Raw genomic sequence first — 57,671 nt, 5'->3', positions numbered from 1 at the left:
TCAGCTCAGCCACAAAGGTTGGCGCCGCCAGGCTGAACTCGTCCAGGCCGTCCTTGGAATGCACCACCAGCACATGCTTGCTGCCCAGGCGCTGCAGCACCTCGGCCAGCGGGCGGCACAGGGCCTGGGTGAACACCCCGACCACCTGGTGCTTGACCCCAGCCGGATTCGTAAGCGGGCCGAGCATGTTGAACAGCGTGCGCAGGCCCAGGTCGCGGCGCGGGCCGGCGGCGTGTTTCATGGCGCTGTGGTGGGTCTGGGCGAACATGAAGCCGATGCCTAGGCTGTCGATGCAGCGGGCTACCTGCACCGGCGTCAGGTTCAGGTAAATGCCAGCTGCCTCCAGCAGGTCGGCGCTGCCGCTCTTGCCCGACACCGCACGGTTGCCATGCTTGGCCACGGTGCAGCCGGCCGCCGCCAGCACGAACGACGAAGCGGTGGAAACGTTGAAGATGTTGGCGCCATCGCCACCGGTGCCGACGATGTCGACCACGCCGTCCAGGCTCTTGAGCTCGACCTTGTCAGCCAGCTCACGCATTACCGACACCGCGCCGACGATCTCGTCGATGCTCTCGCTCTTCATGCGCATGCCCATCAGAAAGGCGCCGATCTGCGCCTCGCTGCACTGGCCGGTCATGATCTGGCGCATCACGTCGCGCATCTCGTCGGTGGAAAGATCCAGGTGGCCGACGATACGGCTCAACGCAGTCTTGATATCCATGCTCGTTCCTTAACGGCGGCCGCCGGTCTGCTTGAGGAAGTTGGCGAACAGCTCGTGGCCCTGCTCGGTGAGGATCGACTCGGGGTGGAACTGCACCCCCTCGATGTTCAGTGTCTTGTGGCGCAGGCCCATGATCTCGTCCACCGAACCGTCGGCGTGGGCGGTCCAGGCGGTCACTTCCAGGCAGTCAGGCAGGGTTTCGCGCTTGACCACCAGCGAATGGTAGCGGGTCACGGTCAGCGGGTTGTTCAGCCCTTCGAACACGCCCAGGTCGCGGTGCACCACCGGGCTGGTCTTGCCGTGCATCACCTGGCGGGCTCGCACCACATCACCGCCGAAGGCCTGGCCGATGGACTGGTGGCCCAGGCACACGCCCAGAATCGGCAGCTTGCCGGCAAAGTGCAGGATCGCCTCGATGGACACGCCCGCTTCGCTGGGGGTGCAAGGGCCGGGGGAAACCACGATGCGCTCGGGGTTGAGGGCTTCGATCTGTTCGATGGTCATCTCGTCATTGCGGATGACCTTGACCGCTGCACCCAGCTCGCCGAGGTATTGCACGACGTTGTAGGTGAACGAATCATAGTTGTCGATCATCAGTAGCATCTGGAACGAACCTCTTGAATACGGGGGACTCCGGGGGCCTCTGGCGGCCCGCCGGGTTCATGCACCACAGCCTGTTCAGCCCTTGCAGGTTTGCTCGGCAAGGGCCACCGCGCGGAACATCGCCCGACGCTTGTTGATGGTTTCTTCCCATTCCAGGGCTGGCACCGAGTCGGCGACGATGCCGCCGCCAGCCTGCACGTGCAGCTCGCCATCCTTGATTACCGCAGTGCGGATGGCGATGGCGGTGTCCATGTTGCCGTTCCAGGCCAGGTAGCCCACGGCGCCGCCGTAAACACCACGCTTGACCGGTTCCAGTTCATCGATGATTTCCATGGCGCGGATCTTCGGCGCCCCCGACAAGGTGCCGGCCGGCAGGATCGCCCGCAGCGCATCCATCGCCGTCAGCCCCTCGGCCAGCTGGCCGGTGACGTTGGAAACGATGTGCATCACGTTCGAGTAGCGCTCGATCACCATCTTCTCGGTCAGGCGCACGCTGCCGGTGGACGACACCCGGCCCACGTCGTTGCGGCCCAGGTCGATCAGCATCAGGTGCTCGGCGATCTCCTTGTCGTCCGACAGCAGGTCGTCTTCCAGTGCGCGGTCAGCTTCTTCAGTGGCGCCGCGCGGGCGGGTGCCGGCGATCGGGCGTACGGTGACCAGGTTGTCCTCGACCCGTACCAATACCTCCGGCGAGCTGCCCACCACGTGGAAGTCGCCAAAGTTGAAGAAGTACATGTAAGGGGTCGGGTTGAAGCAGCGCAGGGCGCGGTACAGGTCGATGGGCGCAGCCTTGAAGTCGATCGACATGCGCTGCGACGGCACCACCTGCATGCAGTCACCGGCCAGGATGTACTCCTTGATGCGGCCAACCGCGTTTTCGTAATCCTCGCGGGTGTAGCTGGAGCGAAACTCTGGCTCGGCCGCCTGCGGGCCGCCCAGGTCGAGGCCGCGGCGCGGGGTGATCGGCTGGCGCAGTTTTTCCAGCAGGCCCTGCAGCTGGGCCTGGCCCTGTTCGAAAGCCTGCTCGTCGCTGGGGTCGGCCAGCACGATGGCGTGCATCTTGCCGGCCAGGTTGTCGAACACCACCACCGCGTCGGAGACCATCAGCAGGATGTCCGGCACCCCCAGCGGGTCCGGGTTGGGGCTGGCGCCCAGGCGTTTTTCCACATAGCGCACGCAGTCGTAGCCGAAATACCCCACCAGGCCACCGTTGAAACGCGGCAGGCCCGGAATATCGGCAACCTTGTAACGGTCCTTGAACGCTTCGACGAAGGCCAGCGGGTCTTCGACGTTATGGCTTTCCACCTCGACGCCATCCTGCAGGATGCTGACGTGGTAGCCGTGCACACGCAGTACGGTGCGCGACGGCAGGCCGATCATCGAGTAACGGCCCCATTTCTCGCCGCCCTGCACGGATTCGAGCAGGTACGAGTTGGGTTGGTCGGCAAGTTTGAGGTAGATCGACAGCGGCGTATCGAAGTCGGCCAGGGTTTCACAGGCCAAAGGGATGCGGTTGTAGCCGGCAGCGGCCAGGCGCAGGAATTCTTCGCGGGTCATGGGTAGCCTCGTGGCAAGCAGCAATGGGGTCGGGCAAGCGGACGGGCCGGCAGGCGCCGGCGGGCATAAGTCAGGCGCGCCAGCGCCAGCGGGCCAGGGCCTTGATGACTTTCATCCAGAATTTGCCGGTAACCACCACGTCGTTGTCTCTGCTGTGCGGGGCTTGAAGGTCCGCCAACGTTATCCCAGTGTCGGTGACTAAGCAACCAGGCAACAGCAGCCGCAGGTCACTGAGCACCAGGCTGGGGTGTTCTTCGTCGATCGGGCGGCCGTGGTTGTAGCCGTAGCTCAGGCCCACGCACTGCACCCCGGCGGCCTTGGCCGCCAGTACGTCGCTGCGCGAATCGCCGACGAACAGCGATTCGGCGGGGGACACGCCGGCCATCTTCATGACAAACAGCAGCGCTGCCGGGTCGGGTTTTTTCTGTGGCAGGGTGTCGCCGCCGATGATCCAGCGGAAATAACGGCCGATCTTCATCTGGTCCAGCAGCGGGGCGACGAAGCGCTCCGGCTTGTTGGTGATCAGCGCCATCTCCACGCCCTGCTTGCTCAGCCAGCGCAGGGTGTCCTGTACGCCGGGGTAAACCACGGTCAGCTCGTGGCTTTCGGCATAGGCCTCCATGAACAGCGCCAGGGCGCGCTCGGCCAGCTCATCGTCCACGGCGTCGTGTTCGATGCTACCGGCCAGGGCGCGGCGCACCAGCACCTGGGCGCCGTTGCCCACCCAGTGGCGCACGGCGTCGAGCCCTGCGGGCTCGCGCCCGAGTTCGAGCAGCATGCGGTCGACCGCTGCAGCCAGGTCCGGTACCGAGTCGATCAAAGTGCCATCCAGATCGAACATCACCAGCCTGGGCAGCGTCCCCGGGAACAGCTGCTCGAAGCCGCTCATGGGCGTGCCAGCGCCAGTTCGGCCCGCATCTTGTCGATGACTTGCTTGTAGTCCGGGGCGTTGAAGATCGCCGAGCCAGCCACGAAGGTGTCGGCGCCGGCGGCGGCGATCTCGCGGATGTTGTTCACGTTCACGCCGCCGTCGATCTCCAGGCGGATGTCACGGCCACTGGCATCGATCAGCGCACGGGCCTCGCGCAGCTTGTCGAGGGTGCCGGGGATGAACTTCTGCCCGCCAAAGCCTGGGTTGACGCTCATCAGCAGCACCATGTCGACCTTGTCCATCACGTACTTCAAGGCGTCCAGGCTGGTAGCCGGGTTGAACACCAGGCCGGCCTTGCAGCCGCCGTCCTTGATCAGTTGCAGCGAACGGTCGATGTGCTGCGAGGCTTCCGGGTGGAAGGTGATGTAGCTGGCGCCGGCCTCGATGAAGTCGCCGATGATGCGGTCGACCGGGCTGACCATCAGGTGCACGTCGATCGGCGCGGTCACGCCGTACTTGCGCAGTGCGGTGCAGACCATCGGGCCGATGGTCAGGTTGGGCACATAGTGGTTGTCCATGACATCGAAATGGACGATGTCGGCCCCGGCGGCCAGAACCTTGTCCACGTCCTCGCCCAGGCGGGCAAAGTCGGCGGAAAGAATGGAGGGGGCAATAGCGTAGGGCTGCATGGCGCACCTGTTGGCAGAATCACGGTGGCGCGCATTGTAACTCAGGGAATGCGATGAGGGCTGATTGGTATCAAGGGTGTGCGGCAGTGCCCAGAATCTTCATGTTATCTGCTCGGGCCTCATCGCCGGCAAGCCGGCTCCTACAGGGGGTTGCGTGCCCCTGTAGGAGCCGGCTTGCCGGCGATAGGGCCATCAGCCCGGCTGCTGGGTCCGCAGCTTCTCGCTACGCCCGCGCAACCACTCAAGGGTCAGCAACAACACCACCGAAAACGCGATCAGCAAGGTCGCCGCCGCCGCAATGGTCGGGCTCAGGTTCTCGCGAATACCGCTGAACATCTGCCGCGGCAGGGTGGCCTGCTCGGGGCCTGCGAGAAACAGCGTCACCACCACTTCATCGAACGAGGTGGCAAAGGCGAACAACGCCCCCGAGATCACCCCTGGCGCGATCAGCGGCAGGGTCACCCGGCGAAAAGCCAGCAGCGGCGAGGCGCCCAGGCTGGCCGCCGCGCGCACCAGGTTGTAGTTGAAGCCCTGCAGGGTGGCCGACACGGTGATGATGACGAACGGCACACCCAGCACCGCATGCACCAGAATCAACGAGGTGAAGCTGTTGCCCAGCCCCAGCGGGGCGAAGAACAGGTAGCTGGCCACACCGATGATCACCACCGGCACCACCATCGGCGAAATCACCAGCGCCATCACCAGCGACTTGCCGGGGAAGTCGCTGCGAGTCAGGCCGATCGAGGCCAGGGTGCCGAACACCATGGCCAGCACGGTGGCCGCCGGGGCGACGATGATGCTGTTCTTCAGCGCACGCATCCACTCGGCCGAGGCAAAGAAGTCCTGGTACCAGTGCAGCGAAAAGCCCTGCAGCGGGTACACCAGAAAACTCCCGCTGTTGAACGACAGCGGCACGATCACCAGCACCGGCAGCACCAGGAACAGCAGAATCAAACCGCAGAGAATGCGCAGGGTGTAGAACCACACCCGCTCCACAGGCGACATGTAGGGGCTCAGCATGACAAGGCTCCTCAGCTCAGGCGCAGGCGGCTGGCGCCGACCAGCCAGCTATAGATCAGGTACAGCAGCACGGTCGCCAGCAGCAACAGCCCGCCCAGGGCGGTGGCCATGCCCCAGTTGATGCTGGTGTTGGTATAGAAGGCAACGAAATAGCTGACCATCTGGTCGTTGGGGCTGCCCAGCAGCGCCGGGGTGATGTAGTAGCCGATGGCCAGGATGAACACCAGCAGGCAGCCGGCGCCCACACCAGCGTAGGTCTGCGGGAAGTACACCCGCCAGAAGCTGGCGAACGGGTGGCAACCCAGAGAGATCGCCGCGCGCATGTAGCTGGGCGAGATGCCCTTCATCACGCTGTACAGCGGCAGGATCATGAACGGCAGCAGGATGTGCACCATCGAGATGTACACCCCGGTGCGGTTGAACACCAGTTCCAGCGGCTGGTCGATGATGCCCATGGCCATCAGCGCACTGTTGATCAACCCGCCGGACTGCAACAGCACGATCCACGCCGCCACCCGCACCAGGATCGAAGTCCAGAACGGCAGCAGCACCAGAATCATCAGCAGGTTGCTCTGGCGGGTCGGCAGGTTGGCCAGCAGGTACGCCAGCGGGTAGGCCAGCACCAGGCAGATGGCGGTGATCACCACGCCCATCCACAGGGTGCGAGCGAAGATATCCAGGTAGATGGCCTGGTCCGGGGTGGCCTTGGCCAACTCGCCGAGGTCGTCGATGCGGTGGTCGACCGAGGCCAGCAGGTAGAACGAGGTCACCGTGCTGGTGTTGCGGCGGATCGCCTGCCAGTAGGCCGGGTCGCCCCAGCGTTCGTCGAGGCTCTGCAATGCGTCTTTATAAGAAGCAGGCTCGGCCTTGAACGGCAGCGCCCGCGCAGTCTTGGCCAGCAGGCTGCGGTAGCCGGCCAGCTCCATGTTCAGGCGCTTGGACAAATCGCCCAGGGTCTGGTTCTTGCGCGATTCGGCCAGGTCCTGGCTCAGGGCCTTGTAGACCTCCTCGCCGGGCAGGCTCTTGCCATCCCACTGCGCCACCGCCTCGACGGTGCGCGGCAGGCCGGCGACCACCTCGGGGTTGCCGACGCTCTTGTACAACAGCGCCGCAATCGGCACCAGGAACACCAGCAACAGGAACAGCGCCAGCGGCGCGATCAACGCCTGGGCCTTCCAGCGGTTGACCCGCTCGGCATGCTTGAGGCGCTGTTTCAGGCTTGGGCCTGCGCCTTCTTGGGTTGGCACTGCAATGGCCATGGCGAACTCCGGGGAAATCAGGGAAACATTGAGGGCACTCAAGAACAGCGGTGACCTCAGGCTTGACGCGCTTACTGTAGGAGCGGCCTTGTGTCGCGAAAGGGCCGCAAAGCGGCCCCAGGATCTCAGCCGTGATGCACAAGGTGCCGGGGCTGCTTTGCAGCCCTTTCGCGACACAAGGCCGCTCCTACAGGCCTCAGGGATTGCGCCCCTACTTCTTCGCCGCCCAGGCGTTGAAGCGTTGCTCCAGCTGTTCGCTGTTGTCGGCCCAGAAGGCCACGTCGATCTGCACCTGGTTGGCGATGTTCTCAGGCGTGGTCGGCATGTCCTTCTTCACCGCGTCCGCCAGCAGCGGCACTGCCTTGGAGTTGGCCGGGCCGTAGGCGATGTTCTCGGAGTAGGTCTTCTGCTGCTCGGGCTGCACGGTGTAGGCGATGAACTTCTTCGCCTCGTCGGCATTCTTGGCGCCTTTCGGGATGGCCCAGGCGTCGAAGTCGTAGATACCGCCGTTCCACACCACCTTGAGGTTGCTCTCTTTCTGCACCGCGGCGATGCGCCCGTTGTAGGCCGAGCTCATGACCACGTCACCCGAGGCCAGGTATTGCGGCGGCTGGGCGCCGGCTTCCCACCACTGGATGCTCGGCTTGAGCTGATCGAGTTTCTTGAAGGCGCGGTCCTGGCCCTCTTTGGTGCCCAGCACCTGGTACACGTCCTTCGGCGCCACGCCGTCGGCCATCAGGGCGAACTCCAGGGTGTACTTGGCGCCCTTGCGCAGGCCGCGCTTGCCCGGGAATTTCTGGGTATCCCAGAAATCGGCCCAACTGGTCGGTGCGGTCTTGAGTTTGTCGGCGTTGTAGGCCAGCACCGTGGACCACACGAAGAAGCCCACGCCGCACGGCTGGATAGCGCCCTTGACGTAGTCCGACTCGTTGCCGAACAGCGCAGGGTCAAGTTCTTCGAACATGCCCTCGTCGCAACCGCGGGCCAGCTCCGGCGACTCCACTTCCACCAGGTTCCAGGACACGCTGTTGGTGTCGACCATGGCCTTGACCTTGGCCATTTCACCATTGTACTCACCGGCGACGATCTTGCCCTTGCCGGCCTTCTCCCATGGCTCGTAGAACGCTTTCACCTGGGCCGCCTTGTTGGCGCCACCGAACGACACCACGGTGAGGTCGGCGGCCAGGGCCTGCCCGGCGACGCACAGGCCGAGGGCCAGGGCGGTCAGTTTCAACTGCTTGCGCATTATTATTCTCTCCACAGTACAGGGTTGGTGAAGCATTCCTTCAATGGGCTTCGGCGATCGGATCGAGCGCGCGGGCGTGCTCCACCTCCCAGCCCAGCGGTACCACATCGCCCACGGCCAGGGCCGGGTCGAGCTCGGCAATCGGCTGTTTCACGAAAAAATCAGCCTTGCCGCAGACTTCCAGGCGCACCCGCACGTGGTCGCCCAGGTAGATGAACTCGGCCACCCGGCCAGAGAAGCGGTTTGCGCAGTTTTCGCTGTGGCCGTTCAGGCGCACCCGCTCGGGGCGGATCGACAGGGTCACCGGCTCGCCGGCCTGGCCGACGTTCACCGCCAGCGCTTCGACACGTTCGCCACGGCCCAGCTGCACCTGGCAGCGCTTGCCGTCGCTGGCCAGCAGGGTGCCGTTGATGCGGTTGTTCTCGCCGATGAAGTTGGCGACGAAGGTGTTGCAGGGTTCTTCGTAGAGGGTGCGCGGGTCGGCGATCTGCTGGATCTCGCCCTGGTGGAACACCGCCACCCGGTCAGACATGGTCAGCGCCTCGCCCTGATCGTGGGTCACGTACACCACGGTCACGCCCAGGCGCTGGTGGATGTGCTTGATCTCCATCTGCATGTGTTCGCGCAGTTGTTTGTCCAGCGCCCCCAGCGGTTCGTCCATCAGCACCAGCTGCGGCTCGAACACCAGCGCCCGGGCCAGGGCCACGCGCTGCTGCTGGCCGCCGGACAGCTGGCCGGGGTAGCGCTTGGCGAAGGCATCCAGCTGGACCATGTTGAGCACGCGCTTGACCCGCTCGCTGATGTCGGTCTTGCTCAGGTTGCGCACGCTCAAGGGGAAGGCCAGGTTTTCGGCCACGGTCATGTGCGGGAACAGCGCGTAGTTCTGGAACACCATGCCGATGTCGCGCTTGTGCGGCGGCACGTTGTTGATCGAGCGCCCGGCCAGCTGGATCTCGCCGGCGGTGGGGGTCTCGAAGCCTGCCAGCATCATCAGGCTGGTGGTCTTGCCCGAGCCGGAAGGGCCGAGCAGGGTGAGGAACTCGCCCTTGCGAATGTCCAGGTTGAGGTCTTTGACGATCAGCGATTCGCCGTCGTAGCTCTTCTGCACACCACGGAAGCTGACCAGCGTCTCGTTCGAATTCGCCTCGCTCATGCCCTGCACCTTCTTGTTGGAATGACTGCGTAGGCAACAGCGTAGAAGAGCGGCAAGGGTGCGGAAATCGGCGGTGCTGAGAGAATGCCATCGTCCGGGTGGAAGAGTTGGTGTAGGGATTGCCCTACACGGATGGCGTGATTGGAATGCCAGTCAGGGGCCACGCAGGGCCTGTGGGAGCGGGTTTACCCGCGAAGAGGCCGGTGCAGCCACCGAGATCAGCAGGTCGGGCCCATTCGCGGGTAAACCCGCTCCCACAGGGTCTCCTGCCAGGCCAACAATCTGCCTGTCGCAACCAGAACACTCACACCAGCTTGTGCTCCATGGCGTACTTCACCAGTTCCGCCAGCGAGTTCACCTTGAGCTTCTGCATCAGCCGCGCCTTGTGGGTGCTGATGGTCTTGTTCGACAGCGCCAGCTGCAGGGCGATGTCGTTGACGTTGGCACCTTGGGCCAGACGCTCGAACACCGAGAACTCGCGCTCGGACAACAACGTATGCAACGGCCGGGTCTCGGTCAGGCCCACCTCGAACACCATGCGGTCGGCCAGGGCCGGGTCGATGTAGCGCCCTCCCCCCGCCACCCGGCGGATGGCGGTCAGCAGCAGCGCCGGGTCGCTGTCCTTGGTGGCATAGCCCGCCGCCCCGGCCTTCAGCGCCCGCGCCGCCATCTGCGCCTCGTCGTGCATCGACAGCATCAGGATTGCCGGCGGGTTGTTCAGCGCGCGGATGCGCGGGATCGCCTCCAGGCCATTGACCCCGGGCATCGAGATATCCAGCAACACCACCTCGCAGGGCGTATGCCGCAGGGTGTCCAGCAACTGCTCGCCATTACCCGCCTCGCCGGCCACCTGCATGTCCTTGGCCAGGCCGATCAACTGCTTGATGCCCTCACGGACGATGGTGTGGTCTTCGGCCACCAGCACTCGAATCACGACTGTTTCTCCTGCATCAATGGAATCGCCACGCTCAGGCTGGTGCCCTCGCCCGGCTCGCTGTCCAGGGTCATGCTGCCGCCCAGCATCAATACCCGCTCCCGTACCCCCACCAGGCCAAACGATGCGGGCCTTGCGGCATCGATGGCAAAACCTGCGCCGTCGTCGATCACCGTCAGGCGCAGTTGCTGGCCCTCGCGCACCAGTTCGATCTGCACGGTATGCGCCTGGGCGTGGCGCATCACGTTGGTCAGCGCCTCCTGCAAAATGCGGAACAGCCCGGTGGCCTTGGCATCGCTCAAGGGTGGCAGATTATCCGGCACCTGTACCAGGCACGGGATCTGCGTGCGCGCCTCGAAGCGCCGGGCTTGCCATTCGATGGCCGAGGCAATGCCGGCATCCAGAATCGGCGGGCGCAACGCCGTGGCCACATCGCGCACCAGCTGGAACAGCTGGGCAATCAGGCGCTTCATGCTGGCCAGGCGCTCGTTCAGCCCGCTATCCAACTCGGCGTAGGCCAGCTCGCACATCGACACCTCGAGCTTGAGCACGGTGAGCATCTGCCCCAGCTCATCGTGCACTTCGCGGGCGATGCGTGCCTTTTCTTCTTCTCGCACGCTCTCCAGGTGTGCCGACAGCTCGCGCAACTGCTCTTGCGAGCCAGCCAGGGCCAGTTCGGCCTGCTTGCCCTGGGTGATGTCCCACACCACTCCGTCCCACACCACCCTGCCATCGCCCAGGTGGCGGGTGGTGGCCTTGATGTCGGCCCAGCGCTGCTCACCCTCGCGGGTAAGGATGCGACCCTGCCACGACCAGTCCTGGTCACCCGCCAGGGCGATGTCCTGTACCCGGTGGTAATCGGCACGGTCCTCGGGGTGCACCAGGTTGCGCAGGCCCATGTCCGGGTGCTGGATCGCCGCCGGGGTATAACCCACCAACGCCTCGCTGCCCTCGCTGATGTAGGGGAATTCCAGCTCGCCCTCGGCCGCGTCACGCTCCAGGCGGAACACCAGCCCCGGCACGTTGCCGGCGATGCCCTTGAGCCGCGCCTCGCTCTCGCGCAGCGCGGCCAGGGCACGGCGGCGCTCGGTGACGTCGGTGACGAACACCACCAGGTACTCGGCGTCGCGAAAGCGCAAGAACGACAGCGACAGGTCCACCGGCAGCAGCTCGCCGCTGGCGCTGCGCACCTGGCTTTCGAACTGCAGGTCGCCGCCCTCGCCCGAGCGGGCGCGCTTCCACAGCTCCAGCCAGCGGTCCATGCTCAGGTTCGGCTCGATGTCGATCAGCGGCCGGTCGAGCAAGACGCCCTCGGCGAACCCGAGCATGCGCTCGGCGGCGTGGTTGGCGTAGCGGATATGGCTGTCCCAGTTGACCCACAGAATACCCACGGTGCTCTGGTCGATGGAGAACTGGCTCAGGCGCAGCGCCTCTTCGCGGGTCTGCCGTTCGGCCAGGCTCTCGCGCGCCGCCAGCAAGCCGCGCTCCAGCCCGCGCTGCTGGCGGCGCTGCCACACCAGGGTGGCCATGGCGCAGAGCAACAGCAGGCCGAACAGCAGCGCCAGGTTCTGCCAGAACCCGGCCGACTCGGAAAACCGCGGGTATTTGGGTTGCAGCCAACGCTGGTGCATCTGTTCCAGCTGCTTGGCCGGCAGCGCCTGCAAACCGCGTTCGAGCACATCGGCCAGCAGCGGCCAGTCGCGGCGCGACCCCACCCGCAGCAACTGCGGCAGGCCGATATCGCCGACCACCGCCAGGTCAGCGAATTCGTTCTCGCGGGACAACCGACTGAGCTGCGCCTCGTCCACCACGGCAAAGCCGGCCTGCCCGCCCAGCACCAGTTGCAGCGCCTCGCGCTCGTTGGGTACACCCTGCAGGTTGAGGTTGCCATAGTTGCCGCGCAGGTAGTCGGCCAGGCGCGACGGCATGCGCACCGCCACCCGGTCGTTGGCGCCGAGCTTTTCCAGCTCCACCGCCACCGCGCCGCTGCGCATGCCCACCACCAGCTGCGGCACGCGCATGTAGGGGTCGCTGAACAACCAGTTACGCAGGCTGGCCGGGGTCTGGGTCAGGCCCGGGGCGAAATCGATCTCGCCGGCCAGCAAGGCATGCTCCAGCGCCGCCTCGTCGTTGAAGCCGCGCCAGGTCAGGTCGAGCTTGAGGTTTTGCGCCAGGGCGTTGACCAGTTCGACGTTGGCCCCGTAGAACTGCTGCAGGCGCCGGTCGAACTGAGCGTAGGGTGCTTGCAGCACCAGCCCCACGCGCAAGTTGCGATGCGCATCCAGCCACTGCTGCTGCGCAGGCTCCAGCACCACCGCCACCGGCATGGCCGGCCCGGCCAGAGCGATCAAGGGCAGACACAACCAGCCGATAACCCACAGGCAACGCACTCGCTTCATCTATACCCTCGTCTTGGTAAGGATGGCCGCACAACATGGCCGTCGCGGACAAATACTATTAGGCTGCCGGTATCTCTATGGCCCTGGACCGATCCATGTTCACACTTTATCGCACGAAGCTGGCAATGATCTGCCTCGCCTCGCTCCTGCCGCTGGCCGCCCAGGCAGCCGACGCCGAAAAAACCGAGCCTGCGGCCGAAGCCGCCGCCCCGGCCCCACGTGCGCCGCTGGCCGAACGCAGTGCCGACGATGCCCTGGCGCTCGAGCGCCGGGTACCCAAGGCCGAACAACAGATGCTGCAAGCCGATGGCGAAAGCTTCCTGGCGCTGTGGAAACCGGCCAACGACAGCGACCCCAAGGGCGCGGTCATCATCGTGCCGGGGGCTGGCGAGAACGCCGACTGGCCGAACACCGTCGGGCCGCTGCGCCGCGGCTTTCCCGATGTCGGCTGGCACACCCTGAGCGTCAGCCTGCCGGACCTGCTGGCCGAGCGCCCGCAGGCGCGGGTCGAAGCCAAGCCTGCCGCAGAGCCGGCGGCGCCCAAGGGTGAATCGGCCCCGGCCAAGGATACCCCGGCCGATGCCAACGCCAACGTCGCCCAGGCCACCGCCCCCGAGGCCGACACTGCCGAAAGCACCGACGCGGTCGAAGCCGACGAACACAACGACGAAAGCGACGCCGAACGCATCTTCGCCCGCCTGGATGCCGCCGTGGCCTATGCCCAGCAGCAAAAGGCGCGCAGCATCGTGCTGCTGGGCAATGGTAGCGGTGCCTACTGGGCGGCGCGCTATCTGAGCGAAAAGCAGCCACCGCAAGTGCAAAAGCTGGTGATGGTGGCCGCGCAAACCCCGGCCCGGGTCGAGCATGACCTGCTGAGCCTGACCCCGACCCTGAAAGTGCCGGCTGCCGACATCTATTACGCCACCCGCACCCAGGACCGCCTGGCGGCGCAAGCGCGCCTGCAAGCCAGCAAGCGGCAGAAGGACAGCCAGTACCGCCAGCTGTCGCTGATCGCCATGCCGGGAAACAAGGCTGCCGAGCAGGAGCAGCTGTTGCGCCGGGTGCGCGGCTGGTTGACGCCACAGGAAGAGTAAAAACCTAAGACCTGCACTGAACCCTGTAGGAGCCGGCTTGCCGGCGATGAGGCCCGGGCCGGCAGCACAAGGCAGATGCCCCCACGCGCCACTTAGCACCACTTGATAAGAGCAAATGCCCGGCGCTGGCTGTGCCGGCCTCATCGCCGGCAAGCCGGCTCCTACAGGTAGCGCGCAGGGTTCAAGCGGTTCAGAAGCCCCGGCGCTTGCGGATCATGGCATAGGCCTGGTGCAGGTCGCGGGTCAGCTCGGTTGCCTCGCGCACCTGCGCTTCGCTGGCGCCGTTGCCCACCAGCTTGTCCGGGTGATGACGGCTGACCAGCCGGCGATAGGCCTGCTTGACCTGGTCGCTCGCGGTATCCGGCTCCACCCCCAGCAGGCGCAGCGCAGCGGCATAGGTCATGCTGCCCTCGACCGACGCCTTGCGCGGCTCGTACTCCAGCGACAGCGCGTGCACCTGGTTGCGGCTCAGCCCCAGCAGCTCGCCCCAGCCCATCAACAGGTCACGCTCATGGCGCCCGGCCTTGCCGTCGGCCCAGACCATACGCCAGCAGGCACGCAAGGTGCCCTCGGCAGCATGCGGCTGCAGGCGGATCCGCCGCAGGTGCGTCTTGAGCCGGTCCTTGCCGGCCTTGCCACGGTTGAAGGCGGCAATCGCCCGCAGGCGCGCCGGTTCAGTCAGGTCAAGGCGGGTCATCTCCTGGCGTGCCTGCTGGATATGCCCCTCCAGCACCCGGCCATCGCTCTTGGCCAGGCGCCCCAGCAGCACGAACAGCAACTCGTCGTCACGCAGCGCCGGGCGCCCGCCCAGGCGCTCGCGCATATCATCCCACCCTTGCAGGCGCAGGCGCCGATCCATGGCCTGGCCCAGCAACGCGCCGAGCAAAGCCCCGGGGATGCTGGCCACGGCGAACCCGGCCCCGGCACCGATCAATGTGCTCGGCCACCACATCTCAGGCGCGCCCGTTAATCAGGCGTTCGACATCCGCCAGGCGCTCGAGGGTGCCGACATCGACCCACAGGCCGCTATGGCGCTCGCCGCTCACCCGGCCTTCGGCCATCGCCTGGCGCAGCAACGGCGCCAGCTTGAAGGCGCCAGGCTGGCAGCCTTCGAACAATGCCGGGTGCAGTACCGAGATACCGCTGAAGGTCAGGGTGCCGGGGGCGTCATCACCGTCCACCACCCGCCCGTCCAGCAGGCGGAAGTCACCCCGGCCGTGGTGGCCGGGGTTGTCCACCAGCACCAGGTGCGCCAGACCGCCGAGCGGAGCACGCAGCCCGGCAAAGTCGTAGTCGGTCCAGATGTCGCCGTTGACCAGCAGGAACGGCTCATCACCCAGCAGCGGCAGCGCCTTGAAGATGCCGCCGCCGGTCTCCAGCGGCTCGCCTTCGGGCGAGTAGCGGATGCTCAGGCCGAAGCGCTGGCCGTCGCCCAGGTGGGCCTCGATCTGCTCGCCTAGCCAGGCGTGGTTGATCACCACCTCGGTGAAACCGGCACGGGCCAGCGCCTCCAGGTGGTATTCGATCAGTGGCTTGCCGGCGGCTTGCACCAGCGGCTTGGGGGTATGCAGGGTGAGCGGGCGCATGCGCTCGCCCTTGCCTGCCGCCAGAATCATCGCCTTCATCGGCGCGCCCCGGCTTGCAGTTCGGCAATCAGCTGGCCCAGCTCGGCCAGTTCCGGCCGGCGGCCGATCACTTCTTCTATATAAGAGAAGAACCGCGGTACATCGGCCAGGTAGCGCGGCTTGCCATCGCGGTGGCAGATACGGGCAAAGATGCCGATCACCTTCAGGTGGCGCTGCACGCCCATCAGGTCACTGGCACGCTGGAAGGCCTCGAAGTCGGCCTGCACCGGGATGCCGGCGGCCTGAGCCTTGTGCCAGTAGTCACGCAGCCAGCCCTCGACCCGCGCCTGTGGCCAACTGACGAACGCGTCCTTGAACAGGCAGGTGATGTCGTAGGTGACCGGGCCGTAGACCGCATCCTGGAAGTCCAACACGCCGGGGTTGGGCGTGCTCTGCATCAGGTTGCGCGGCATGTAGTCGCGGTGCACCAGCACTTTGGACTGGGCCAGGGCGCTGTCGATCAGCAACTGGCTGACTCGCTGCCAGGTGTCTTTCTGCTTGTCGTTGAGTTGCAGGCCCAGCTCACGGCCCACGTACCACTCCGGGAACAGCTCGACTTCGCGGCGCAGCAGGGCATCGTCATAGCTAGGCAGCACGGCGTCCATCGGCAGGCGCTGCAGCTTCAGCAGCGCATCGATGGCATCGGCGAACAAGCCGTCGGCGTTGTCGGCAGTAATGATGTCCAGATAAGTCTGGCGACCCAGGTCGCCCAGCAACAGAAAGCCGCGCTCAAGGTCCTGGGCGAGCACCTGCGGCACGTGTACAGCGGCACTGGCCAGCAAATGGTCGATGGCGACGAACGGGGCGCAGTTCTCCTGCGGCGGCGGCGCATCCATGATCACGAAGCTGTGGCCGGCGCCCTCCCAGCGGAAGTAACGGCGGAAACTGGCATCGCTGCTGGCCGCGGTCAGCGTGCCCTCGGGCACCTCACCCCAACCGTTGTTGCGGAACAGGTTGGCCAACTGCTCATCCAGCCAGGCAGTCAGTTGTTGCAGGCGTACATCTTGGTCGAGCATTACAAGGGTCTCCGACGGCCCTAGCCGTCAAGCGGGTCATGCTTTATTATCCAGCATCTTTTTCAGACCATCGAGAGGCGTGCGGCCCCCACACGCGGGCAGATGGCACGCAGGAAGCCCGGACTAATAAGATGGCATTGAAATCCCCCGCGTTTCGTAGAAAGTTTCCGTTGCTGGTGACTGGCAGTCTGCTGGCATTGCAGCCTCTGGCCTCGTCGTATGTGATGGCAGCCGAGCAGTTCGACTGCCAAGTGTCCGCCGCCGGTGGCTGGGACTGCAAGCCCAAGACCACCAACAACCTGCCGCCACGCCCAGTGCACCCAGGTGCAGCCGCTGCCAGCGCCGATGCGCCGGTGGCCGCTGGCGAGGTCGCCGAAGCCCAGGCCGACAAGCCTGTGCAGGTCACCGAGAGCAAGGGCCGTGGCCTGAAGTCGCGCAGCGAAGACTACAGCCACCTCGACTGGGTCCCGCGTGACAAGCTCACCCCTGCGCAACTGGCCGAAACCGGCCCGTACTGCGGTGGCGCCTACATCGAGCCTATCCGCCCGGGCATGAACGACTCCACGCCCAAGGACGAGTCGCCGACCTACATCAACGCCAAGGTGTCCAAGTACCAGCAAGAGCAGCAAATTGCCACGCTCGCCGGTAACGTGGTCATGCGCCAGGGCAGCATGCAGGCCGAAGCTGACGAGGCCAACCTGTACCAGACCGAAAACCGCGGCGAGCTCAAGGGCAACGTCAAGATCCGCGACAACGGTACGTTGGTAGTCGGCGACGAAGCGCAGATCCAGCTCGATACCGGCGAAGCCCGGGTCGACAACGCCGAATACGTGATGCACAAGTCGCACATCCGCGGCAACGCGCTGTACGCCAAGCGCGCCGAGAACGCCATCATCCGCCTCAAGGACGGTACCTATACCACCTGTGAGCCGGGCAGCAACGCATGGCAGCTCAAGGGCAACAACATCACCCTGAACCCGGCCACCGGTTTCGGTACCGCGACCAACGTCACCCTGCGGGTCAAGGATATTCCGGTGCTGTACACGCCGTATATCTACTTCCCGATCGACGACCGTCGCCAGTCCGGCTTCCTGCCGCCGTCGTTCAGCACCGGCGGCGACTCCGGCTTCATGCTGGTCACGCCCTATTACTTCAACCTGGCGCCTAACTACGACGCCACGTTGTACCCGCGCTACATGAGCAAGCGCGGCCTGCTGATGGAAGGTGAGTTCCGCTACCTGACCAAGTCCAGCGAAGGCCAGTTCGGCGGTGCGTTCCTCAACGACGCGAACGATGACCGCAAGGACCAGACCGACTACCAGAAAGATCGCTGGATGATCAACTGGCAGCACAAGGGTGGCCTGGACGAGCGCTTGATGACCGAGGTGAACTACACCGACATCAGCGACCCGTTCTACTTCCAAGACCTCGAATCCGACCAGATCGGCGTCGAGAGCAAGGATGTAGTCGACCAGCAAGGCGCACTCACCTACCGTGGCGACAGCTACACCGCCCGCCTGAACGTGCATGCCTACGAAATGGCCACGCTGTCGCAGGTCACGCCGTACGATCGCCTGCCTCAAGTCACCTTGAACGGCATGCTGCCGTTCCATCCGAGCGGCTTCGACCTGAGCTACGAATCCGAAGCGGTGCGCTTCGAACGTGACCTCAAGCACGGCCCGGTGTTCAACGAGGACGGCGAGTTGGACACCACTGCCGGCCTCGACGGCCGCCGCCTGGACCAGAACATCGCCGGCATCGCCCGGGCCAACGGCACGCGCCTGAAATTCGCACCGGCCATCAGCCTGCCGATGGAAGCCGGCTACGGCTACGTCACACCGAAGCTCAAATACGTCTACACCAACTACAACCTCGACCTGGACAGCCAAGGTCGGGCTGAGGCGGTGACCCTGGCGTCGAAACCCGGCTACGGCAGCTACAGCAGCTCGATCAACCGCGACATCCCGGTCTTCAGTGTGGACAGCGGCCTGTACTTTGATCGCAACACCCAGTTGTTCGGCCAAGAGTACCGCCAGACCCTCGAACCGCGCCTGTTCTACCTCTACGTCCCGAACAAGGACCAATCGGACATCCCGCTGTTCGACACCGGCGAGAGCCTGTTCAACTACAGCTCGCTGTTCCGTGACAACCGCTTCTCCGGCACCGACCGCATCGGTGACGAGAACAAGCTGTCGCTGGGCGTGACCAGCCGCTGGGTCGAGCCGAACGGCTTCCAGCGTCAGCGTTTCAGCATTGGCCAGGCCTACTACTTCGAAGACCGCAAGGTCCAGCTGCCGGGCATCGACTACCGCACCCGCAAGGACAGCCAGTCCAGCACGTCACCTTATGCGCTGGAGTACGAATACGCCTTCAACCGCGACTGGCGCTTCAATTCGGACTTCAACTGGGACCCGGACAGCAGCAGCACCCGTTCGGCCAGTGCCATGTTCCACTACCAGCCTGAGGACAATCCGAACAAGATCGTCAACCTCGGCTACCGCTACCGCAACGACACCATCAACTACGACTCGATTACCGGTACGTGGAAAGTGGGTGGTGGCGACTACGGCACCCCGGGTGACGCGAACTACATCAAGGATTACTACAAGATCCAGCAGCATGACTTCTCGGTCATCTGGCCGATCGTTCCCCAGTGGAACGCCATCGCGCGCTGGCAGCACGACTACAACCGCAACCGCACACTGGAAGCCTTCGGTGGCTTCGAGTACGACAGCTGCTGCTGGAAACTGCGTCTGATCAACCGTTACTGGGTCGACTACGACGACTTCAGCCAGGCCACCCCGGCAAACGAGAAGGGCGACCATGGCGTCTTCCTGCAAATCGTGCTCAAGGGCCTCGGCGGCGTCATGGGCAACAAGGTCGAGTCGTTCCTGGACCAAGGCATTCAAGGTTATCGTACACGTGAAGACCAAGCTTATTGATCGACTGCGCCCGGTGTTGCTGGGCGCTGTATTGCTGAGCGGCGCGGTGCATGCCGCCCCGCAACCCCTTGACCGCGTAGTGGCCATCGTCGACAACGACGTGGTCATGCAAAGCCAGTTGGACCAGCGCGTGCGCGAAGTGCAGCAGACCATCGCCAAGCGCGGTGGTGGCGTGCCGCCCTCCGGCGCCCTGGAACAGCAGGTGCTGGAGCGCCTGATCGTCGAGAACCTGCAGTTGCAGATCGGCGAACGTTCCGGCATTCGCATCACCGACGAAGAGCTGAACCAGGCCATCGGCACCATTGCCCAGCGCAATGGCATGTCGCTGGAGCAGTTCCGTGCAGCCCTGGCCCACGACGGCCTGTCGTTCGACGACGCTCGCGAGCAGGTCAAGCGCGAGATGATCATCAGCCGCGTGCGTCAGCGCCGCGTGGCCGAGCGCATCCAGGTGTCCGAGCAGGAAGTGAAGAACTTCCTCAACTCGGACATGGGCAAGATGCAGATGTCGGAAGAGTACCGCCTCGCCAACATCCTCATCCCCACCCCGGAAGCCGCCAACTCAGAAGACATTCAAAAAGCGGCGCGCAAGGTCGGTGACGTCTACCAGCAACTGCGCCAAGGCGCCGACTTCGGCCAGCTGGCAATCGCCAACTCGGCCAGTGAAAACGCCCTGGAAGGCGGCGAGATGGGCTGGCGCAAAGCCGGCCAGCTGCCACCTGACTTCGCCAAGATGCTCAGCAGCATGGCCATCGGCGACATCACCCAGCCGATCCGCATCCCCAACGGCTTCATCATCCTCAAGCTGGAAGAGAAGCGTGGCGGTAGCGAAAGCGTGCTGCGTGACGAAGTGCATGTGCGCCACATCCTGATCAAGCCAAGCGAGATCCGCAACGAAGCGGCCACCAAGCAATTGGCCGAGCGTATCTACGAGCGCATCGAGAACGGCGAAGACTTCGCAGAACTTGCGAAGAGCTTCTCGGAAGACCCGGGCTCGGCACTCAACGGTGGCGACCTCAACTGGGTCGACCCGAACAGCCTGGTGCCGGAGTTCCGCGAGCAGATGGCCAATGCCCAGCAAGGCGTCGTGACCAAGCCGTTCCAGACCCAATACGGCTGGCACGTACTGGAAGTGCTGGGCCGCCGCGCCACCGACAGCACCGAGCAGGCCCGTGAACAGCAGGCCATGAGCGTGTTGCGCAACCGCAAGTACGACGAAGAGCTGCAGACCTGGCTGCGCCAGATCCGCGACGAAGCCTACGTTGAAATCAAGCTGCCTGGCGCTGACCAGGCCGCCCAGTGAAGCCCCTGCGCTTCGCCGTTACACCCGGCGAACCGGCCGGCATAGGCCCCGACCTGTGCCTGCTGCTCGCCGCCGAGGCCCAGCCCCACCCCCTGATCGCCATCACCAGCCGTGACCTGCTCGCCGAGCGGGCCACGCAGCTGGGGCTGGCCGTCAGCCTGCTACCGGTTGCCCCCGGCCAGTTCCCCGACCAGCCCGCGCCTGCGGGCAGCCTGTATGTATGGGACACTGCCCTGGCCAAACCGGTTACGGCCGGCCAGCTGGACAAGGCCAATGCCGCGTTCGTCCTCGAAACCCTCACCCGCGCCGGCAACGGCTGCCTGAACGGCGATTTCGCCGGGATGATCACAGCGCCAGTGCACAAGGGCGTGATCAACGAGAGCGGTATTGCCTTCTCCGGGCATACCGAATTCCTCGCCGACCTCACCCACACCCGGCAGGTGGTAATGATGCTGGCCACCCATGGCCTGCGCGTGGCCCTGGTCACCACTCACCTGCCCCTGCGCGATATCGCCGACGCCATCACCCCTGAGCGCCTGGAACGGGTCACCCGCATCCTGCACGCAGACATGCGCGACAAGTTCGGTATCGCCAACCCACGCATCCTGGTCTGCGGGCTCAACCCCCACGCCGGAGAAGGCGGCCACCTGGGCCGCGAAGAAATCGACATCATCGAGCCTGCGCTTGAGCGCCTGCGCGCCGAAGGCATGGACCTGCGCGGCCCGCTGCCGGCCGATACCCTGTTTACCCCCAAATATCTGGAGCACTGCGACGCAGTGCTGGCGATGTACCACGACCAGGGCCTGCCGGTACTCAAGTACAAAGGCTTCGGCGCTGCAGTCAACGTGACGCTGGGCCTGCCGATCATCCGCACCTCGGTCGACCACGGCACCGCCCTGGACCTGGCCGGCAGCGGCAAGGTCGATACCGGCAGCCTGCGCGTCGCCCTGCACACCGCCTACCAGATGGCCGAGAACCGACCATGAACGAGCAATACCAACACCGGGCGCGCAAGCGCTTCGGCCAGAACTTCCTGCACGACGCAGGGATCATCGACCGCATTCTGCGGGCGATCAACGCCAAGGCCGGCGAACACCTGCTGGAAATCGGCCCGGGCCAGGGCGCCCTGACCGAGGGCCTGCTGGGCAGCGGCGCACAGCTGGACGTGGTAGAGCTGGACAAGGACCTGGTGCCGATCCTGCAACACAAGTTCGCCGGCCGTGACAACTTCCGCCTGCACCAGGGCGATGCGCTGAAGTTCGACTTCAACCAGTTGGGTGTGCCCGAGCGCAGCCTCAAGGTGGTCGGCAACCTGCCCTACAACATCTCCACCCCGCTGATCTTCCACCTGCTCAATCACGCCCACCTGATTCGCGACATGCACTTCATGCTGCAAAAGGAAGTGGTCGAGCGCATGGCCGCAGGCCCTGGCGGCGGCGACTGGGGCCGGCTGTCGATCATGGTGCAGTACCACTGCCGCGTGGAGCACCTGTTCAACGTCGGCCCTGGTGCCTTCAACCCGCCACCGAAGGTCGACTCGGCCATCGTGCGCCTGGTGCCCCACGAGGTGCTGCCGCACCCGGCCAAAAGCCCGAAACTGCTGGAACACGTGGTCCGCGAAGCTTTCAACCAGCGCCGCAAAACCCTGCGCAACACGCTCAAGGGCGTGCTCGACAGCCAGGCCATCGAAGCCGCCGGCGTCGATGGCAGCCTGCGCCCCGAGCAGCTCGACCTGGCCGCCTTCGTGCGCCTGGCCGACAAGCTGGCCGAACAGCAGCAGTAAAAGCCATCGCCGGCAAGCCGGCTCCTACAGGAATTATGCGATACCTGTGGGAGCGGGCTTGCCCCGCGAAGAGGCCGGCACTGACGACACTCATCTCCCTCCCCCTACACCGCTGGCCCTCCCCCCTCCCAATGGCCTAGACTGCGTTATTGCGTCAGTTCCCCAAGGCCCTTGCATGTCCGACCCCCGCTACCAGATCGACGTCAGCGTCGTGACCCGCTACCTCAAAGACCAATCCGACCCCGAAAGCAATCGTTTCGCCTTCGCGTACACCATCACCGTGCAGAACAACGGCACGCTCAGCGCCAAGCTGATGTCCCGCCATTGGCTGATCACCAACGGTGACGGCGAGGTCGAGGAAGTGCGCGGCGCCGGAGTGATCGGCCAGCAACCGCTGATCGAGCCAGGCCAAAGCCACACCTACAGCAGTGGCGCGGTGATCGGCACCCGGGTCGGCACCATGCAGGGCAGCTACCAGATGTTCGCCGAAGACGGCAAACGCTTCGACGCGCCGGTCGCCCCGTTCCGCCTGGCGGTGCCCGGGGCGCTGCACTGATGGCCACCTATGCGGTCGGTGACCTGCAGGGCTGCCTGCAGCCACTCAAGTGCCTGCTCGAACGCGTGCGCTTCGACCCGGCCGTCGACCGCCTGTGGCTGGTGGGCGACCTGGTCAACCGTGGCCCCGAGTCGCTGGAAACCTTGCGCTACCTGTATTCGATCCGCCACGCGCTGGTCTGCGTACTGGGCAACCACGACCTGCACCTGCTGGCCGCCTGGCACAACGTCGAGCGCCTGAAAAAAAGCGACACACTGCGCGAGATCATCGAAGCCCCCGACGCCGACCGCCTGTTCGACTGGCTGCGCCATCAGAAGCTGCTGCACTACGACGAAGCCCGCGGTATCGCCATGGCCCACGCCGGCATACCGCCGCAGTGGACCCTGGGCCGGGCCCTGGAACTGGCGGCAGAGGTCGAGCAGGTGCTGCGCGACGACAACCGCCTGCAGCCTTACCTCGATGGCATGTACGGCAACGAGCCGAACAAGTGGAGCAAGGACCTCGCCGGCATCGAACGCCTGCGGGTGATCACCAACTACTTCACCCGTATGCGCTTCTGCACAGCCACCGGCAAGCTTGACCTCAAGAGCAAGGAGGGCCTGGACAGCGCACCGAAAGGCTACAAGCCCTGGTTCGACCACCCCGAGCGCCGCTCACGCCACGTGAAGATCATCTTCGGCCACTGGGCTGCCCTTGAAGGCCGCGTCGATGTGCCCGGCGTGATCGCCCTCGACACCGGCTGCGTGTGGGGCGGCGCCATGACCCTGTACAACGTCGACAGCGGCGAATATCACCGCTGTGACTGCACCCGCGAAGGCACCCCGCGCCCGCCGGCTGCCCCCTCGATCAGTTCTGAAGGAACCACCCCATGAGCGAATTCAAGCGCATCCCCCCTGAACAGGCCCTGGCCCTGCGCGCTCAAGGCGCCGTCGTGGTCGACATTCGCGACCCGCAGGCTTTCGCCGCCGGCCACATCACCGGCGCCCGGCACCTGGACAACCACTCGGTGGCCGATTTCATCCGCAACGCCGACCTCGACGCCCCTACCCTGGTGGTCTGCTACCACGGCAATTCCAGCCAGAGCGCCGCCGCCTACCTGGTCGGCCAGGGCTTCTCCGAGGTCTACAGCGTGGACGGCGGCTTCGAGCTGTGGCGCGCCACCTACCCGGCCGAAACCGCCCAGGGCAGCGCCGAGTAATTTTTTCATTTTTACTGCAGCCCGCATTCCCTGCGGGCTCGCGCCTGACCTGACGAACGGTCGTAGGCGTCTTCTTGGCTCCCCGCCCTTGACCTTGGCCAGAACCAACTACTCTTAAGCACAGGCCATCCAAAAAAGGGGAGAGCCGGTACACCGGCGTGCGGGTCATCGGTAGCGTTTCAGGGTGTTCTGGGGGGTATACAGCAGTCGGTTTCCCCGATTGCATGCCAGCATCAGCTGACTGATCCGGCGTCGTCTCCACGTATCGAGCGAGGTGACGTCATGAGTATTTTTAGCCACTTCCAACAACGCTTCGAGTCCACGCGCCAGGAAGAACTCTCGCTGCAGGAGTACCTCGAGCTGTGCAAAGAGGATCGCAGTGCCTACGCATCGGCGGCTGAACGGCTGTTGCTGGCCATCGGTGAGCCGGAACTGATCGACACCTCAAGCAACTCCAGGCTGTCGCGGATCTTCTCCAACAAGGTGATTCGCCGCTATCCGGCCTTTGCCGACTTCCATGGCATGGAAGAGTGCATCGACCAGATCGTCTCCTACTTCCGCCACGCCGCCCAAGGCCTGGAAGAGAAGAAACAAATCCTCTATCTGCTGGGCCCGGTCGGCGGCGGCAAGTCGTCACTGGCCGAAAAACTCAAGCAGCTGATGGAAAAGGTGCCCTTCTACGCCATCAAGGGCTCACCGGTATTCGAATCGCCCCTGGGCCTGTTCAACGCCACCGAAGACGGGGCGATCCTCGAAGAGGAATACGGCATCTCGCGGCGCTACCTCAACACCATCATGTCGCCCTGGGCCACCAAGCGCCTGCAGGAGTTCGGCGGCGACATCAGCAAGTTCCGGGTGGTCAAGCTCTACCCCTCCATCCTCAACCAGATAGCCATCGCCAAGACCGAACCCGGTGACGAGAACAACCAGGATATCTCGGCGCTGGTGGGCAAGGTGGATATCCGCAAGCTCGAGGAATTCCCGCAGAACGACGCCGACGCTTACAGCTATTCGGGCGCGCTGTGCCGGGCCAACCAGGGCCTGATGGAATTCGTCGAGATGTTCAAAGCCCCCATCAAAGTGCTGCACCCGCTGCTCACTGCAACGCAGGAAGGCAACTACAACAGCACCGAGGGCCTTGGCGCGATTCCCTACACCGGCATCCTGCTGGCCCACTCCAACGAATCGGAGTGGCACACCTTCCGCAACAACAAGAACAACGAAGCCTTCATCGACCGTATCTATATCGTCAAGGTGCCGTACTGCCTGCGGGTCAGCGACGAGATCAAGATCTACGACAAGCTGCTGATCAACAGCTCGCTGGCCAAGGCCCATTGCGCGCCCGACACACTGAAGATGCTCGCCCAGTTCACCGTGCTGTCGCGGCTCAAGGAGCCGGAAAACTCGAACATCTACTCGAAAATGCGCGTGTATGACGGCGAGAACCTCAAGGATACCGACCCCAAAGCCAAGTCGATCCAGGAGTACCGCGACTCCGCCGGCGTCGACGAGGGCATGAACGGCCTGTCGACCCGTTTCGCCTTCAAGATCCTCTCCAAGGTGTTCAACTTCGACCCCCATGAAGTGGCCGCCAACCCGGTGCACCTGCTGTATGTGCTGGAACAGCAGATCGAGCAGGAGCAGTTCCCGGCCGAGGTGCGCGAGCGTTACCTGCGCTATTTGAAAGAGTACCTGGCCCCGCGCTACATCGAGTTCATCGGCAAGGAAATCCAGACCGCGTACCTGGAGTCCTACAGCGAGTACGGGCAAAACATCTTCGACCGCTACGTGTTGTACGCCGACTTCTGGATCCAGGACCAGGAATACCGCGACCCGGAAACCGGCGAAATCCTCAACCGCATCGCCCTCAACGAAGAGCTGGAAAAAATCGAGAAACCGGCCGGCATCAGCAATCCGAAGGACTTCCGCAACGAGATCGTCAACTTCGTGCTGCGTGCCCGCGCCAACAACAACGGCAAGAACCCCAGCTGGCTCAGCTACGAGAAGCTGCGGGTGGTGATCGAGAAGAAAATGTTCTCCAACACCGAAGACCTGCTTCCGGTCATCAGCTTCAATGCCAAGGCCAGCAAGGAGGATCAACAGAAACACAACGACTTCGTCACCCGAATGGTCGAACGCGGCTACACCGACAAACAGGTACGCCTGCTGTCGGAATGGTACCTGCGGGTCCGCAAATCGCAGTAAAAGCGAAACGTCACGGGCGGGTGCGCGCAGGCGCCCCCGCAACCGTGGCGCCAGCCAGCGCTTTTGCTTGCAGCTCGTAGCTTGAAGCTTGCAGCTGTAACCCGCTATCGGAGGGCCTATGAGCTACGTAATCGACCGACGCCTGAACGGCAAGAACAAGAGCACGGTCAACCGCCAGCGCTTCTTGCGGCGCTACCGTGAGCACATCAAGAAAGCCGTCGAAGAAGCCGTAAGCCGCCGCTCCATCATGGACATGGAACATGGCGAGCAGATCAGCATCCCCGGCCGCGACATCGACGAGCCGGTGCTGCACCACGGCCGCGGCGGCAAGCAGACCGTGGTTCACCCCGGCAACAAGGAATTCACCGCAGGCGAGCACATCGCCCGCCCGCAGGGCGGCGGCGGTGGCGGCGGGCGCGGCAAGGCCGGCAACTCCGGCGAAGGCATGGACGAGTTCGTCTTCCAGATCACCCAGGAAGAGTTCCTCGAATTCATGTTCGAAGACCTCGAGCTGCCCAACCTGGTCAAGCGCCACCTCACCGGCGCCGACACTTTCAAAACCGTGCGCGCCGGCATCGCCAACGAAGGCAACCCGTCACGCATCAACATCGTGCGCACCCTGCGTTCAGCCCATGCCCGGCGCATCGCCCTGACCGGCAGCAGCCGCGCACTGCTGCGCGAGGCGCAAAAGGAGCTGGAGCGCCTGCGGGTCGAAGAACCTGACAACTTCACCGACATTCAAGAGACCGAAGCCGAGATCGTGCGGTTGAAGGCACGCATCAACCGCCTGCCGTTCCTCGACACCTTCGACCTCAAGTACAACCTGCTGGTCAAGCAGCCCAACCCCAGCTCGAAAGCCGTGATGTTCTGCCTGATGGACGTCTCCGGTTCGATGACCCAGGCCACCAAGGACATCGCCAAGCGTTTCTTCATCCTCTTGTACCTGTTCCTCAAACGGAACTACGACCGCATCGAAGTGGTGTTCATCCGCCACCACACCAGCGCCCGCGAAGTGGACGAGGAAGAGTTTTTCTATTCCCGCGAGACCGGCGGCACCATCGTCTCCAGCGCGCTCAAGCTGATGCAGGAGATCATGGCCGAACGCTACCCGGCCAGCGACTGGAACATCTACGCCGCACAAGCCTCCGACGGTGACAACTGGAACGACGACTCGCCGATCTGCCGCGACATCCTGTCCAAGCAGATCATGCCCCACGTGCAGTACTACACTTACGTCGAGATCACCCCGCGTGAGCATCAGGCGCTGTGGTACGAATACGAGCGTATCGGCGAAAGCTTCCCCGACACCTTCGCCCAGCAACAGTTGGTATCGGCCGGCGACATCTACCCGGTCTTCCGTGAACTCTTCCAGCGCAGGTTAGCCACATGACCGCCAGAGAACAGAGACGCCAGCCCATTTCAGTCGGCTCGGAGTGGACCTTCGAGCTGATCCAGACGTACGACCGCGAAATCAGCCGCCTGGCCGCGCGCTACGCCCTGGATACCTACCCCAACCAGATCGAGGTAATCACCGCCGAGCAGATGATGGACGCCTACGCCTCGGTGGGCATGCCGCTGGGTTACCACCACTGGTCCTACGGCAAGCAGTTCCTCAGCACCGAAAAGTCCTACAGCCGCGGCCAGATGGGCCTGGCCTACGAGATCGTGATCAACTCCGACCCCTGCATCGCCTACCTGATGGAAGAGAACACCATGTGCATGCAGGCACTGGTGATTGCCCACGCCTGCTACGGCCACAACAGCTTCTTCAAGGGCAACTACCTGTTCCGCACCTGGACCGATGCCACCTCGATCATCGATTACCTGGTGTTCGCCAAGCAGTACATCGCCCAGTGCGAGGAGCGCCATGGCATCGATGCCGTGGAAGACCTGATCGATTCCTGCCACGCGCTGATGAACTACGGCGTCGACCGCTACAAGCGCCCCTACCCGATCTCCGCCGAAGAAGAACGGCGGCGCCAGAAAGACCGTGAAGAGCATTTGCAGCGCCAGATCAACGACCTGTGGCGCACCATCCCCAAGAGCGCCGAAAAAGGCGGGGAGCGCGACGATGCGCGGTTCCCTTCCGAACCACAGGAAAACATCCTTTATTTCATCGAGAAGAACGCTCCGCTGCTCGAACCCTGGCAACGCGAAGTGGTGCGTATCGTGCGCAAGATCGCCCAGTACTTCTACCCGCAGCGGCAAACCCAGGTAATGAACGAGGGTTGGGCGACCTTCTGGCACTACACCCTGATGAACGACCTGTATGACGAAGGCCTTATCACCGAAGGCTTCATGATGGAGTTCTTGCAGTCGCACACCAGCGTGGTTTTCCAACCCGGCTTCGACAGCCCGTACTACAGCGGCATCAACCCCTACGCCCTGGGTTTTGCCATGTACACCGACATCCGCCGCATGTGCGAAAACCCCACCGAGGAAGACCGCCGCTGGTTCCCCGACATTGCCGGCAGCGACTGGCTGTCGACCATCAAGTTCGCCATGAGCAGCTTCAAGGATGAAAGCTTCATCCTGCAGTACCTGTCACCGAAGGTGATCCGCGATCTCAAGCTGTTCAGCATCCTCGACGACGACCAGCGCGATGACCTGCTGGTACCGGCGATCCACGACGAAGACGGCTACCGCACCATTCGCGAACAGCTGGCCGCGCAATACAACCTGGGCAACCGCGAGCCCAACGTGCAGATCTGGAGCATCGACCGGCGCGGCGACCGCTCCCTCACCCTTCGCCACCAGCAGCACAACCGCAAGCCGCTGGGCGATTCCACCGACGAGGTGCTCAAGCACCTGCACCGGCTGTGGGGCTTCGACATCCACCTGGAGACCGTACAGGGCGAGCAGGTAATGAAGACCCACCACATGCCGCCGCGCAACGAACACGGCGACACCGGTGACTATGGACGGATGGACCTGGCCGTGGTGCACCACCTCTAGCCTGCTTCATTTCTGCCGACACGTTATCCTGTCGGCAGAAATGGAGGTTTCACATGCAGATCTACAAGGTTGGCGGCGCCGTGCGCGACCGCCTGCTCGGCCGCCCGGTCAGCGATGTCGACTGGCTGGTGGTCGGCGCCACCGTCGAACAGATGCAGGCCCAGGGCTTTCGCCCCGTCGGTGCCGATTTCCCGGTGTTCCTGCACCCGCACACCGGCGAGGAATACGCCCTGGCCCGCACCGAGCGCAAAAGCGGGCGCGGCTACGGCGGCTTCACCTTCCACGCAAGCCCGGATGTGACGCTGGAAGACGACCTGATTCGTCGCGACCTGACCATCAACGCCATGGCCGAGGACGAAACGGGCACGCTGTACGACCCGTACCACGGCAAACGCGACCTCGATCAACGCATTCTGCGCCATGTTTCCCCGGCATTCGCCGAAGATCCCTTGCGCGTTCTGCGCGTTGCGCGTTTTGCCGCCCGCTACGCGCCGCTGGGTTTCAAGGTTGCCGACGAGACGCTGGCACTGATGCGCCAGATCGCCGGGTCGGGCGAGTTGCAGGCGCTGACCGCCGAACGCAGCTGGAAGGAAATCGAGCGGGCGCTGATGGAAAGCGAGCCACAGGTGTTCATCGAAGTGCTGCGCAGCTGTGGCGCACTTGAAGAGCTGATGCCGGAGCTTGTACAAGGCGCAGACACCCTGCCCGCACTGCACCAGGCTGCCCGGCACCAGCAAACATTGCCGGTGCGCTGGGCCTGCCTGCTGCGCGGGCGTGAGGCGGCGGCGATCAAGGCGCTCAACCAGCGCTTCAAGGCCCCGCGTGAATGCCAGGAACTTGCGGCATTGGTGGGTGAGTTCGCCGAGCGTGCCGACCAGGCACTGGCACTGGCGCCGGCAGACCTGCTGGAAATGCTGCAGAAGTTCGATGTGTACCGACGCCCGCAGCGTTTCGAGGACTTCATCGCCGCCTGTGAAATGGCGGCGCGGGGTTCGGGTTATCCACAGGGCGAATACCTGCGCGGTGCCGCTGAGGCCGCACGGGCCGTGGATGTGAAGCCGTTGGTGGAGCAAGGGCTGACTGGCCAGAGCCTGGGTGAAGCGCTCAAGGCTGAGCGGCTGAAGGCGCTTGAGGCCTACACGGCAGGTTGATTCTCGATGGCTGTAGCGGCCCTGTGGGAGCGGGCTTGCCCGCGAAGAGGCCGGAACAGGCTTACACCGCAGTCAGCTGCAACCCCCGCCACTCGAACGCCACCGGCGCCAGCACCTGGTCGATGCTCGCCTCGTGCCACAGCTGCGCCATGGGCTTGCCCGCCCCCGGGTGCACCAGCTCCGGCGCCAGCAGCGCCAGCGGCCACAGCACAAAGGCGTTCTTCAGAATTTCCGCACGCGGCAGCACCAAACCGTCGAAGGTGCCGTGCAGGCCGTCATACATTAGCACGTCGATATCCAGCGGCAGGCCCTTGCGGTCCGGTGCGTAGCGGCCATTGTCGGCCTCGATGAACTTGAGCCGGCGGTCCAGCTCCAGCAGCGGCAGGTCGGTTTTGCCAGTTACCACGAAGTTGATGAACGGCCCGCTCTTGATCCCCACCGCCTGGCTCTCGAACGCCGGCGAGCAGCGCATGTCGGTGAGTATTGCCGCCAGCGCATCGAGCCCCGCGCACAGGTGCCGCTCGCGGTCGATGTTGCTGCCAAGCCCGAGGTAAACCGTACTCACAGACATCCGCGCTCGATCTCCACGCCCACACCGCCACGGGCCGCCGGTACCGCGCCCGGCTTGGTCAGTTTCAGCCGCACCCAGGGAATGTTGAACTCAGCCATCAGCACCGCCACCAGGCGCTCGGCGAAGGTCTCCACCAGTTCGAAGCGGGCCTGCTCGGCAAATGCCTGGATACGCGCCGTCACGCTGGCGTAGTCCAGCGCCAGGGCCAGGTCGTCACCGGCGGCGGCCGGGCGGTTGTCCCAGGCAAAATTCAGGTCCAGGCGCAGGCACTGGCGAATATCCCGCTCCCAGTCATAGGCACCGATGACGGTATCGACTTCCAGGCCTTCGATGAACACTCTGTCCAAGCACTTCTCTCCACAGCACGACAAGGGCGACGGGCGCCGTTAGAATCGGGGGCGTCCTCGCCCGGAATAGTTAGCATGTTTTGGTCACTGGCGCTGCTTGCCTACCTGCTTGGCTCCGTGTCTTTCGCCATCGTCCTGAGCCGCCTCAGCGGCAGCCCCGACCCGCGCTCCAGCGGTTCGGGCAACGCCGGCGCCACCAACATGCTGCGCCTGGCAGGGCGCAAGCTGGCGATCCTCACCCTGCTCGGCGATCTGTGCAAGGGCATGCTGCCCGTGCTGCTGGCTCGCCTGGCCGGGCTCGACCTGCAGGAGCAAGCCTGGGTCGGCGTCTGCGCCGTGCTCGGCCACCTGCTGCCGCTGTACTTCCGCTTCCAGGGCGGCAAGGGCGTGGCCACTGCGGCCGGCATGCTCATGGCCCTGTACTTCCCGGCGGCGCTGCTGGCCATCGGCGCCTGGCTGTTGACCTTCCGCCTCACCCGCACCAGCTCGCTCGCGGCGCTGATCGCCACCCCGCTGACACTGCCCCTGCTGGCCTGGCGCGAGCCTTCTGCGCTGCTGCCGATGACCGTGCTGACGCTGATGATCGTGTGGCGCCACCGCAGTAACCTGCGCGACCTGTTCGCCGGGCGCGAACGGCATTTCTAGCCTGCCCGGCAAGTTTCAGACCGGCGGCAGCTGCTCCATCGGCCAGCGCGCCTGCACGCTGATTGCCAGGTCCTGCTGCTGCCCGGCCAGCAGACGCTGGCAACCGGCATAGGCGATCATGGCGCCGTTGTCGGTGCAAAACCGCGGGCGGGCGTAGTAAACGTTGCCCTTGATGCTGGCCAGCATGTCTTCCAATGATTCGCGCAAGGCCTTGTTGGCGCTCACGCCACCGGCGATGACCAGGCGCTTGAGGCCGGTCTGCTTGAGGGCGCGCTTGCACTTGAAGGTCAAAGTCTCCACCACCGCCTGCTGGAACGCCAGCGACACGTCGCAACGGGTTTGTTCGTTGTCGTCACCGGCATCACGGCACTGCTGCCAGGTGTTCAGGGCGAAGGTTTTCAGGCCGCTGAAACTGAACTGCAGGCCCGGGCGGTCGCACATCGGCCGCGGGAAGGTAAAGCGCCCCGGCGTGCCGTGCTCGGCCAGACGGGCGATTTCGGGGCCGCCCGGGTAATTCAGGCCGATCAGCTTGGCCGTCTTGTCGAAGGCCTCGCCAGCGGCGTCGTCCAGGCTCTCGCCCAGCAGCTCGTACTGGCCGATGCCGTCGACCTTCACCAACTGCGTATGGCCGCCCGACACCAACAAGGCGACGAACGGAAACTCCGGCGGCTGCTCTTCGAGCATCGGTGCCAGCAGGTGGCCTTCCATATGGTGCACGCCGATGGACGGTATGCCCCAGGCGAACGCCAGCGCCTGGGCGCAGGAGGCGCCCACCAGCAGCGCGCCCACCAGGCCCGGGCCTGCGGTGTAGGCGATGGCGTCGATGTCGGTGGCGACGCAGTCGGCCTCCTGCAGCACCTGGCGGATCAGCGGCAGCATGCGCTTGACGTGATCGCGCGAGGCGAGCTCGGGCACCACGCCGCCAAAGGCGCGGTGCAGGTCGATCTGGCTGAACAGCGCGTCGGCCAACAGGCCGCGTTCACTGTCGTATAATGCGACGCCAGTTTCGTCGCAGGATGTTTCCAATCCCAGTACTAGCATGGGTCCGTGCCTTGTAGAGGCTGAATTCGAAGCCGCGCATGATAGTCCCCGTACCCAGTGCCGACCAGCGGTTTTCGATCAGAGGCTTTGCATTCCGGCCAGCTAAGGGTTAACATCCGCAACCCTTGAAAACCGACGTTCTCCAGCACACCTTATGTTTTGCCAGGAGCACGTCTACCCCGGTAATGAATTAAGGTAGCCCTGGATGCCAGCCGTCAAAGTTAAAGAGAACGAACCCTTCGACGTAGCTCTGCGTCGTTTCAAGCGCTCCTGCGAAAAAGCCGGTGTACTGGCTGAAGTTCGTAGCCGCGAGTTTTACGAGAAGCCGACCGCAGAGCGTAAGCGCAAAGCAGCTGCTGCTGTTAAGCGTCACGCCAAGAAAGTTCAGCGCGAACAGCGCCGCGCCGTTCGTCTGTACTGATACAGACGTTCTACGCAAAGCTTCTGCCCCGCCCGGCCTCGTGCCGGGCTGATGGCAGCGGTCGTTTCAAGCCCTTGGCCATGCGCCATGGGTGCCCCGGCAAAAGCCACGGGCAACCTGCTGCAACACGTCAGAACTGGTTTTTGACCAGTCGTGCACGTCCTTTCTGACGAGCCCTTACCGGCTGTGACGAGCACAACACCTCTTCCCGCAATACCCCGCACCCATACCCGCGCACAAGCGTTTAGACTTGCCAGTTGCCAGATGACGAGGCTGCCATGGCCGGGCTGATTCCCCAGAGCTTCATTGACGACCTGATCAACCGCCTCGATATCGTCGACGTGGTGAGTTCGCGCGTCCAGCTGAAAAAGACCGGCAAGAACTACTCCGCCTGCTGCCCGTTCCACAAGGAGAAGACCCCCTCCTTCACGGTCAGCCCCGACAAGCAGTTCTACTACTGCTTCGGTTGCGGCGCCGGTGGCAACGCCCTCGGCTTCGTCATGGACCACGACAACCTGGACTTCCCCCAGGCCGTCGAGGAACTGGCCCGCGCCGCCGGCATGGAAGTGCCCCGCGAGCAGGGCCGGCGCGACCACAAGCCGCGCCAGCCCACCGACTCGCCGCTGTACCCGCTGCTCGATGCCGCCTCCGAATTCTACCGCCAGGCCCTGCGCGGCCACCCCACGCGCAAGGCCGCGGTGGACTACCTCAAGGGCCGCGGCCTGTCTGGCGAGATTGCCCGCGACTTCGGCCTGGGCTTCGCCCCGCCGGGCTGGGACAACCTGCTCAAGCACCTGGGTGCCGACTCGCTGCAGCAAAAGGTGATGATCGACGCCGGCCTGCTGATCGAGAACGCCGAGAGCGGCAAGCGCTACGACCGCTTCCGCGACCGGGTGATGTTCCCGATCCGCGACAGCCGCGGGCGCATCATCGCCTTCGGCGGCCGGGTACTGGGCGACGACAAGCCCAAATACCTGAACTCCCCGGAAACCCCGGTATTTCACAAGGGCCAGGAGCTCTACGGGCTGTACGAGGCGCGCAAGCACAACCGCAACCTCGACGAGATCATCGTCGTCGAGGGCTACATGGACGTCATCGCCCTGGCCCAGCAAGGGCTGCGTAACGCCGTAGCCACCCTCGGCACCGCCACCAGCGAAGAGCACCTCAAGCGCCTGTTCCGCGTGGTGCCCAGCGTATTGTTCTGCTTCGACGGCGACCAGGCCGGGCGCAAGGCCGCCTGGCGCGCCCTGGAGTCGACCCTGTCGGCGCTGCAGGACGGGCGCCGCGCGCGCTTCTTGTTCCTGCCCGAAGGCGAAGACCCCGACAGCCTGGTGCGTGCCGAGGGCACCGATGCCTTCCGCGCACGCATCAACCAGCACGCCCAGCCGCTGGCCGACTACTTCTTCGAGCAACTGAGCGCCGAAGCCGACCCGCGCTCGCTGGAAGGCAAGGCGCACATGGCGACCCTGGCCGCACCGCTGATCGAAAAGGTCCCCGGCGCCAACCTGCGTCAGCTGATGCGCAACCGCCTGAAGGAAATCACCGGCCTCGACACACAGCAGGCCGAGCAGCTGGCGCAACAGGCGCCGGCGCCCAGCAGCGTGCCGGACTACGACCCTGGCTACGACTACGACGCCATGGCCAGCTACACCCCGGACTACGGCGACATGCCGCAGCACGACTACGCCCCTGTGCACCAGGAGCCGGAGTGGAAACCGAACAAAGGCGGTGGCAAGAAGCCGTGGAGCGACAAGCCCTGGGACAAGAACCGCAAGGGCGGCAAGCCCTGGCAGCAGCGCGACGAAGCGCCGCCACGGGTGCCGGCACCTGTCGAGCCACCGGCACTGGCCGCGCTGCGCACCCTGCTGCACCACCCGCTACTGGCCGGCAAAGTCGAGGACGCCAGCCACTTCGCCGACGAAGAGCACCTGTACAGTCAACTGCTGGTGGCGCTGATCGAAGCCGCGCAGAAAAATCCTAAGCTAAGCTCAATGCAGTTGATCGCACGCTGGCATGGCACCGAGCAAGGCCGCTTGCTGCGGGCCCTGGCGGAAAAGGAATGGCTGATCGTGGCCGACAACCTTGAACAACAGTTTTTCGACACTATAACTAGCTTGTCCGCCCGCCAACGCGAGCGCAGCCTGGAACAACTGCTCAGGAAATCACGTCAAAGTGAATTGACCAGCGAGGAAAAAACCCAGCTCCTCGCCCTGCTGAGCCGGAATGTTCCCGCACAAACGCCGACCTCATCTGGCGCGTGAGGCCCATGCTCGGGTATAATCCTCGGCTTGTTTTTTGCCCGCCAAGACCTTCAGTGGATAGGGTGTTATGTCCGGAAAAGCGCAACAGCAATCTCGTATCAAAGAGTTGATCACCCGCGGTCGTGAGCAGGGCTACCTGACTTACGCGGAGGTCAACGACCACCTGCCTGAGGATATTTCAGATCCTGAACAGGTGGAAGACATCATCCGCATGATCAACGACATGGGGATCAACGTATTCGAGAGTGCTCCGGATGCGGATGCCCTGCTGTTGGCGGAAGCCGACACCGACGAAGCCGCAGCCGAAGAAGCTGCCGCCGCGTTGGCAGCAGTCGAAACCGATATCGGCCGCACGACCGACCCGGTGCGCATGTACATGCGTGAAATGGGTACCGTCGAGCTGCTGACCCGCGAAGGCGAGATCGAAATCGCCAAGCGCATCGAGGAAGGCATCCGTGAAGTCATGGGCGCCATCGCCCACTTCCCGGGCACCGTCGATTACATCCTCGGCGAATACGACCGCGTCACCGCCGAAGGCGGCCGTCTGTCCGACGTGCTGAGCGGCTACATCGACCCCGATGACAACATCGCCGCGCCGACCGAAGAAGTGCCGGTACCGGGTGCCAAAGCCCCGGCAGCCAAGGAAGAGTCGGACGACGAAGAAGAGGAAAGCGAAGGCAGTGACGACGAGGAAGAGACCGAAAGCGGTCCCGACCCAGTGGTTGCAGCCCAGCGTTTCGGCGCCGTTGCCGATCAGCTCCAGGCCACCCTCAAGGTTGTGAAGAAAAACGGTCGCAGTGCCAAGGACAGCATCGCTGCCCTGCAAGCCCTGGCCGACCTGTTCATGCCGATCAAGCTGGTGCCCAAGCAGTTCGACGTACTGGTCGAGCGCGTGCGCGACGCCCTGAACCGCCTGCGCCAGCAAGAGCGTGCAATCATGCAGCTGTGCGTGCGTGACGCGCGCATGCCGCGTGCCGACTTCCTGCGCCTGTTCCCGAGCAACGAGACCGACCAGACCTGGTCCGGTGACCTGGCCAAGCGCAACACCAAGTGGGCTGCCGCCCTGGGTGAGAAAGACGCCGCCATCGTCGCCTGTCAGCAGAAACTGATCGACCTCGAGACCGAAACCGGCCTGACCGTCGCGGAAATCAAGGAAGTCAACCGTCGCATGTCCATCGGCGAGGCGAAAGCTCGTCGCGCCAAGAAGGAAATGGTCGAGGCCAACCTGCGTCTGGTGATTTCCATTGCGAAGAAGTACACCAACCGTGGCCTGCAGTTCCTCGACCTGATCCAGGAAGGCAACATCGGCCTGATGAAGGCGGTGGACAAGTTCGAATACCGTCGCGGCTACAAGTTCTCGACCTACGCCACCTGGTGGATCCGCCAGGCGATCACCCGTTCGATCGCCGACCAGGCGCGCACCATCCGTATTCCGGTGCACATGATCGAGACGATCAACAAGCTCAACCGTATTTCCCGCCAGATGCTGCAGGAAATGGGCCGTGAACCGACCCCGGAAGAGCTGGGTGAGCGCATGGAAATGCCTGAGGACAAGATCCGCAAGGTATTGAAGATCGCCAAAGAGCCGATCTCCATGGAAACCCCGATCGGCGACGACGAAGATTCGCACCTGGGCGACTTCATCGAGGACTCCACCATGCAGTCCCCGATCGACGTAGCCACGGTCGAAAGCCTCAAGGAAGCCACCCGCGACGTGCTCTCGGGCCTGACCGCACGCGAAGCCAAGGTGCTGCGCATGCGTTTCGGTATCGACATGAACACCGACCACACCCTCGAAGAAGTCGGCAAGCAGTTTGACGTGACCCGTGAGCGGATCCGTCAGATCGAAGCCAAGGCGCTGCGCAAGCTGCGCCACCCGACGCGAAGCGAGCATCTGCGCTCCTTCCTCGACGAGTGATGACAAACCCCGGCCCAGGCCGGGGTTTTTCTTGCCCGCGAAACGGCTCTGGGCAGCGCCGGCCCGTCTACACTCGTTTTCAGACCCCCTGAATCGAGAGGCCGCTATGCCCCTGATGCCGGCCCTTCTGTTGCTGTTGCTGTGCCTGTGGCACACGACGGCCGGCGCGCTGACCCTGACTGACGAAGAAAAAGCCTGGCTGGCTGCCCACCCGCAACTGCGCCTGGGCGTGGATGCTTCCTGGCCGCCGTTCGAGTTTCGCGACCAGGAAGGTCGCTACCAGGGATTGGCCGCCGACTATATCGCGCTCATCCAGGACCGCCTGGGTGTCACCCTCAAGCCGGTCGAGCCCAGCAGCTGGACCGAAGTGCTGGAGCAGGCGCGCAATAACGGCATCGACCTGCTGCCCGGCATCATGTCCACCCCCGAGCGGCAGAACTACCTGTCCTTCACCCGCCCCTACCTCGACTTCCCGATCGTCATCCTCGCCCACTCCGGCGGCCCGCAACCGCGCAACCTCAACGACCTGTACGGCCTGAAAATCGCAGTAGTGGAGAACTACGCGCCCCACGAACTGCTGCGCACCCACCACCCCGACCTCAACCTGGTGGCCATGCCCAACGTCAGTTCCGCGCTGCAGGCCCTGGCCACAGACGAGGTGGACGCGGTGGTCGGCGACCTTGCCTCGAGCATCTGGAGCCTGCGCCAGCTCAAGCTCGACGGCCTCTACGTCAGCGGCGAGACGCCCTACCGCTACCAGTTGGCCATGGCCGCCCCACGGGAGCAGAAGATCCTGGTCGGCATCCTCGACAAGGTCATGGCCGACATGAGCAGCGGCGAGGTCAGCCACATCCAGCAGCGCTGGGTGGGCAACGTGGTCGACCAGCGCAGTTTCTGGCATGACATGCTGCTGTACGGCCTGCCCGCTGTACTGCTGCTGGTGACCATCCTCGCCGTGGTGATCCGCATCAACCGCCGGCTCAGCTCGGAGATTTCCCGGCGCATCGCCCTCGAACAGGAGCTGCGCAGCAGCGAATACCACTACCGCGGCCTGGTCGAAAGCCTCTCGGCAATCGCCTGGGAGGCCGACGCCAACGACTTCACCTACAGCTACGTGTCGCCCCACGCCGAGGACCTGCTCGGCTACCCCTTGAGCGAATGGCTCGAGCCCGGCTTCTGGCGCAGCATCCTGCACCCCGAGGATGCGCTATGGGCGCAAGCCTTCTGCGACAGCGAAACCGCCGCCGGCCGCGACCACAGCCTGGACTACCGGGTGCTGCGCGCCGACGGCCACACCCTGTGGGTGCGCAATATCGTCAGCATGATCCAACACGGCCACAAGCCACTGATGCGCGGCCTGATGATCGACATCAGCGAGACCAAGAACGCCGAGGGCGCCCTGCGCCTGTCCGAGCAGAAGTTCGCCTCGGTGTTCCAGCAGTGCCCGGACATCCTGGTCATCGCCCGGCACAGCGACGGCTGCCTGCTGGAGGTGAACGAAGCTTTCGAGGAGCAGATCGGCCTGAGCCCGGCGCAGGTGCTGGGCCGCACGGCCACCGAGCTTGAGCTGTGGGGCGTCGGCGGCACTGGCCCGGCGCTGCTCGAACGCCTGCACCGTGGCGGAATCCGCAACATGGAAATGACCTTCCGGCGCAGCAACGGCCAGTTGTTCACCGGCCTCACCTCGGCCGAAACCTTCGAACTCGACGGCACCCTGGCGCTGGTGGTGGCGGTACGCGACATCAGCCAGCTCAAGGAAACCCAGCAGCAGTTGCAAACCTCCGAGGAGAAGTTCGCCAAGGCGTTCCATGCCTCGCCCGATGGCCTGCTGCTGTCGCGCCTGCGCGATGGCATGCTGGTGGAGGTCAACGAAGGCTTCCGCCGCTTGACCGGCTACGACATCAGCCCCGGCATCGACCAGACCGCGCTGGACTTAGGTATCTGGGTCGACCTCAACGAGCGCCAGCAACTGATCGAACTGCTGCACCGCGACGGCTTCGTGCGCGACTTGAGCTGCCATATTCGCCGCAGCGACGGCCAGATACGCCTGTGCGAGCTCTCCGCCCGGCCCCTGCCGATCGGTGACGAGGACTGCATGCTGACCATCGCCCGCGACATCACCGAGCGCCACCTGATGCAGGAAAAACTGCAACTGGCCGCCACGGTGTTCGAAAACACCGCCGAAGGCGTGCTGATCACCGACACCGACCAGCGCATCAGCGCGGTCAACCGCGCCTTCAGCGAAATCACCGGCTACAGCGAAATCGAAGCCCTCGGCCAGACCCCGCGCCTGCTCGCCTCCGGCCAGCACGACAGCGCCTTTTATGCGGCCATGTGGCACCAGCTCACCGCCGAAGGCCACTGGCAGGGCGAAATCTTCAACAAGCGCAAGAACGGCGAGCTGTACCCCGGCTGGCTGACCATCAGCGCGGTGCGCAACAACGAGCGCGAGATTACCCACTTCGTCGCCGTGTTCGCCGACATCTCCAGCCTCAAGCACGCCCAGGCCAAGCTCGACTACCAGGCCCACCACGACCCGCTGACCGGCCTGCCCAACCGCACCCTGTTCGAGAACCGCCTGCAGGCAGCCCTCAGTTGCGCGCAACTGTCCAACCGCCAGGGCGCGGTATTGTTCCTCGACCTCGACCGCTTCAAGCACATCAACGACAGCCTCGGCCACCCGGTCGGCGACCTGCTGCTCAAGGGCATCGCCCAGCGCCTGAAAGAACAGGTGCGCGACGTCGACACCGTGGCCCGCCTGGGCGGCGACGAGTTCATCATCCTGCTGCCCGGCCTGCACAAGCCCAGCGATGCCAGCGCTATCGCCAACAAGCTGCTGGCCTGCTTCCATGCGCCGTTCCAGGCCGGCGAGCACGAGTTCTTCACCAGCGCCAGCATCGGCATCAGCCTGTACCCGCAGGACGGCAGCGACACCGCCGAGCTGATCCGCAATGCCGACGCCGCCATGTACCGCTCCAAGGCCAAGGGCCGCAACCGCGTCGAAGCCTACACCCGCGACCTCACCGCCCAGGCCAGCGAGCGCATCGCCCTGGAACACGAACTGCGCCGCGCCATCGAGCGTAACGAGCTGAGCCTGAACTTCCAGCCCAAGTTCAGCCTCAAGACCCAAAGCCTGGTGGGTGCCGAAGCGCTGATCCGCTGGACCCACCCAAGCTTCGGCGAAGTGCCGCCCGAGCAATTCATCCACCTGGCCGAAGAAAACGGCAGCATCCTGCAGATCGGCGACTGGGTGCTGGAGCAGGCCTGCCGGCAGATGCACGCCTGGAAGCGCGCGTATCACGCCTTCGGCCCGCTGTCGGTCAACCTGGCCGGCGCCCAGCTGCGCCAGCCCAGCCTGGCCAAACGCATCGAGCAGTTGCTCAAGACCTACCAGCTCAAGGCCGGCGACCTGCAACTGGAGATCACCGAAAACTTCATCATGAGCCAGGCCGAAGAGGCCCTGGCCATCCTCCATCAGCTCAAGCAACTGGGCGTGCAACTGGCCATCGACGACTTCGGCACCGGTTACTCGTCGCTCAGTTACCTCAAGCGCCTGCCGCTGGACATCCTCAAGATCGACCAGTCGTTCATCCGCGGCCTGCCCGACGACCCCCACGACGCCGCCATCGCACGCGCCATCATCGCGCTCGGGCGCAGCATGCAATTGACCATCATCGCCGAGGGCGTGGAGAACCAGGCCCAGCAGCGTTTCCTCGCCGCCGAAGGCTGCGAGCAGATCCAGGGCTACATCGTCAGCCTGCCGCTGCCCCCCGCCGAATTCGCCGCAACCTTCCTGCGCATAGCACTATCGGATCTTTCAGATGGCACGGTATCGAAACCATCGTTATAATCCGGCCACCTTCTGAGGGCCTATAGCTCAGTCGGTTAGAGCAGAGGACTCATAATCCTTTGGTCCACGGTTCGAGTCCGTGTGGGCCCACCACCTTCAAAGCCGCGCACTGCGCGGCTTTGTGCTTTTCGGAGGTGTGGCCTAACGAATAATCCTATGGTCCAAAGGTACAAATTAGGTACAGTGCAGTTCTGTCTGCTCGCCTTTGGAGTCCTCAGATGGCCACAATTGTCAAAACCCCTGCCGGCACTTGGAAAGCTGTCATCCGCAAAACTGGATGGCCCACCAACTCTAAAACCTTCCGAACTAAACGCGACGCAGAAGACTGGTCACGTCGTACCGAGGACGAAATGGTGCGAGGGGTTTACATCCAGCGCAGCGGCTCAGAGCGCCTGACGCTTGAGAAAGCACTGGGGCGCTATCTGGCCGAGGTCACCCCAAGTAAAAAGCCCACCACGCAGAAAGCCGAGGCAACCAAGGCCAAGCAGCTGATCGAACACCTGGGCAAATACTCCTTGGCCGCCCTCTCCGCCGAAGTTATCGCCAATTACCGCGACACCCGACTGGGCACCCTGAGCAAGCGGGGCGTCCCCGTTAGCAATAACACCGTGCGCCTCGAGATAGCCTTGCTTAGCCATCTCTATACCGTGGCGATTCAAGAATGGGGGCTCGGACTGACATTTAACCCGGTGCTCAATATTCGCAAACCGAGCCCTGGAGAAGGTCGCGACCGTCGACTGTCAGCCGATGAAGAACGACGACTGCTTAGCGCCGCTAGCACACACAGCAACCCTATGCTTGGCTGGATCGTTCGTATCGCCCTAGAGACGGGCATGCGCTCATCGGAAATCACAGGTTTACGCTGTCACCAGGTCGACCTGAGAAAACGAGTAGTACGCTTGTCAGACACCAAAAATGATAGCGCCCGGACCGTTCCTCTCACCAAACTAGCTACAGACACCTTCAAGGCCGCTTTGGACAATCCAGTCCGACCGGCCGATTGCAGCCTGGTATTCTTTGGCGAGCCTGGCAAAGACGGTAAACGCCGACCATACGCCTTCACAAAGAAATGGGGGCTGCTCAAGACCAAGCTAGGCATGGCTGATCTGCGCTTTCACGATCTACGCCATGAAGCAGTGAGTCGGCTTGTCGAAAGCGGTATGTCGGACCAGAAGGTCTCGGCCATAAGTGGGCATAAATCTATGCAGATGCTGCGGCGCTACACGCATCTAAGAGCGGAAGACCTAGTAAAAGACTTAGATGCCATCGACCGCCCGAAGAAAAAGCGGAAAGCATGAGGGCCTATCCGTTACGCCCCCTATGGCAAGAAGAGTTGGAGCTACTGGCTCCAATTCTATCTGAAGCGGATGCTGATCGATGCATGGCATTGGGGGAGGACCTCATCAAGAACTTAGCCGCCTCCCAGAATCAGCCGGAGACGAGCCCCGGCCCCTCAAGTTTCTCAAGTGATTCCATTACAAGCGGACTGCTCAGCTCGCTAAAGATTAGCCTAGAGGATCGCGCGAAAACGTTAGCAATGCTTCCTGCGGACAAGTTCGCTAGTCGACAGCTCGGGCTGGATTTTTTGACATACAGCGGACTCCATGAAAGCCGCCCCTTTCCCGAAGCAGACCTTCTCAAGCCTATTCTCACTCGCTTCCACGCCAGAGCTAACTACTGGAGAGAGGTCGCACGGCTCTTGCTGAGTGAAAGCAAGTAAGCCTGCGGATCGAGGCCGGTGATCTCTCTGGGCAAACCAGCAACACCAATACAGCACAAAACGGATTCAAGTCCAACACGCTCACCGTCACGTTGGCCATCCTTTACATCGATCACCAATGGCTTCGCGACCTGATGCGCCTGGCCACGGGTTCGGTAAGGCTGAGGGAAAGCGCGACAGTCTTCTCGATGCCACCCACGGCCCTTGTCGGATGCCCAACCCTCGCCACCTGGCTGATGTGGTCATCGCGGGCAGGTACGTCAGGCGGCCCGCGCAGTTCCTGTCTTCAGGCGGGGTTGCGCCGGTCTCGGCGATTGCTCTATTTCGCGAGGCAAAGCGCGTCACCTGGAGGGGGGTAAGTGCTTTTAAAAGCGTTTTTCCTCCTGCAGTTTGGCAGCCAGGCAACTAATCTGCACAATCAAGAGAGCAGGGTAATGCCATGGAAAGAGGTGGGCAAAATGCTTGAAGGCGACGACATTGGGCTTGATGCAAAGAAACTCGGCGAGAGCGAGTTAAATATTTATGCGGAAAAGATGGACTCTTTGATCGCAAGTGGAAATATTATCAGGCTTAAAGAGTTTCTTGTTAAAATCGAGCCATGCGTATTTTTAAACTCACAGCTCCAGTCAAATTTTTATTACATTCTTGGGACCGGCTACTCTAAAGTCGCAGAAAATTTCGCAGAAAGATGGATTGACGAGTGGGCGGGAAAATCAGTCAAATATTTTAGGAAGGCCATGTATGAAGAAGGGTTCGTTAAGCTAACAGAAGAAATGATTAGTAGAACCTACGCGAATTACGGATTTGCTTTAGGAATGCTTGGAAGAAGTCTGGAGTCCATTTCAGAGCTGAGTAGAGCCATTGAACTAAACGGATGTCCTGAAGCAATGCTTGGAAAGGGCATGGCTTTGCTGAAACTATCTACAGAGGTCACTGAAGAAAACGAAATATACCACTTTCAACATGAAGCTTATCGATTGCTAAGCCATGTTTATAAAAATCGGCTCGATTTATTCGAGCAAGATATAATCTCCATAATGGAGCGCGATAGTTATGTTATTGGGTTTTTACAGTGGTGGGATTCGAAGCCTCAAGAAGATGATTATGAAGATCCGCCTGCTAAAGGCCGGAGTAAACTTGAGCGCCGTTACAAGCGCTGGTGCGCTGAGGAGAATCTATACATTGATAGCTTGAGCGACGCTATCGGCGCAAAGGCAGGAATGGAAGATTTTCTTTGCTTTCCTGATTATATGTATGAATATAACCCACTAATATCGAGCGCCCAGAGTCTCACGTTTAGCGCAGCTTTCTCTGAGATAAAGCATCAATTTGCATTTGCTCGTTTCAATTATTTTGACGCCATTAGTTGCAGGGAAGCTTCCCTGGAGAAAACTCATTTTTCGGACGAAAAACTGCACCTAACCAACTCTCTGGATTACTGTATTTATCGTCGCGACATTGAGATGATGAAGGTTTCATTTCGTCTACTTTACTCATGCTTTGACAAGATAGCCATGCTTCTAAATAAATACTTAATGCTTGAGTTTAAATCCAACAAAATAGATTTCAGGAAAATATGGTATGCGAACATTGACAAAAAGCAGCATCGGGAGTTTTTCTTACATTCCAAAAACGGTTTCTTTCTTGCGCTTTACTGGTTGTCCAGAGATATAAACGATAGCGAAGAGACGGGACATGGTTATTGGCTCGACGAGAACGCAGAAAAGCTCGCCGACATACGAAACAAAATGGAGCATCAAGGATTTCGTGTAGTTATCGATGATCTGTACAAAATAACTTCGAGCTTTGACGACCATCAAGAATCAGCTAAAAGAAAGATTTTTTATGAGAGAGATCTTTTAAGACAGCAACCTTTACCGCCAGAAGACCAGAATCTCGAAGCCTCATCTAGATTAAGTAGATTGGATGGATTTATTAAGGAGAGCGATTTCCTTAAAGGTTACCCACTAATTATTACTGACCGCGAAATGCGTAGTCAAACCATGCGACTTATGCGCCTCGTCAGATATGCGATAATATATACAGCACTGGGGATTCATCATGAGGAAAAGAAAAAAATCGGGATGGACTAATCTTCTCCTCTGAAGTTCCAGCTTATTGAACTCGAAAGTCGATTGCACCCTCCACAATCATAGTTAGGGTGTTATTTTTACATCTCCGATAAAATATGTTTCGCTGATGACCCTGCGATTTCGAAGGAGCTGGAGTTGCTGGGAATGGGGTTAGTTGCGTGCACGTTCCCACAGGCAGCTGCAGCGCAGGGCGTATGCCGAAGTAACCCTGCAAATTGTTTGCTTGCTTTCCGGCCTCCCTGCCGGCGCTGGTGGCCAGGTCCGGGCATGAAGCCGCCCGGCCCTGGCGCGGCATCCATGCCTCACCAGCTCACCATGTACACTTCAATTCTGGTTCTTACGACGCTCAGCAGCATAATGACGTGTCTGGTACTTTAGGATGCAAGCGGTATCAAGTCGCTCTTCCTCACCGAGCCCCCACCCCTGCGCGAGCACATCTGGCCATTTAGCGCTGCGTCCCCTGGGCGGTGGCGGTGATAACACAAAAATCACTTTCAATGGCTCCCAACGCGGCGAACGTATCAGATCGCTCAACTCTATACGTCTTTGCTCGGTCATCGCGGTTCCGTAACGTCTCAGGCGATCCAAGGTATACAGGGCTCGACGTAACTCCTTATCTTGGAGACCATTAACGACCTCTAGAACCAGAGGGATAGGGTCAGGGTGGTACCAAAGATTCAAAGCAGTCTCAACCAACACTTCAGGATCGGCGTGATTAAGCTCTCCCTGGACCAACCTCTTCAGCGGATGCATCAACCTTACTCCTCGCCAGCAGCTACGACGAGGTTTTCTAAAAATAATTGGAACGCCTGCTCTGTCACCTTGCTCGCAGCAGCCAGTTTGTATGCACCTACAACAGCTTCCAGCGCTGGCTGCAACATACCAGTGAATTTTTCTAACAGCATCTCACCATTGAGGGTATCAAGCTCTGGAGCGACTTCTGTTAGTAAATCATGCGTGAGGTTTTGGGGGAAAAGCTGACGTGGTAGGATATTGGAAGCCATTAGGATCTCCTGTCGATCTTTTTGGTCAGACGCTGGATAGGGCTGCAACCCCATCCAGCGTCGTCACTTTATCTCCACCCGCTAATTTTAGTCCAGCCTTCGTGTCTGTCTGTTTGTTTTTTCTTTAAGACATACAAACAGAAGAAACCATTATTTTTCGTAAATCATTGAATTTAAAGGATTTTGCCAGTTAAAGGTGAAAGCTTATGGGGCCTAAGGTGAAAGGATATGGGGCGAAAGGTGAAGAGATATGGGGCGACGACTTTAATAGGTGAACTTTTATGGGGAGCAAAGGTGAAAACTTATGGGGTTAAAAGTGAAACTTTATGGGGCGAAGGTGAATATTTATGGGGAAGCAATTGTTAGATCTTTTTTTCATATAAAACCAGCACATCAATAAACATGCAGAATTAAAAGCACCAAAACAATAACAGATAATATCAATTAATACGCAATAATACGCCACAATAACAACAAGACAGTACAAGAGATCATTTCACGGCTAGTTGACCAAGCCCAGCTCGGAAATTTTAAATAACCACAGCACTTGCCATTCAGCTGTGGAGAATTCCGGTGAAAAACAAATTCGAAGAAGCCATGATTGCAGAGTTTGGTCTTCTAATGTCTCCCACTCAACTTGCTAAGCTACTTGGTAGATCACCAGAAGCACTCCGCGCTCACCTAACTCGTTACAAGAATGACAATTTTTGCAAAAGCCTCAATGGCACCTCTGTAAAAGTTGGTCGCCGTGTTTATTACAGAACGCCAGAAGTTGCGGAGATTCTCGCATGTCGGGCCTAATAAGCTGGCTGGGCTCACCGCGCGTTAGCCGTCTAACGCACAGAGTGTTCTATCTTCTTCTACTCCTCACCAACCTAGCAGTTCCCTTGGGGCAACATCGCGCCTGGGGTGGATTGCCAGGCTGGTGGTTGTTCCCCACAACTGCCGTACTGGCCCTTTTTGCTGTGCAACAGCATTTGTCCGGCGGGGGTCAGTTTTATGCGCTTGCGGGCATCCCGTATGCCTTGCTGTATGTGTTTGACGCTAGTGCCACGCCTCTAGTTTTACCGCCGGCACAGCGGGGGACAGCCAGATGAGAAAATCGTTGCTGCTTTACCTACTTCTGGCCGTATTTCTCGGTGGAACAGCACACGCTGAATCCTCCAGCGGACTGAACCAATTCACACCGCCCCCGGGTGACACCTCCATAGACTTCCTAGAAGAAGTGTTCGGCTCGATCGTGGGGACCATCCACTCTGGCGGGAACGTAGAGGGCGGCGAGACCGAGGACGTGCTGGGCAGCATGATGTCCGTGTTCGGCGGAGCCGTAATGTTCTTGGGCATGATCTTCATCGCCTACACCACGATCAAAGGCACTGTCGACTCCGCTCAGGACGGCGAGATCCTTGGCCGGAAGATGAGTGACATTTGGATCCCGCTGCGTACCGCTGCTGGCGGTGCCCTGCTGCTACCGCTTGGGCATGGCTATTCGCTTATCCAGATCATGGTGCTGTGGCTCGCGATTCAAGGTGTCGGGGTTGGGGATGCAATCTGGAGCCAAGCCGTCGACCAAATCGGCAAGGACGGGATGCTGTCGCGGCCGCTGATCCCTGACTCCCGACCGCTCGCGGCCAACATCCTGAAATTCGAAGTCTGCACCGCGGCGATGAACAAGCAGTTCGAGGCCTCTGGCCGGTCGACTCGCATCCAGGCTGTCGCATCCACCCGCAAGGTCGTCAACACCGGGGAGATCGACGTCGACATCACCGATGCCATACCGGTCTATGGCGGCATCAACATGGTGCAGAAGTACAACAAGGCGAGTTACAACGTCACCGACTACAAGTGGAAGGCCAACGACAACTCCTACATCAACCCAGATGTGTGCGGCGCCCTCACCTGGAAGCAGTCCTGGGAGGCCTCGGAGGGCAACAGCAACACTAAGGTCATCAAAGAGCCGATTCTCGCGGCGCACGCCAAAGCCATCCAGCAGATGATCCAGGATATACGGCCGACGGCACAGCAGATCGTCGCCGGGCAAAAACCAGCCCCGGGCGTAATAGACGCCGCGGCGAACACTTACGAAAACTCACTTCGCACCGCCGCCAAGACCGCTGTGATGCAAACCAGTGATCGCGCTGCAGCGGACTTCCTCAAGGCCGCTAAGGACGGCGGCTGGCTGTTCGCCGGCACCTGGTACAACCACATCGTCAAAATGAACGACGTGATGCAATCCACGTTGAACGGACTGCCGGCAGCCGATCCCATTGCCATCGTCGACAAGGAGACCAAGGAGACACTCCAGACATACGCCGACGTCATGCTCACCGCCGACGAGTATGCCAAGCACCGCGTCGACTCGGTCCGTAACACCTACTACGCCGAGACCAACGTGCGGGAGCCCCGTGATGGGGAAGGCGCCTGGGAGTACGTCAAGAAGATGATGTCCGCCCCGTTCATGGGCGCGATCAACCAGATGACGCAGAGCATCGCTGGTTCCAACCTCAACCACATGAGCCAGATGAAAAGCTTCGGCGATGTCATCGTGACAACCGGTGAGGTGATGCTCGCGGCCATGACCAGCGCCACTGGCGTCGCGAACTCCTGGGCAGTACAGGCCACAGTGAAAGTGGGTTTCGACGCCGGCGCGGTCTTTCAATTTCTATCAGGAATACTCACAACCTTGATACTGCTGTTGTTCTTCTTCGGGGTGACGTTGAGCACCTATGTCCCCATGATCCCCTTCATCACCTGGACTACCTCCATAGTGAACTGGTTCGTTCTCGTGTTGGAGTCGGTGATCGCTGCTCCCCTTTTCGCTGTCGCTCATGTTCATCCTGACGGAGACGACGCCGTCGGACGAGCTGGCCAAGGCTACATGATGATCCTGTCACTGGTGATGCGACCAGCGCTGATGCTGTTCGGCCTTATTGGCGGCATGCTGCTCACCCAACCAATCGTTGGTTATATCAACGCGGCATTCATGTCAGTTGTCTCAGGGATCCAGGCCGATAGCATGACGGGCATCGTGAGCTTCATTGCCTACGTCGCCATCTATGTGGTGTTGATGACAACCGTGGTGCATATCGTGTTCAGCCTGATCCACTGGGTGCCAGACAACATCCTGCGCTGGATCGGTAATGGATCTACTGAAGGTATCGCCGACGCGGAGCGCACCGGCGACAGTGGTCAGGACGTATTCGTCGGTGGGGTACGCGAAGCCAAGCATGGCTCGGGATTGGGGCGACATCAAGCCGCACGGCCAGACGGTTCGAACTCCAAGGAGATTGCTAGACCGAATCCAGGTAATGACACATTACTTGGCGGGCCACCTCCGGGAACGTGACTACCTCCGAAGGCGGCTCTGTTCGTAGCCCTTATCCTCTAAGAACTCGTTAAGTTCCCGCTGCCGAATGGAGTCTCGATACTCTTTCGATAGTAGCGGGGACTCGGGGGAAGTTTTCTTCAGCTCATCAAGTAGTAGGCGAAGAACAAAGTCATTTGCCTCGAATTGCCCTTGCATTATTTCAATTCGCTCATTGAGCGTATGTATGGTGCGCTTTAAGCCTTCTGAATAAGCACGCCATTCCCCAATCGCTGACTCATAAGAATTTTGTACTGCACGCGAGTTTGCGTATCCAGCGGAGAGGCCTGCTTGGTATCCGGATGACATGTTAAACCTCCACACAATGTTCTATTGCTATTCAAGCAGAGGAAGCCATCACTCACAAGAAGCAGGCGAAGAAAAAGTTACATGTGACCTAAAAAACGGTAAGGCATATGTGACCTAAAAATGGATAGGTCGTAAGTGACCTAAAAAATAAACACATTCACGCAGCTGCGTGAATGTGGGCACCGGTCGCCGGAACGGCGATTCGCGTAGCGAAAGGTGCCCTTTCAGCCAGCCAGCTCAAACGACTTAGGTCACTGGAAAAGCGCTATGAAGACCCAGGAAGAGATTTTTGAGATCGTAAAAACCGCCCGCCAACGAATCAAAGAACTGCCAACCAAAAATCTAAGCAAGTCGACCGATGATGGTTACGTGCGCGAATACAACCGTTTGGTTGGCGATGATGGGGCTGATCCAGAGAAACTATGGTCCGCGATCTGCGAGACTCAAAGTAAGTCCACATATCGAAGACGAGTGGCGGCAACAATGCACTGCTGCCGAATTCAGCTTCAGGAGGCACTACGTCAGCAAGATGCAGCCCAGCGTGCGGGTGACATGGAGTCACTAAAATCTCAAGCGAGCGCAATTAAAGAACTACTAAGATTGATAAATATTATTGAAAAAAATCGGGGGCAGTGCCCCCTCGTGAACACGATGAGGCGAAAATCAAAACGATCCGATTTAAAATATCTTCCTATCAATTGGCGGAATCAGTTACATAAACAGCTTGAGGGGAGTAAGTACGAAATTTCATATTTGGTAGAGGCAGTTTCGGGCTGTCGGCCAGGTGAGCTCGAGAAGGGTGTCAAAGTAATTTTTTCTAAAGAGAGCGGGTTGCTGACTATCCGAATAGACAATGGTATCAAGGTGACTGACCACAAGGGGCAGCCCTGGCGGGAAATCATCTACCAAATGGATCAGAATCCGTTGGTTAGAGCCCTCTTTGAGATCTGCGTAAAGGATGCTCAGAGCAGAGAAATTACGACAACGATAGTAAACGTAGAGAAGACTACCAATTGGCGTGCGGCGCTGTCTTCCGCCGGCCAGAAGCTATGGCCCCGACTAAAGTTTAGGATCTGTCCGTACCACCTCCGCAATGCTGCAGCTAGCGACTGGAAGCGAGCCGGGCTGTGTGATGACGATATCTCTGCTGCTCTGGGTCATTGCGTGAGCAAAACCTCTAGCAGCTATGGCCAATTTCAAATGGGCCAAGCAACCGGTGGTCTGAGCCCGATCGAGGTGAGGGCTGCTCGACACATTCTGCAAACCCGCAATCCGACTCCAAGAGAACACGTGCGAGTGAATCTTTAACGCTGTATATGTCTTGGCTCGGCTGCAGCCTGACTCGATAAGGCTCTACGCCTCCCATCATACGATGTCGAGCTAGGCTCATCGGTTCACGGGCGGAAACTCAATAGCGCCAACGTATTGCCTGGCCCGTCGGTGGGCGTCAGCCAGCAAGGCTGGGCGGCAGAGTCTGTCGCGGTGTGACGCAGCATGGTCATCTGATAGCCCTGCTCGACAAGAGACCTCTACAACGGTACCGGCCCGTGGCACAATTGACGCAGACCAGATGCCGGGGGGCATAGCACCTCACCGGCACGTTACCGGCCTTCATTTTTCGGGTTCACAGAATGCTATCTCCACCAGGCTCTCTCAGCGACCCATTGGGCAGGTACTACACGAAAGAAACCATCAGCAAGCTTTTAGTCTCTGAGCTTTCTGAAATAGCACCAAAATTAGTTTTGGATTTGGGATGCGGAGATGGTGCGCTCTCTCGGGCGGCAGCATCCCGATGGGTAGATGCCCTGTATGTCACTGTCGACATCGATAGCAGACCTGACTTTCTTTCCAAAGATAAAACTGCCCGTCCAGTAAAACATCTACACCATCATGCTGATGCACTATCTCCTGATCTGATAGCGTCTATAGGCATCACACCGGAGTCTGTAGACCTCGCTCTATGCAACCCACCTTTCATTAAGCAAAAATGGCAAGCAGGGTATGACTCAATAGTAAGGTCAGCCGGACTAAATATCGACATAAAAACTATCAGACACGCCTCGGCAGAGTTTATATTCATAGCTCAAAACCTAGCATCTCTTAAGCCTGGTGGACAACTCGGTCTGATCGTTCCCGACGGCTTCGTATCTGGGGAGAAAAATAAGTCATTGAGGCAAGCCATCCTCAATGAAAACTCCATAGATACCGTCATTAAACTTCCGAGAAATATGTTTATCGGCACGGAAGCACAAGCGCACATCATAATTATTACAAAGAATGGAAATCCAGGAAACCCTATCAAGGTTAAAAATTTTCCTGACGTAGAGGATGACACTCATACCATTCTGATTTCGGCAACAGATGCCATAAAAACTTTAGATTACGACTATTACTCTGCGCCTCTTCCTATAAAACGCAAATCCACTATTCAACTTAAGGATCTGGATTGCGAGATAACTCGAGGAAGACTGAATTCTAAAGAAGCACGGGGATCGGAATTCAAAGTACTGCACACTACAGATCTGCGACCGTTGGAAACCACTATCTCACTTGACGATGTGCATGATTTTAATTCGAGCTCGGCAGTCTTAGCGGAAGCGGGAGATATACTACTAGCGCGCGTCGGTAGAGATCTCCACACACGTATATGCATGGTCACTTCCGGCAGAATGCCGATAACAGACTGCATCTATCGTATTCGCGTCCCTGTAGGATATAGAGATCGGCTTTTTACTTTTTTGACTTCTGATGAAGGTCGCCATTTTTTAAAGTCGCGCGCTCATGGAGTAAGTGCAAAGCACCTTCCACGAGACTACTTACTAGAACTTCCAATTTACTAAAGGACTCTCCAAAGCAATGGACAATGAAATTAACGAAAAGGAAATTGATATTGCTTTAGAGCAAAGAGCAGACTACATCACAAGCAAGGAGCTCAAGGATGGAACTGCTACAAGCGACTTTTTTGACGAAATAATTGCAACACTTCTAAAGAAACAAACAACCTTGATTGTTGGACCGCGCGGTTGCGGAAAAACACATATGATGCGTTACGCATCTATACTTTGTCGGGATGACAATAGAAAACCCCTAGCGATCTACGTATCTTTCAATCGGTACTACCGCCTAGAGCCAATGCTCATTAGTCGTGCTAACGCTATAAACCTTTTCCACACTTGGGTACTAGCTCGCATCCTCGTTGCCACTCACGAAGCTATAAACGAGCAGGAAGAGGACTTCAGCGCAGACGAGTTGCATGAAGCGTTAGAATACCTAGATCTCACCGAACTACAGAATTTAATTGCTAAATTAGAGCGTAGCCTGCCGCTAACGCAGGATGAGCTAGATCTTGCAAATAGCATTACGCTACATATCACTAAAAAGGTCATTGACAATCACGTCCAATTGGCAGAAAGAGCGAGGGCTGTCCTTCTTCTTGACGACGCAGCACTAACACTTACGCCAGAGTACATGGCAGAATTTTTTGAGATATTTAGAAGTATAAAAACTCCCCACATTTCACCAAAAGCTTCAGTATACCCAGGCACAACTGAATACGGCGCAAGGTTTCACCCAACACAGGAAGGTGGCTTCGAGCCTGTTTGGCTTTCAGTTTCTAGTCCCCTATACCTGGAAACGATGACGTCCATAGCGGAACATCGGATCACTGATTTCGCGGACATTCCTGAGGACATCCGGGAGTATTTAGCATATGCCGCTTTTGGAATCCCTAGAGCTTATCTACATATGCTTATGGAATTCCAGAAGAAAAAATTTTCTACCGTTCAGCAAGGCCTCAACAGAATCGTCCAAAGCCATGCAGAGGCGCGTATCGAGGAGTTTTCTACTCTCGCGATAAAAGCCCCAAAACTAAGAACAATTATTGAAAAGGGCAATATTCTATTCAGCAAACTTGTCTTACTTCTCAAGGAAGCTAATGACAAGCTCGCAGCTCAAGGCACAAAGCAACTGCTAATCGGAATTACTGGAATCAAAGAACAACCGATGATTGAGCGCATGTTCAATTTATTGGTTGAAGCTGGTCTGCTTTATCCACTGATTGAAAAGGTTTCTCATGGAGAGGACCGCAAGTACGATAGATTTACGCCTCATATTGCTGCACTCTTGCACGAGCGAGCATTTTCCGCGAAAGCCCGAGGCTGGTCTGCGCGGATAGTAGTCGACAAAATAAATCTAAAAGCAAGTAGACAACCTCTCCGACGATCGGTCTCAAGTTTATTTTCTGCAGAGGATATAAGCTCTTTGCGGTTTGACCTGCCAGCTTGCTCTACATGTGGTAAGGAAAGAATTGCTGCGACTCAAAAATATTGCCATCACTGCGGCTCTGAGCTCCTTGACAGTTCCACTTTCGAAACATGTATGTCATTGCCACTCCACGAAGTACCCGGCTTAACAAAATGGACCGCTGCTAGGCTCAAACAAGATCTTCCGAGGTTTAGAACCATCGGAGATTTACTATCGGTGCAAGACCCTGGAACCGAACTGCGCAAGATACATAGAGTTGGCCAAGCTCGTGCCGAGAAAATCATTAAGCTTGTGACAAGCTTCGTTGATGAGTTCCTGCAATGACTATACAACCAGCCCCTAGCACTTCATCAGCAGACTATTCAGCGATCGTGAAGGTCACTCCTTTCACACAAATTATCTCTACCGACGCTCTATTTGATAAGTCTCACAAAAGCAGCAACCTTTCACCAATCGACGAATTCATTGAAAACTCGAACAGACTTAATCTTCTATGGATAAATAATGAGGAGCTTTCCAGCGAGTTCGCGAACATTTTGTTCCTCGGATATTTCTCAGCTGTAGAAAGTTATGTTCGCGCCATCATCAGAACACTAATTCAAATCGACATCTATTCGCAGAGATGTGCAGAGAACCAGCAAATAACCTTTGGTGCAGCCCTCCACCATAACAAACAGCTTTTGCCTGAAGCGCTGATGGATAACCACTCTTTCACAGCCTCAGAAAACATCCTTAGAACATTCAAAAGCCTAACAGATATTGACCTTGTCATTGATGACGCCATTACCGACGAGCTAGACAAAGTCTGTCAGCTCAGACACTGCTGCGTACATCGATTTGGAAAGCTTGGTGCAAAAAATGCTATGGCACTGGGTTTAACATCACATAGCAATCTATTCGAAAAGCCGTTAAGCCTTAAAAAGGATGACCTCTTCTTAGTTTCAGGCACACTACGATCCGTTGTAAAAACCATAAACAATTCCGCTTACAAGTGCGTCCTAGATCGTACATTCCCTACGACACCGGTAAGAAAAGGCGACAAAAAAGCAATACCAAAAAGCCTATGGTCAAAAGACTTTGAAGAGGACAAAGCCTTATTTACTAAATACTACAAAACCTTCTCCTCATCAAATAAGGGCGAGTCTCCAAAAATTCGAGAAATGTACACTCGCTTCATTACGGAAAAAGAACAAGCTCTACAGAAACATGTGAAATCGGCGAATAACAAACCTACCAATCCAGCGAAACCAGTGACGACAAACCAACCACAGACTGATGGCAACCAACAGGCGGGGGTTAACACTCCACAGGAGCCAGCGGAGCAGGCGGGACCTGAAATCGAATAACCCGAGACCAAGGCAGCTCTGCTGCCGCAGCCGGTCGAGGGTTGGAACGCTGGGCCTGAGCCGAACAACGTTAACACCGATCTCAAGCCGGGCTGGTGTACCTCGAAAACAGGTACACCAGCGGTACAGCACGAAGGTCCTCACCTGTAACCTACCGTTCGCTAACGTACTGATTGCCCTGTGCTTTCGCGTACTGTACCGTTTCCTCGTGTAACCCAATGAAACCTAGCGCAACGGTGTCATTGGCGAACTCATAATCCTTTGGTCCACGGTTCGAGTCCGTGTGGGCCCACCAAAAACCAAAAAGCCGCGCTATTGCGCGGCTTTTGCGTTTTTGACGGGATCGCCTACACCGCCCGGCCTGGCTTTTGCTCGACGACTATTGGCACACAATCTACTCGTCAGCCGGCTCGAAGCGCTCGCCACGAAACACCCGACGTGGATTGCCACGCTCGATGCGGTGATGGAACAACCGCCGCTGCGCGCGCAGTTCGCTGTCGACCTGTTCTGCCTGTTGCGCCAGGCGTTGACCGATGAGCAGCAGCGCCAAGCGTTTGTTGGCGTGCTGGCTACGCTCGCTCTGTACCTTGACGCTGACGCCGCTGGCCAGGTGCGTGGCGCGCACTGCCGAGTCGGTGGTGTTGACATGCTGACCACCCGGCCCGGACGAACGCAAGGTCTCGAAGTGGATCTCGCTCGCCAATTCCGCTGCCGGTGGCGCAAACCGTGCGCCCCCAAAGAACCAGTTCTTGCGCGCATGCCCAGGCCGGTACGGACTGCTGCACGTCCATTGCAGCGAGCCCGTCCAGTGATCCGCCAGGCGCTCGGCCTGCTCGCCATCCAGTGCCAGCAACACCGAGCGCAAGGTAGCGCGCCGCGGCCCCGGCTCTTCTTCGAGTATCCGTACCGCCACGGCCTGGGCATCCGCTTCGGCCTGCAGCCTGAGCAATGCCTTGGCCACTGCCAGGGCACATTCTTCCGGCCCCTGAGCCGCCGAGAGTTGCAGCAGGATCATCAGCAGCACCCTCCGCGCGTCTTGTAGGTGAGCACCGGTTTCAGTCGTGCCAGCACGCGAACCAACCCCGCTTCACGCAAGGCACCCACCACCGAGTCGATAGCCTTGTAGGCCTCCGGCGCTTCCTCGTAGATCAGCGCCCGGTCGGCGCAGATCACGCGGCTGCCTAGTGCCGTACGACTCAGTTGCTCGACGCTGTAGCGCGAGGCGAGACGGTCCTTGCACTCGCTGCGCATCCATTTGCGTCCGGCGCCATGGGCCAGGGACAACAGGCTGCGCTGGTCGGCGATCGGCTGTACCAAGTAGCTGTAGTCGCCGCGCGAACCAGGGATCACCACCACCCCCTGATCCGACGGTGTGGCGCCTTTGCGATGCAGCCAACCCTCGAGCCCGTCGACCTGCGCTGGCGACACCAGGTTGTGGTTGATGTCGAGCAGTACATCGCCATCGCCGCGCAGGCGGTCGAGCATGCGCCGGGCAATCAACTGACGGTTGGCTTCGGCAAAACGCAGCGCGCCGTCGTGCCGGCCCAGGTAATGAGTGCTGGCCTCGCTGCCCGCCTCCAGTCCGCGATGACCGAACAGGTCGACCTGCTCACGCAAGATCGCCTCGCCCAAACCACGCGAGCCGCTGTGCACCAGCAACAGCAGGTGCTTGCGCTCGATGCCCAAGGCTGCCAGGGCCGCATCGTCGAAGCTTTCATCGAGTTGCTGCAGCTCGGCGAAGTGGTTACCACCACCAATGGTGCCTAGAGAACGCTCGTGCCCCGTGGCCGGCAAACCGAAGCTGGCGACGGCCTCCTGCCACGTCTCGTCGAGCGGCAGGTCGAGGTTGCCAAGGCGTTTCTCCAGCTTGTCCAGATGCAGCTTGGCGGTCGGGATGTCCGTGCGCCACAGCGCCATGCCGCAGCCGATGTCATTGCCGACCAGCGCCGGGTACAAACGCCCCAGGGAAAAGAATGCCGCGCCGACCGGATAGCCACGCCCCGGATGCAGATCCGGCATGCCGGCCACCCGATGCATGCCCCTTAGGCGAGCGGTGGTTTCGAGTTGTTGGATCGCTTTTCCTTCGATCCAGGTGTCGTCCGCGGCGACCAATACGGCGCCGTCGGACAAATTGCGAATGCAAGTGCCCATAGTCCAATCCTGATGGGTTGAAACAAAAAGATGTTCGGATTGGCAGGCCAGAGGCCGGGCGTTGCGGTACCGCTAACCAGTAGCGGCGAA

The 57,671-nt window shown here is 60.7% G+C and carries 46 protein-coding genes and 1 tRNA gene (1 of these 47 only partly in view); 26 read left to right on the top strand and 21 right to left on the bottom strand.

Annotated elements, in window-relative coordinates:
• The 11 genes from trpD to ACI2KK_RS04710 form a co-directional block, all read right to left on the bottom strand.
• Positions 1-721, bottom strand: partial view of an anthranilate phosphoribosyltransferase gene (trpD, locus tag ACI2KK_RS04760; protein WP_217841512.1) — the 5' portion only. 329 nt of this gene lie to the left of the window's left edge; only the first 721 of its 1,050 coding nucleotides appear in the window; the start codon lies at positions 719-721; its stop codon lies beyond the left edge, outside the window.
• Positions 722-730: 9 nt separating this feature from the next.
• Entirely contained in the window at positions 731-1,324 is a 594-nt protein-coding gene (locus ACI2KK_RS04755; protein WP_217887489.1) for an aminodeoxychorismate/anthranilate synthase component II, read from the bottom strand.
• A 75-nt stretch (positions 1,325-1,399) separates the two neighbouring features.
• Positions 1,400-2,881, bottom strand: a complete 1,482-nt coding sequence (gene trpE, locus ACI2KK_RS04750) for an anthranilate synthase component I (RefSeq protein WP_404668069.1) — start codon at positions 2,879-2,881, stop codon at positions 1,400-1,402.
• A gap of 70 nt (positions 2,882-2,951) precedes the next feature.
• Positions 2,952-3,770: a phosphoglycolate phosphatase gene (locus ACI2KK_RS04745; protein ID WP_404668068.1), complete on the bottom strand. Its 819-nt coding sequence runs from the start codon at positions 3,768-3,770 to the stop codon at positions 2,952-2,954.
• Positions 3,767-4,441: a ribulose-phosphate 3-epimerase gene (rpe, locus tag ACI2KK_RS04740; protein WP_404668067.1), complete on the bottom strand. Its 675-nt coding sequence runs from the start codon at positions 4,439-4,441 to the stop codon at positions 3,767-3,769. The genes ACI2KK_RS04745 and rpe overlap by 4 nt, the downstream gene beginning before the upstream one ends.
• Positions 4,442-4,633: 192 nt before the next feature.
• Positions 4,634-5,461 carry an ABC transporter permease gene (locus ACI2KK_RS04735; RefSeq protein WP_217887485.1) on the bottom strand — a complete coding sequence of 276 codons (828 nt, stop codon included), beginning with the start codon at positions 5,459-5,461 and terminating at the stop codon, positions 4,634-4,636.
• A gap of 11 nt (positions 5,462-5,472) precedes the next feature.
• Complete coding sequence (locus tag ACI2KK_RS04730; RefSeq protein WP_217887484.1) at positions 5,473-6,720, bottom strand: ABC transporter permease; 1,248 nt, start codon at positions 6,718-6,720, stop codon at positions 5,473-5,475.
• Positions 6,721-6,931: 211 nt separating this feature from the next.
• Positions 6,932-7,966: an ABC transporter substrate-binding protein gene (locus ACI2KK_RS04725; RefSeq protein ID WP_217841505.1), complete on the bottom strand. Its 1,035-nt coding sequence runs from the start codon at positions 7,964-7,966 to the stop codon at positions 6,932-6,934.
• Positions 7,967-8,006: 40 nt separating this feature from the next.
• On the bottom strand, positions 8,007-9,119 hold the full coding sequence (locus ACI2KK_RS04720; protein WP_369989356.1) for an ABC transporter ATP-binding protein: 1,113 nt from the start codon (positions 9,117-9,119) through the stop codon (positions 8,007-8,009).
• 304 nt (positions 9,120-9,423) lie between these two features.
• On the bottom strand, positions 9,424-10,053 hold the full coding sequence (locus ACI2KK_RS04715; RefSeq protein ID WP_404668066.1) for a response regulator: 630 nt from the start codon (positions 10,051-10,053) through the stop codon (positions 9,424-9,426).
• Positions 10,050-12,452: a PAS domain S-box protein gene (locus tag ACI2KK_RS04710; protein ID WP_404668065.1), complete on the bottom strand. Its 2,403-nt coding sequence runs from the start codon at positions 12,450-12,452 to the stop codon at positions 10,050-10,052. Before ACI2KK_RS04710 ends, ACI2KK_RS04715 begins: the two co-directional genes overlap by 4 nt.
• A gap of 95 nt (positions 12,453-12,547) precedes the next feature.
• Here ACI2KK_RS04710 and ACI2KK_RS04705 point away from each other — a divergent pair, with 95 nt between their 5' ends.
• The gene (locus tag ACI2KK_RS04705; RefSeq protein WP_404668064.1) at positions 12,548-13,546 is read left to right on the top strand and encodes an alpha/beta hydrolase family protein; all 999 of its coding nucleotides are present in this window, start codon (positions 12,548-12,550) and stop codon (positions 13,544-13,546) included.
• Positions 13,547-13,736: 190 nt separating this feature from the next.
• On the opposite strand, the gene ACI2KK_RS04700 is transcribed toward ACI2KK_RS04705, so the two are convergent.
• Genes ACI2KK_RS04700 through ACI2KK_RS04690 form a run of 3 tightly spaced genes read right to left on the bottom strand, consistent with a single transcriptional unit; the run spans position 13,737 to position 16,187 of the window.
• Entirely contained in the window at positions 13,737-14,498 is a 762-nt protein-coding gene (locus tag ACI2KK_RS04700) for a TerB family tellurite resistance protein (RefSeq protein WP_404668063.1), read from the bottom strand.
• Between the two features lies 1 nt (position 14,499).
• The gene (gene murU / locus ACI2KK_RS04695; RefSeq protein WP_404668062.1) at positions 14,500-15,171 is read right to left on the bottom strand and encodes an N-acetylmuramate alpha-1-phosphate uridylyltransferase MurU; all 672 of its coding nucleotides are present in this window, start codon (positions 15,169-15,171) and stop codon (positions 14,500-14,502) included.
• The gene (locus ACI2KK_RS04690) at positions 15,168-16,187 is read right to left on the bottom strand and encodes an aminoglycoside phosphotransferase family protein (protein WP_404668061.1); all 1,020 of its coding nucleotides are present in this window, start codon (positions 16,185-16,187) and stop codon (positions 15,168-15,170) included. The genes murU and ACI2KK_RS04690 overlap by 4 nt, the downstream gene beginning before the upstream one ends.
• Positions 16,188-16,318: 131 nt before the next feature.
• Here ACI2KK_RS04690 and ACI2KK_RS04685 point away from each other — a divergent pair, with 131 nt between their 5' ends.
• From ACI2KK_RS04685 to ACI2KK_RS04635, 11 genes are all read left to right on the top strand, one after another.
• Entirely contained in the window at positions 16,319-19,129 is a 2,811-nt protein-coding gene (locus ACI2KK_RS04685; RefSeq protein ID WP_404668060.1) for an LPS-assembly protein LptD, read from the top strand.
• On the top strand, positions 19,110-20,429 hold the full coding sequence (gene surA, locus ACI2KK_RS04680; RefSeq protein ID WP_404668059.1) for a peptidylprolyl isomerase SurA: 1,320 nt from the start codon (positions 19,110-19,112) through the stop codon (positions 20,427-20,429). Before ACI2KK_RS04685 ends, surA begins: the two co-directional genes overlap by 20 nt.
• Positions 20,426-21,415, top strand: a complete 990-nt coding sequence (pdxA, locus tag ACI2KK_RS04675; protein WP_404668058.1) for a 4-hydroxythreonine-4-phosphate dehydrogenase PdxA — start codon at positions 20,426-20,428, stop codon at positions 21,413-21,415. The genes surA and pdxA overlap by 4 nt, the downstream gene beginning before the upstream one ends.
• Complete coding sequence (gene rsmA / locus ACI2KK_RS04670; RefSeq protein ID WP_404668057.1) at positions 21,412-22,212, top strand: 16S rRNA (adenine(1518)-N(6)/adenine(1519)-N(6))-dimethyltransferase RsmA; 801 nt, start codon at positions 21,412-21,414, stop codon at positions 22,210-22,212. The genes pdxA and rsmA overlap by 4 nt, the downstream gene beginning before the upstream one ends.
• Before the next feature lie 175 nt (positions 22,213-22,387).
• Positions 22,388-22,768 (top strand): Co2+/Mg2+ efflux protein ApaG, encoded by a 381-nt coding sequence (apaG, locus tag ACI2KK_RS04665; protein ID WP_404668056.1) that lies wholly within the window; start codon positions 22,388-22,390, stop codon positions 22,766-22,768.
• Positions 22,768-23,640 carry a symmetrical bis(5'-nucleosyl)-tetraphosphatase gene (locus ACI2KK_RS04660; protein WP_217887471.1) on the top strand — a complete coding sequence of 291 codons (873 nt, stop codon included), beginning with the start codon at positions 22,768-22,770 and terminating at the stop codon, positions 23,638-23,640. Before apaG ends, ACI2KK_RS04660 begins: the two co-directional genes overlap by 1 nt.
• Positions 23,637-23,966 carry a thiosulfate sulfurtransferase GlpE gene (gene glpE / locus ACI2KK_RS04655; protein WP_404668055.1) on the top strand — a complete coding sequence of 110 codons (330 nt, stop codon included), beginning with the start codon at positions 23,637-23,639 and terminating at the stop codon, positions 23,964-23,966. The genes ACI2KK_RS04660 and glpE overlap by 4 nt, the downstream gene beginning before the upstream one ends.
• A gap of 282 nt (positions 23,967-24,248) precedes the next feature.
• Positions 24,249-26,171 (top strand): PrkA family serine protein kinase, encoded by a 1,923-nt coding sequence (locus ACI2KK_RS04650; protein ID WP_217841490.1) that lies wholly within the window; start codon positions 24,249-24,251, stop codon positions 26,169-26,171.
• 118 nt (positions 26,172-26,289) lie between these two features.
• Complete coding sequence (locus ACI2KK_RS04645) at positions 26,290-27,561, top strand: YeaH/YhbH family protein (protein WP_217841489.1); 1,272 nt, start codon at positions 26,290-26,292, stop codon at positions 27,559-27,561.
• Positions 27,558-29,126 (top strand): SpoVR family protein, encoded by a 1,569-nt coding sequence (locus ACI2KK_RS04640; protein ID WP_404668054.1) that lies wholly within the window; start codon positions 27,558-27,560, stop codon positions 29,124-29,126. Before ACI2KK_RS04645 ends, ACI2KK_RS04640 begins: the two co-directional genes overlap by 4 nt.
• A gap of 53 nt (positions 29,127-29,179) precedes the next feature.
• Positions 29,180-30,277 carry a multifunctional CCA tRNA nucleotidyl transferase/2'3'-cyclic phosphodiesterase/2'nucleotidase/phosphatase gene (locus ACI2KK_RS04635; RefSeq protein ID WP_404668053.1) on the top strand — a complete coding sequence of 366 codons (1,098 nt, stop codon included), beginning with the start codon at positions 29,180-29,182 and terminating at the stop codon, positions 30,275-30,277.
• Between the two features lie 61 nt (positions 30,278-30,338).
• Here ACI2KK_RS04635 and folK read toward each other — a convergent pair whose 3' ends face one another.
• Both folK and folB read right to left on the bottom strand, forming a co-directional pair.
• Positions 30,339-30,848, bottom strand: coding sequence for a 2-amino-4-hydroxy-6-hydroxymethyldihydropteridine diphosphokinase (folK, locus tag ACI2KK_RS04630; protein ID WP_404668052.1), 510 nt, complete (start codon positions 30,846-30,848; stop codon positions 30,339-30,341).
• Positions 30,839-31,195 carry a dihydroneopterin aldolase gene (gene folB / locus ACI2KK_RS04625; RefSeq protein ID WP_217887466.1) on the bottom strand — a complete coding sequence of 119 codons (357 nt, stop codon included), beginning with the start codon at positions 31,193-31,195 and terminating at the stop codon, positions 30,839-30,841. The genes folK and folB overlap by 10 nt, the downstream gene beginning before the upstream one ends.
• Before the next feature lie 75 nt (positions 31,196-31,270).
• Between folB and plsY the strand changes: the two genes are divergently transcribed.
• Positions 31,271-31,840 carry a glycerol-3-phosphate 1-O-acyltransferase PlsY gene (gene plsY, locus ACI2KK_RS04620; RefSeq protein ID WP_217887465.1) on the top strand — a complete coding sequence of 190 codons (570 nt, stop codon included), beginning with the start codon at positions 31,271-31,273 and terminating at the stop codon, positions 31,838-31,840.
• 15 nt (positions 31,841-31,855) lie between these two features.
• Here the strand turns inward: plsY and tsaD are convergent, their stop codons facing one another.
• On the bottom strand, positions 31,856-32,881 hold the full coding sequence (tsaD, locus tag ACI2KK_RS04615; RefSeq protein WP_404668051.1) for a tRNA (adenosine(37)-N6)-threonylcarbamoyltransferase complex transferase subunit TsaD: 1,026 nt from the start codon (positions 32,879-32,881) through the stop codon (positions 31,856-31,858).
• Between the two features lie 205 nt (positions 32,882-33,086).
• Here tsaD and rpsU point away from each other — a divergent pair, with 205 nt between their 5' ends.
• From rpsU to ACI2KK_RS04580, 7 genes are all read left to right on the top strand, one after another.
• Complete coding sequence (rpsU, locus tag ACI2KK_RS04610) at positions 33,087-33,302, top strand: 30S ribosomal protein S21 (RefSeq protein ID WP_003255575.1); 216 nt, start codon at positions 33,087-33,089, stop codon at positions 33,300-33,302.
• 278 nt (positions 33,303-33,580) lie between these two features.
• Complete coding sequence (gene dnaG / locus ACI2KK_RS04605; protein ID WP_404668050.1) at positions 33,581-35,563, top strand: DNA primase; 1,983 nt, start codon at positions 33,581-33,583, stop codon at positions 35,561-35,563.
• A 67-nt stretch (positions 35,564-35,630) separates the two neighbouring features.
• Positions 35,631-37,481, top strand: a complete 1,851-nt coding sequence (gene rpoD, locus ACI2KK_RS04600; RefSeq protein ID WP_217887462.1) for an RNA polymerase sigma factor RpoD — start codon at positions 35,631-35,633, stop codon at positions 37,479-37,481.
• A 106-nt stretch (positions 37,482-37,587) separates the two neighbouring features.
• Entirely contained in the window at positions 37,588-41,331 is a 3,744-nt protein-coding gene (locus ACI2KK_RS04595) for an EAL domain-containing protein (protein WP_404668049.1), read from the top strand.
• Positions 41,332-41,347: 16 nt separating this feature from the next.
• Positions 41,348-41,424: transfer RNA gene (locus tag ACI2KK_RS04590), tRNA-Ile, on the top strand.
• A gap of 125 nt (positions 41,425-41,549) precedes the next feature.
• The gene (locus ACI2KK_RS04585; RefSeq protein ID WP_404668048.1) at positions 41,550-42,629 is read left to right on the top strand and encodes a tyrosine-type recombinase/integrase; all 1,080 of its coding nucleotides are present in this window, start codon (positions 41,550-41,552) and stop codon (positions 42,627-42,629) included.
• A gap of 781 nt (positions 42,630-43,410) precedes the next feature.
• Positions 43,411-45,144, top strand: a complete 1,734-nt coding sequence (locus tag ACI2KK_RS04580) for an LA2681 family HEPN domain-containing protein (protein WP_404668047.1) — start codon at positions 43,411-43,413, stop codon at positions 45,142-45,144.
• A gap of 324 nt (positions 45,145-45,468) precedes the next feature.
• On the opposite strand, the gene ACI2KK_RS04575 is transcribed toward ACI2KK_RS04580, so the two are convergent.
• Both ACI2KK_RS04575 and ACI2KK_RS04570 read right to left on the bottom strand, forming a co-directional pair.
• Positions 45,469-45,897, bottom strand: coding sequence for a hypothetical protein (locus ACI2KK_RS04575; protein ID WP_404668046.1), 429 nt, complete (start codon positions 45,895-45,897; stop codon positions 45,469-45,471).
• Between the two features lie 5 nt (positions 45,898-45,902).
• Positions 45,903-46,148 carry a hypothetical protein gene (locus ACI2KK_RS04570; RefSeq protein ID WP_404668045.1) on the bottom strand — a complete coding sequence of 82 codons (246 nt, stop codon included), beginning with the start codon at positions 46,146-46,148 and terminating at the stop codon, positions 45,903-45,905.
• Between the two features lie 573 nt (positions 46,149-46,721).
• Between ACI2KK_RS04570 and ACI2KK_RS04565 the strand changes: the two genes are divergently transcribed.
• The 6 genes from ACI2KK_RS04565 to ACI2KK_RS04540 all read left to right on the top strand — a co-directional run bounded on the left by ACI2KK_RS04565 (position 46,722) and on the right by ACI2KK_RS04540 (position 55,430).
• Entirely contained in the window at positions 46,722-46,949 is a 228-nt protein-coding gene (locus ACI2KK_RS04565) for a DNA-binding protein (protein WP_280087848.1), read from the top strand.
• A gap of 292 nt (positions 46,950-47,241) precedes the next feature.
• Complete coding sequence (locus ACI2KK_RS04560) at positions 47,242-49,494, top strand: DotA/TraY family protein (protein WP_404668044.1); 2,253 nt, start codon at positions 47,242-47,244, stop codon at positions 49,492-49,494.
• A gap of 594 nt (positions 49,495-50,088) precedes the next feature.
• The gene (locus tag ACI2KK_RS04555) at positions 50,089-51,129 is read left to right on the top strand and encodes a hypothetical protein (RefSeq protein ID WP_404668043.1); all 1,041 of its coding nucleotides are present in this window, start codon (positions 50,089-50,091) and stop codon (positions 51,127-51,129) included.
• A 323-nt stretch (positions 51,130-51,452) separates the two neighbouring features.
• The gene (locus tag ACI2KK_RS04550) at positions 51,453-52,661 is read left to right on the top strand and encodes an N-6 DNA methylase (RefSeq protein ID WP_404668042.1); all 1,209 of its coding nucleotides are present in this window, start codon (positions 51,453-51,455) and stop codon (positions 52,659-52,661) included.
• Positions 52,662-52,677: 16 nt separating this feature from the next.
• Entirely contained in the window at positions 52,678-54,408 is a 1,731-nt protein-coding gene (locus ACI2KK_RS04545) for a hypothetical protein (protein WP_404668041.1), read from the top strand.
• Complete coding sequence (locus ACI2KK_RS04540) at positions 54,405-55,430, top strand: hypothetical protein (RefSeq protein WP_404668040.1); 1,026 nt, start codon at positions 54,405-54,407, stop codon at positions 55,428-55,430. Before ACI2KK_RS04545 ends, ACI2KK_RS04540 begins: the two co-directional genes overlap by 4 nt.
• A 394-nt stretch (positions 55,431-55,824) precedes the next feature.
• On the opposite strand, the gene prfH is transcribed toward ACI2KK_RS04540, so the two are convergent.
• The gene (gene prfH / locus ACI2KK_RS04535; protein ID WP_404668039.1) at positions 55,825-56,445 is read right to left on the bottom strand and encodes a peptide chain release factor H; all 621 of its coding nucleotides are present in this window, start codon (positions 56,443-56,445) and stop codon (positions 55,825-55,827) included.
• Positions 56,445-57,581, bottom strand: a complete 1,137-nt coding sequence (locus tag ACI2KK_RS04530) for an RNA ligase RtcB family protein (protein WP_404668038.1) — start codon at positions 57,579-57,581, stop codon at positions 56,445-56,447. The genes prfH and ACI2KK_RS04530 overlap by 1 nt, the downstream gene beginning before the upstream one ends.
• Between the last annotated feature and the right edge of the window lie 90 nt (positions 57,582-57,671).

This window comes from Pseudomonas sp. NPDC089406 (assembly GCF_044900265.1).
Taxonomy (GTDB): domain Bacteria; phylum Pseudomonadota; class Gammaproteobacteria; order Pseudomonadales; family Pseudomonadaceae; genus Aquipseudomonas; species Aquipseudomonas fakonensis.
Note: the sequence above shows the minus strand (reverse complement) of the source record. Positions and strands in the feature narration are given on the sequence as shown.

Coding starts and splice junctions, on each gene's coding strand:
- ACI2KK_RS04755 (WP_217887489.1), bottom strand. CDS start 1,324: ATGCTACTGATGATCGACAACTATGATTCGTTCACCTACAACGTCGTG.
- trpE (WP_404668069.1), bottom strand. CDS start 2,881: ATGACCCGCGAAGAATTCCTGCGCCTGGCCGCTGCCGGCTACAACCGC.
- ACI2KK_RS04745 (WP_404668068.1), bottom strand. CDS start 3,770: ATGAGCGGCTTCGAGCAGCTGTTCCCGGGGACGCTGCCCAGGCTGGTG.
- rpe (WP_404668067.1), bottom strand. CDS start 4,441: ATGCAGCCCTACGCTATTGCCCCCTCCATTCTTTCCGCCGACTTTGCC.
- ACI2KK_RS04735 (WP_217887485.1), bottom strand. CDS start 5,461: ATGCTGAGCCCCTACATGTCGCCTGTGGAGCGGGTGTGGTTCTACACC.
- ACI2KK_RS04730 (WP_217887484.1), bottom strand. CDS start 6,720: ATGGCCATTGCAGTGCCAACCCAAGAAGGCGCAGGCCCAAGCCTGAAA.
- ACI2KK_RS04725 (WP_217841505.1), bottom strand. CDS start 7,966: ATGCGCAAGCAGTTGAAACTGACCGCCCTGGCCCTCGGCCTGTGCGTC.
- ACI2KK_RS04720 (WP_369989356.1), bottom strand. CDS start 9,119: ATGAGCGAGGCGAATTCGAACGAGACGCTGGTCAGCTTCCGTGGTGTG.
- ACI2KK_RS04710 (WP_404668065.1), bottom strand. CDS start 12,452: ATGAAGCGAGTGCGTTGCCTGTGGGTTATCGGCTGGTTGTGTCTGCCC.
- ACI2KK_RS04705 (WP_404668064.1), top strand. CDS start 12,548: ATGTTCACACTTTATCGCACGAAGCTGGCAATGATCTGCCTCGCCTCG.
- ACI2KK_RS04700 (WP_404668063.1), bottom strand. CDS start 14,498: ATGTGGTGGCCGAGCACATTGATCGGTGCCGGGGCCGGGTTCGCCGTG.
- murU (WP_404668062.1), bottom strand. CDS start 15,171: ATGAAGGCGATGATTCTGGCGGCAGGCAAGGGCGAGCGCATGCGCCCG.
- ACI2KK_RS04690 (WP_404668061.1), bottom strand. CDS start 16,187: ATGCTCGACCAAGATGTACGCCTGCAACAACTGACTGCCTGGCTGGAT.
- ACI2KK_RS04685 (WP_404668060.1), top strand. CDS start 16,319: ATGGCATTGAAATCCCCCGCGTTTCGTAGAAAGTTTCCGTTGCTGGTG.
- rsmA (WP_404668057.1), top strand. CDS start 21,412: ATGAACGAGCAATACCAACACCGGGCGCGCAAGCGCTTCGGCCAGAAC.
- apaG (WP_404668056.1), top strand. CDS start 22,388: ATGTCCGACCCCCGCTACCAGATCGACGTCAGCGTCGTGACCCGCTAC.
- ACI2KK_RS04660 (WP_217887471.1), top strand. CDS start 22,768: ATGGCCACCTATGCGGTCGGTGACCTGCAGGGCTGCCTGCAGCCACTC.
- glpE (WP_404668055.1), top strand. CDS start 23,637: ATGAGCGAATTCAAGCGCATCCCCCCTGAACAGGCCCTGGCCCTGCGC.
- ACI2KK_RS04650 (WP_217841490.1), top strand. CDS start 24,249: ATGAGTATTTTTAGCCACTTCCAACAACGCTTCGAGTCCACGCGCCAG.
- ACI2KK_RS04645 (WP_217841489.1), top strand. CDS start 26,290: ATGAGCTACGTAATCGACCGACGCCTGAACGGCAAGAACAAGAGCACG.
- ACI2KK_RS04640 (WP_404668054.1), top strand. CDS start 27,558: ATGACCGCCAGAGAACAGAGACGCCAGCCCATTTCAGTCGGCTCGGAG.
- ACI2KK_RS04635 (WP_404668053.1), top strand. CDS start 29,180: ATGCAGATCTACAAGGTTGGCGGCGCCGTGCGCGACCGCCTGCTCGGC.
- folK (WP_404668052.1), bottom strand. CDS start 30,848: ATGTCTGTGAGTACGGTTTACCTCGGGCTTGGCAGCAACATCGACCGC.
- plsY (WP_217887465.1), top strand. CDS start 31,271: ATGTTTTGGTCACTGGCGCTGCTTGCCTACCTGCTTGGCTCCGTGTCT.
- tsaD (WP_404668051.1), bottom strand. CDS start 32,881: ATGCTAGTACTGGGATTGGAAACATCCTGCGACGAAACTGGCGTCGCA.
- rpsU (WP_003255575.1), top strand. CDS start 33,087: ATGCCAGCCGTCAAAGTTAAAGAGAACGAACCCTTCGACGTAGCTCTG.
- dnaG (WP_404668050.1), top strand. CDS start 33,581: ATGGCCGGGCTGATTCCCCAGAGCTTCATTGACGACCTGATCAACCGC.
- rpoD (WP_217887462.1), top strand. CDS start 35,631: ATGTCCGGAAAAGCGCAACAGCAATCTCGTATCAAAGAGTTGATCACC.
- ACI2KK_RS04595 (WP_404668049.1), top strand. CDS start 37,588: ATGCCCCTGATGCCGGCCCTTCTGTTGCTGTTGCTGTGCCTGTGGCAC.
- ACI2KK_RS04585 (WP_404668048.1), top strand. CDS start 41,550: ATGGCCACAATTGTCAAAACCCCTGCCGGCACTTGGAAAGCTGTCATC.
- ACI2KK_RS04575 (WP_404668046.1), bottom strand. CDS start 45,897: ATGCATCCGCTGAAGAGGTTGGTCCAGGGAGAGCTTAATCACGCCGAT.
- ACI2KK_RS04570 (WP_404668045.1), bottom strand. CDS start 46,148: ATGGCTTCCAATATCCTACCACGTCAGCTTTTCCCCCAAAACCTCACG.
- ACI2KK_RS04560 (WP_404668044.1), top strand. CDS start 47,242: ATGAGAAAATCGTTGCTGCTTTACCTACTTCTGGCCGTATTTCTCGGT.
- ACI2KK_RS04555 (WP_404668043.1), top strand. CDS start 50,089: ATGAAGACCCAGGAAGAGATTTTTGAGATCGTAAAAACCGCCCGCCAA.
- ACI2KK_RS04550 (WP_404668042.1), top strand. CDS start 51,453: ATGCTATCTCCACCAGGCTCTCTCAGCGACCCATTGGGCAGGTACTAC.
- ACI2KK_RS04545 (WP_404668041.1), top strand. CDS start 52,678: ATGGACAATGAAATTAACGAAAAGGAAATTGATATTGCTTTAGAGCAA.
- ACI2KK_RS04540 (WP_404668040.1), top strand. CDS start 54,405: ATGACTATACAACCAGCCCCTAGCACTTCATCAGCAGACTATTCAGCG.
- prfH (WP_404668039.1), bottom strand. CDS start 56,445: ATGATCCTGCTGCAACTCTCGGCGGCTCAGGGGCCGGAAGAATGTGCC.
- ACI2KK_RS04530 (WP_404668038.1), bottom strand. CDS start 57,581: ATGGGCACTTGCATTCGCAATTTGTCCGACGGCGCCGTATTGGTCGCC.